57 protein-coding genes and 2 pseudogenes (1 of these 59 running past the window's edge) are annotated in these 55,205 nt (G+C 69.8%); 40 read left to right on the top strand and 19 right to left on the bottom strand.

The annotated features are described in order from the left end of the window. On the bottom strand, positions 1 to 367 hold the start of the coding sequence (locus G448_RS0101830; RefSeq protein ID WP_026406585.1) for an aldo/keto reductase. The gene continues 512 nt to the left of window position 1, outside the view; only the first 367 of its 879 coding nucleotides appear in the window; the start codon lies at positions 365 to 367; its stop codon lies beyond the left edge, outside the window. Between the two features lie 136 nt (positions 368 to 503). Here G448_RS0101830 and G448_RS0101825 point away from each other — a divergent pair, with 136 nt between their 5' ends. After that, a complete protein-coding gene (locus G448_RS0101825) occupies positions 504 to 1,346 on the top strand; it encodes a LysR family transcriptional regulator (RefSeq protein WP_026406584.1) in 843 nt (280 codons plus the stop codon). A 608-nt stretch (positions 1,347 to 1,954) separates the two neighbouring features. Here the strand turns inward: G448_RS0101825 and G448_RS17975 are convergent. After that, positions 1,955 to 2,152: an alpha/beta hydrolase gene (locus tag G448_RS17975; protein ID WP_245572142.1), complete on the bottom strand. Its 198-nt coding sequence runs from the start codon at positions 2,150 to 2,152 to the stop codon at positions 1,955 to 1,957. A gap of 36 nt (positions 2,153 to 2,188) precedes the next feature. On the opposite strand from G448_RS17975, the pseudogene G448_RS0101815 reads away from it, so the two are divergent. The 7 genes and pseudogenes from G448_RS0101815 to G448_RS0101785 all read left to right on the top strand — a co-directional run. After that, positions 2,189 to 3,049: pseudogene (locus G448_RS0101815) on the top strand (glycoside hydrolase family 3 N-terminal domain-containing protein); the annotation flags it as partial. Between the two features lie 198 nt (positions 3,050 to 3,247). Further along, positions 3,248 to 4,024 carry an SDR family NAD(P)-dependent oxidoreductase gene (locus G448_RS0101810; protein ID WP_026406581.1) on the top strand — a complete coding sequence of 259 codons (777 nt, stop codon included), beginning with the start codon at positions 3,248 to 3,250 and terminating at the stop codon, positions 4,022 to 4,024. Positions 4,025 to 4,140: 116 nt separating this feature from the next. After that, positions 4,141 to 4,398 (top strand): hypothetical protein, encoded by a 258-nt coding sequence (locus G448_RS18640; protein ID WP_245572140.1) that lies wholly within the window; start codon positions 4,141 to 4,143, stop codon positions 4,396 to 4,398. 224 nt (positions 4,399 to 4,622) lie between these two features. Continuing rightward, the gene (locus G448_RS0101800) at positions 4,623 to 5,399 is read left to right on the top strand and encodes an SDR family NAD(P)-dependent oxidoreductase (RefSeq protein ID WP_026406579.1); all 777 of its coding nucleotides are present in this window, start codon (positions 4,623 to 4,625) and stop codon (positions 5,397 to 5,399) included. Between the two features lie 290 nt (positions 5,400 to 5,689). After that, positions 5,690 to 5,914 carry a helix-turn-helix domain-containing protein gene (locus G448_RS14750; protein WP_245572139.1) on the top strand — a complete coding sequence of 75 codons (225 nt, stop codon included), beginning with the start codon at positions 5,690 to 5,692 and terminating at the stop codon, positions 5,912 to 5,914. A gap of 230 nt (positions 5,915 to 6,144) precedes the next feature. After that, on the top strand, positions 6,145 to 6,816 hold the full coding sequence (locus G448_RS19075; RefSeq protein WP_342663522.1) for a HipA domain-containing protein: 672 nt from the start codon (positions 6,145 to 6,147) through the stop codon (positions 6,814 to 6,816). 193 nt (positions 6,817 to 7,009) lie between these two features. Then, positions 7,010 to 8,614: a Na+/H+ antiporter gene (locus G448_RS0101785; protein ID WP_026406577.1), complete on the top strand. Its 1,605-nt coding sequence runs from the start codon at positions 7,010 to 7,012 to the stop codon at positions 8,612 to 8,614. Between the two features lie 191 nt (positions 8,615 to 8,805). Here the strand turns inward: G448_RS0101785 and G448_RS18630 are convergent. Together G448_RS18630 and G448_RS0101775 are read right to left on the bottom strand one after the other, a co-directional pair. Next, a pseudogene (locus tag G448_RS18630) lies at positions 8,806 to 8,983 on the bottom strand (aldo/keto reductase); the annotation flags it as partial. 30 nt (positions 8,984 to 9,013) lie between these two features. Then, positions 9,014 to 9,862, bottom strand: a complete 849-nt coding sequence (locus G448_RS0101775) for an aldo/keto reductase (protein ID WP_034494082.1) — start codon at positions 9,860 to 9,862, stop codon at positions 9,014 to 9,016. A 170-nt stretch (positions 9,863 to 10,032) separates the two neighbouring features. On the opposite strand from G448_RS0101775, the gene G448_RS0101770 reads away from it, so the two are divergent. From G448_RS0101770 to G448_RS17955, 4 genes are all read left to right on the top strand, one after another. After that, positions 10,033 to 10,710, top strand: a complete 678-nt coding sequence (locus G448_RS0101770) for a LysR family transcriptional regulator substrate-binding protein (protein ID WP_026406574.1) — start codon at positions 10,033 to 10,035, stop codon at positions 10,708 to 10,710. A gap of 1,552 nt (positions 10,711 to 12,262) precedes the next feature. Then, the gene (locus tag G448_RS0101765; RefSeq protein ID WP_026406573.1) at positions 12,263 to 13,174 is read left to right on the top strand and encodes an ATP-binding cassette domain-containing protein; all 912 of its coding nucleotides are present in this window, start codon (positions 12,263 to 12,265) and stop codon (positions 13,172 to 13,174) included. Beyond that, entirely contained in the window at positions 13,171 to 14,049 is an 879-nt protein-coding gene (locus G448_RS0101760) for an ABC transporter permease (RefSeq protein ID WP_026406572.1), read from the top strand. Before G448_RS0101765 ends, G448_RS0101760 begins: the two co-directional genes overlap by 4 nt. Then, a complete protein-coding gene (locus G448_RS17955) occupies positions 14,046 to 14,504 on the top strand; it encodes a hypothetical protein (protein WP_156910892.1) in 459 nt (152 codons plus the stop codon). The genes G448_RS0101760 and G448_RS17955 overlap by 4 nt, the downstream gene beginning before the upstream one ends. 684 nt (positions 14,505 to 15,188) lie before the next feature. Here G448_RS17955 and G448_RS19145 read toward each other — a convergent pair. The 4 genes from G448_RS19145 to G448_RS0101740 form a co-directional block, all read right to left on the bottom strand. Continuing rightward, positions 15,189 to 15,770: a class I SAM-dependent methyltransferase gene (locus G448_RS19145; protein WP_084436231.1), complete on the bottom strand. Its 582-nt coding sequence runs from the start codon at positions 15,768 to 15,770 to the stop codon at positions 15,189 to 15,191. A gap of 844 nt (positions 15,771 to 16,614) precedes the next feature. Beyond that, positions 16,615 to 18,159, bottom strand: a complete 1,545-nt coding sequence (locus G448_RS0101750; protein ID WP_026406571.1) for an ABC transporter ATP-binding protein — start codon at positions 18,157 to 18,159, stop codon at positions 16,615 to 16,617. Further along, on the bottom strand, positions 18,156 to 18,920 hold the full coding sequence (locus G448_RS14735) for an energy-coupling factor transporter transmembrane component T (RefSeq protein WP_084436229.1): 765 nt from the start codon (positions 18,918 to 18,920) through the stop codon (positions 18,156 to 18,158). Before G448_RS14735 ends, G448_RS0101750 begins: the two co-directional genes overlap by 4 nt. 51 nt (positions 18,921 to 18,971) lie before the next feature. Then, positions 18,972 to 19,607, bottom strand: a complete 636-nt coding sequence (locus G448_RS0101740) for an MptD family putative ECF transporter S component (RefSeq protein ID WP_051268520.1) — start codon at positions 19,605 to 19,607, stop codon at positions 18,972 to 18,974. Between the two features lie 145 nt (positions 19,608 to 19,752). Between G448_RS0101740 and G448_RS0101735 the strand changes: the two genes are divergently transcribed. Then, positions 19,753 to 20,712 (top strand): helix-turn-helix transcriptional regulator, encoded by a 960-nt coding sequence (locus tag G448_RS0101735; protein ID WP_026406569.1) that lies wholly within the window; start codon positions 19,753 to 19,755, stop codon positions 20,710 to 20,712. Between the two features lie 109 nt (positions 20,713 to 20,821). On the opposite strand, the gene G448_RS0101730 is transcribed toward G448_RS0101735, so the two are convergent. After that, a complete protein-coding gene (locus G448_RS0101730) occupies positions 20,822 to 21,463 on the bottom strand; it encodes a helix-turn-helix domain-containing protein (RefSeq protein WP_026406568.1) in 642 nt (213 codons plus the stop codon). A gap of 460 nt (positions 21,464 to 21,923) precedes the next feature. On the opposite strand from G448_RS0101730, the gene G448_RS0101725 reads away from it, so the two are divergent. The 4 genes from G448_RS0101725 to G448_RS0101710 all read left to right on the top strand — a co-directional run bounded on the left by G448_RS0101725 (position 21,924) and on the right by G448_RS0101710 (position 26,986). Continuing rightward, complete coding sequence (locus G448_RS0101725) at positions 21,924 to 24,374, top strand: glycoside hydrolase family 3 N-terminal domain-containing protein (RefSeq protein WP_026406567.1); 2,451 nt, start codon at positions 21,924 to 21,926, stop codon at positions 24,372 to 24,374. A 284-nt stretch (positions 24,375 to 24,658) separates the two neighbouring features. Then, positions 24,659 to 25,429 (top strand): carboxymuconolactone decarboxylase family protein, encoded by a 771-nt coding sequence (locus tag G448_RS0101720; protein WP_026406566.1) that lies wholly within the window; start codon positions 24,659 to 24,661, stop codon positions 25,427 to 25,429. Between the two features lie 110 nt (positions 25,430 to 25,539). Continuing rightward, positions 25,540 to 26,376 (top strand): class I SAM-dependent methyltransferase, encoded by an 837-nt coding sequence (locus G448_RS0101715; RefSeq protein ID WP_026406565.1) that lies wholly within the window; start codon positions 25,540 to 25,542, stop codon positions 26,374 to 26,376. Between the two features lie 19 nt (positions 26,377 to 26,395). Then, positions 26,396 to 26,986, top strand: a complete 591-nt coding sequence (locus tag G448_RS0101710) for a methylated-DNA--[protein]-cysteine S-methyltransferase (protein WP_026406564.1) — start codon at positions 26,396 to 26,398, stop codon at positions 26,984 to 26,986. Positions 26,987 to 27,045: 59 nt separating this feature from the next. On the opposite strand, the gene G448_RS14730 is transcribed toward G448_RS0101710, so the two are convergent. Further along, positions 27,046 to 27,465, bottom strand: coding sequence for a type II toxin-antitoxin system death-on-curing family toxin (locus G448_RS14730; protein ID WP_034494080.1), 420 nt, complete (start codon positions 27,463 to 27,465; stop codon positions 27,046 to 27,048). A gap of 5 nt (positions 27,466 to 27,470) precedes the next feature. Further along, a complete protein-coding gene (locus G448_RS0101700; RefSeq protein ID WP_026406563.1) occupies positions 27,471 to 27,674 on the bottom strand; it encodes a hypothetical protein in 204 nt (67 codons plus the stop codon). 175 nt (positions 27,675 to 27,849) lie between these two features. On the opposite strand from G448_RS0101700, the gene G448_RS0101695 reads away from it, so the two are divergent. Together G448_RS0101695 and G448_RS0101690 are read left to right on the top strand one after the other, a co-directional pair. Continuing rightward, entirely contained in the window at positions 27,850 to 28,680 is an 831-nt protein-coding gene (locus tag G448_RS0101695; protein WP_245572138.1) for an alpha/beta hydrolase family protein, read from the top strand. Between the two features lie 212 nt (positions 28,681 to 28,892). After that, positions 28,893 to 29,477, top strand: a complete 585-nt coding sequence (locus G448_RS0101690; protein WP_026406561.1) for a DJ-1 family glyoxalase III — start codon at positions 28,893 to 28,895, stop codon at positions 29,475 to 29,477. A gap of 224 nt (positions 29,478 to 29,701) precedes the next feature. On the opposite strand, the gene G448_RS17950 is transcribed toward G448_RS0101690, so the two are convergent. Together G448_RS17950 and G448_RS18960 are read right to left on the bottom strand one after the other, a co-directional pair. Next, positions 29,702 to 30,232 carry a hypothetical protein gene (locus tag G448_RS17950; RefSeq protein ID WP_026406560.1) on the bottom strand — a complete coding sequence of 177 codons (531 nt, stop codon included), beginning with the start codon at positions 30,230 to 30,232 and terminating at the stop codon, positions 29,702 to 29,704. Between the two features lie 25 nt (positions 30,233 to 30,257). Next, entirely contained in the window at positions 30,258 to 32,405 is a 2,148-nt protein-coding gene (locus tag G448_RS18960) for a PspC domain-containing protein (RefSeq protein WP_084436225.1), read from the bottom strand. 136 nt (positions 32,406 to 32,541) lie between these two features. Here G448_RS18960 and G448_RS14720 point away from each other — a divergent pair, with 136 nt between their 5' ends. From G448_RS14720 to G448_RS14705, 20 genes are all read left to right on the top strand, one after another. After that, a complete protein-coding gene (locus G448_RS14720) occupies positions 32,542 to 33,888 on the top strand; it encodes an ATP-binding protein (RefSeq protein ID WP_034494078.1) in 1,347 nt (448 codons plus the stop codon). Next, on the top strand, positions 33,885 to 34,562 hold the full coding sequence (locus G448_RS0101670) for a LuxR C-terminal-related transcriptional regulator (RefSeq protein WP_034494076.1): 678 nt from the start codon (positions 33,885 to 33,887) through the stop codon (positions 34,560 to 34,562). The genes G448_RS14720 and G448_RS0101670 overlap by 4 nt, the downstream gene beginning before the upstream one ends. A gap of 61 nt (positions 34,563 to 34,623) precedes the next feature. Then, a complete protein-coding gene (locus G448_RS0101665) occupies positions 34,624 to 35,106 on the top strand; it encodes a DUF456 domain-containing protein (RefSeq protein ID WP_026406559.1) in 483 nt (160 codons plus the stop codon). 35 nt (positions 35,107 to 35,141) lie between these two features. Beyond that, positions 35,142 to 35,921, top strand: a complete 780-nt coding sequence (locus G448_RS0101660) for an L-threonylcarbamoyladenylate synthase (protein ID WP_425393635.1) — start codon at positions 35,142 to 35,144, stop codon at positions 35,919 to 35,921. After that, positions 35,918 to 37,039, top strand: coding sequence for an MraY family glycosyltransferase (locus tag G448_RS0101655; protein ID WP_026406557.1), 1,122 nt, complete (start codon positions 35,918 to 35,920; stop codon positions 37,037 to 37,039). The genes G448_RS0101660 and G448_RS0101655 overlap by 4 nt, the downstream gene beginning before the upstream one ends. Further along, on the top strand, positions 37,036 to 37,497 hold the full coding sequence (locus G448_RS0101650) for a hypothetical protein (RefSeq protein WP_026406556.1): 462 nt from the start codon (positions 37,036 to 37,038) through the stop codon (positions 37,495 to 37,497). The genes G448_RS0101655 and G448_RS0101650 overlap by 4 nt, the downstream gene beginning before the upstream one ends. A gap of 99 nt (positions 37,498 to 37,596) precedes the next feature. After that, the gene (gene atpB / locus G448_RS0101645; RefSeq protein ID WP_034494131.1) at positions 37,597 to 38,418 is read left to right on the top strand and encodes a F0F1 ATP synthase subunit A; all 822 of its coding nucleotides are present in this window, start codon (positions 37,597 to 37,599) and stop codon (positions 38,416 to 38,418) included. Positions 38,419 to 38,507: 89 nt separating this feature from the next. Next, positions 38,508 to 38,717, top strand: a complete 210-nt coding sequence (gene atpE, locus G448_RS0101640) for an ATP synthase F0 subunit C (RefSeq protein WP_026406554.1) — start codon at positions 38,508 to 38,510, stop codon at positions 38,715 to 38,717. A gap of 16 nt (positions 38,718 to 38,733) precedes the next feature. Beyond that, a complete protein-coding gene (locus tag G448_RS0101635; protein ID WP_026406553.1) occupies positions 38,734 to 39,342 on the top strand; it encodes a F0F1 ATP synthase subunit B in 609 nt (202 codons plus the stop codon). Then, a complete protein-coding gene (locus G448_RS0101630) occupies positions 39,339 to 40,163 on the top strand; it encodes a F0F1 ATP synthase subunit delta (RefSeq protein WP_026406552.1) in 825 nt (274 codons plus the stop codon). The genes G448_RS0101635 and G448_RS0101630 overlap by 4 nt, the downstream gene beginning before the upstream one ends. A 74-nt stretch (positions 40,164 to 40,237) precedes the next feature. Beyond that, positions 40,238 to 41,869, top strand: a complete 1,632-nt coding sequence (gene atpA, locus G448_RS0101625; protein WP_026406551.1) for a F0F1 ATP synthase subunit alpha — start codon at positions 40,238 to 40,240, stop codon at positions 41,867 to 41,869. A gap of 1 nt (position 41,870) precedes the next feature. Beyond that, positions 41,871 to 42,815: a F0F1 ATP synthase subunit gamma gene (locus G448_RS0101620; RefSeq protein WP_026406550.1), complete on the top strand. Its 945-nt coding sequence runs from the start codon at positions 41,871 to 41,873 to the stop codon at positions 42,813 to 42,815. Between the two features lie 54 nt (positions 42,816 to 42,869). Next, complete coding sequence (gene atpD / locus G448_RS0101615) at positions 42,870 to 44,309, top strand: F0F1 ATP synthase subunit beta (RefSeq protein WP_026406549.1); 1,440 nt, start codon at positions 42,870 to 42,872, stop codon at positions 44,307 to 44,309. A gap of 1 nt (position 44,310) precedes the next feature. Then, the gene (locus G448_RS0101610; RefSeq protein ID WP_026406548.1) at positions 44,311 to 44,652 is read left to right on the top strand and encodes a F0F1 ATP synthase subunit delta/epsilon; all 342 of its coding nucleotides are present in this window, start codon (positions 44,311 to 44,313) and stop codon (positions 44,650 to 44,652) included. Positions 44,653 to 44,663: 11 nt separating this feature from the next. After that, positions 44,664 to 45,071, top strand: a complete 408-nt coding sequence (locus G448_RS0101605) for a DUF2550 family protein (RefSeq protein WP_026406547.1) — start codon at positions 44,664 to 44,666, stop codon at positions 45,069 to 45,071. A gap of 74 nt (positions 45,072 to 45,145) precedes the next feature. Then, entirely contained in the window at positions 45,146 to 45,841 is a 696-nt protein-coding gene (gene nucS, locus G448_RS0101600; protein WP_026406546.1) for an endonuclease NucS, read from the top strand. A 14-nt stretch (positions 45,842 to 45,855) separates the two neighbouring features. Further along, complete coding sequence (locus G448_RS0101595; RefSeq protein ID WP_026406545.1) at positions 45,856 to 47,103, top strand: DNA glycosylase AlkZ-like family protein; 1,248 nt, start codon at positions 45,856 to 45,858, stop codon at positions 47,101 to 47,103. Between the two features lie 134 nt (positions 47,104 to 47,237). Next, positions 47,238 to 48,248: an ABC transporter ATP-binding protein gene (locus tag G448_RS14715; RefSeq protein WP_245572137.1), complete on the top strand. Its 1,011-nt coding sequence runs from the start codon at positions 47,238 to 47,240 to the stop codon at positions 48,246 to 48,248. Then, a complete protein-coding gene (locus G448_RS14710) occupies positions 48,245 to 49,102 on the top strand; it encodes an ABC transporter permease (protein WP_084436223.1) in 858 nt (285 codons plus the stop codon). Before G448_RS14715 ends, G448_RS14710 begins: the two co-directional genes overlap by 4 nt. An 82-nt stretch (positions 49,103 to 49,184) precedes the next feature. Continuing rightward, positions 49,185 to 50,471, top strand: coding sequence for an N-acetylglucosamine-6-phosphate deacetylase (locus tag G448_RS14705; protein WP_051268519.1), 1,287 nt, complete (start codon positions 49,185 to 49,187; stop codon positions 50,469 to 50,471). A gap of 30 nt (positions 50,472 to 50,501) precedes the next feature. Here G448_RS14705 and G448_RS0101575 read toward each other — a convergent pair whose 3' ends face one another. Continuing rightward, positions 50,502 to 50,930 carry a nuclear transport factor 2 family protein gene (locus G448_RS0101575; protein WP_084436221.1) on the bottom strand — a complete coding sequence of 143 codons (429 nt, stop codon included), beginning with the start codon at positions 50,928 to 50,930 and terminating at the stop codon, positions 50,502 to 50,504. Positions 50,931 to 51,001: 71 nt separating this feature from the next. On the opposite strand from G448_RS0101575, the gene G448_RS0101570 reads away from it, so the two are divergent. Beyond that, positions 51,002 to 51,307: an ArsR/SmtB family transcription factor gene (locus G448_RS0101570; RefSeq protein ID WP_026406543.1), complete on the top strand. Its 306-nt coding sequence runs from the start codon at positions 51,002 to 51,004 to the stop codon at positions 51,305 to 51,307. A 51-nt stretch (positions 51,308 to 51,358) separates the two neighbouring features. Here the strand turns inward: G448_RS0101570 and G448_RS0101565 are convergent, their stop codons facing one another. From G448_RS0101565 to G448_RS0101545, 5 genes are all read right to left on the bottom strand, one after another. Next, the gene (locus G448_RS0101565) at positions 51,359 to 51,895 is read right to left on the bottom strand and encodes a MauE/DoxX family redox-associated membrane protein (RefSeq protein ID WP_156910891.1); all 537 of its coding nucleotides are present in this window, start codon (positions 51,893 to 51,895) and stop codon (positions 51,359 to 51,361) included. 64 nt (positions 51,896 to 51,959) lie between these two features. Further along, complete coding sequence (locus G448_RS14700; RefSeq protein ID WP_156910890.1) at positions 51,960 to 52,667, bottom strand: hypothetical protein; 708 nt, start codon at positions 52,665 to 52,667, stop codon at positions 51,960 to 51,962. A gap of 103 nt (positions 52,668 to 52,770) precedes the next feature. Further along, positions 52,771 to 53,328 (bottom strand): mycothiol transferase, encoded by a 558-nt coding sequence (locus tag G448_RS0101555; protein WP_051268555.1) that lies wholly within the window; start codon positions 53,326 to 53,328, stop codon positions 52,771 to 52,773. Positions 53,329 to 53,396: 68 nt separating this feature from the next. Continuing rightward, the gene (locus G448_RS14695; protein WP_156910889.1) at positions 53,397 to 54,491 is read right to left on the bottom strand and encodes a CPBP family intramembrane glutamic endopeptidase; all 1,095 of its coding nucleotides are present in this window, start codon (positions 54,489 to 54,491) and stop codon (positions 53,397 to 53,399) included. A gap of 478 nt (positions 54,492 to 54,969) precedes the next feature. After that, positions 54,970 to 55,205, bottom strand: a 236-nt coding sequence (locus tag G448_RS0101545) for an immunity protein Imm33 domain-containing protein (protein ID WP_026406540.1), incomplete at its 5' end; no start/stop codon positions are given.

Below are 55,205 nucleotides of genomic sequence, written 5' to 3'. Positions count from 1 at the left end.
AGGCCTCCTCCATGGCGCGGTAGGCGCCGGGGTAGTCGGCGATGGGCTGGTGCAGGAGCATGAGGTCGATGTAGTCGGTGCCGAGCCTGCGGAGGGACTCGTCGATGGAGGCGGTGGCCCGGTCGTAGTTCATATTGGCCACCCAGATCTTGGAGGTGATGAAGACGTCCTCCCGCGGCAGACCGCTGGCGCGCACGGCGGCGCCCACGCCCTCCTCGTTGCCGTAGGCCTGGGCGGTGTCGATGAGGCGGTAGCCGACTTCGAGGGCCTCGGCCACGCAGCGCTCGGTCTGATCCGGCGGGGTCTGGAAGACGCCGTATCCGAGCATCGGCATCTCGACGCCGTTGTTGAGGGTCTGGTAGAGCATGGGGCTTCCTCCTGGTTCAGTGGATCGCTTCGATCTCGTTGTCTCATGCATCAGTCTTTACGGCGATCCCCTTTCTGTAAAATGCACATATCGGAACTGTTGATGCATCCGGTGCATCGAAGTATGGAGGATGCGAATGGAGCTGGAACAACTGAGACAACTCGAGGCGATCGAGCGCGAGGGGACCATGAGTGCGGCGGCGCAGGTTCTGCACCTTTCGCAGCCGGCTCTATCGCGCTCGCTCGGGCGCCTGGAGAGCGAGCTCGGTCAGCCGCTCTTCGATCGCGCGGGACGCCGCCTCATCCTCAACGATGCCGGTCGCGTCGCCCTGGAGCACGCCGGCCAGATCCTCAGGGCCGAGCGGGTGATGCGCGAGGCACTGGCCGACGTCGCCCGTCGCACCCGTGCTCTGCGGGTGGGGACTGTCGCTCCGGCACCGCTGTGGCGTCTGACCGCCCTCATGGCCGAGCGGTTCCCCGGGCTGGTCCTCACCTCCCAGATGCTCGCCGAGGACGAGGTGGAGGCCGGGGTTGTCGACGGCGACCTCGACCTGGGCATCAGCCTGTGTCCCCTGACGCTGCCCATGGTGCGCTCGACTCGGCTCATGGTGGAGAACCTCGCCGTAGTCCTGCCCTCTGAGCACGTGCTGGCGGGCAGGAGCAGCGTGAGCATGGCCGAGCTCGACGGCGAGACCTTCCTCCTTTTCAGAGACATCGGCTTCTGGCGTCAGGTGTGCGACCAGAATCTGCCTCACTCCGAGTTCATCGTTCAGGAGGACCGCGGTGTCTTCGAGGGACTGGTGCGCAGCTCGCCGCTGCCTCACTTCATCACCGACGCGCCCTCCTTCTCGGACGCTGCACCCGACCGGGTCATCGTGCCCATCCGTGACACGGCGGCGCACGCGACCTTCCACCTGCTGGCCCGCGCCGGCTGCCGTCAGGAGGCCGAGAACCTCTTCGACTGGGTGAGCCGTCAGTGACCGGCGCGGCTCGATGGGGTCGATGCGCGTTCCAGTGGGCGCTTCAGCGCCATCCATCTGGTGGAGAACGCCCCGTGTCGGATCAAAATGGCGCCAACTGCTGGACTGGATGGGCGCCACATGGATGATCGGAGCTTACGTAGACCCGCCGTCGTCGATCACTCGCCATGCTCCTGCTCGAGCACTCCCCTCTCTTCTCAGGCGTCCCGAGCGGCGCAGGTCGGAGACGATGCGCTCCGCCGTTCTGCGTGAGCACTCCAAACGGCTTGCCAGATCGCCAATGGTTGCACTGGAGTCAGCTTTGAAGGACAAGAGCGCCCGTTCCTGACGATCCTGGGCTGAAGAGTCTGATGCGTAGGGGATGAGCGCATCTCTGATAACCGTGAGCATGAAGGTGACGAAGGAATCGCTCGCCCCTCACCGAGTTGGAGTCGGCGATTGCTGCGTACAAAGCAGCGCTCGTCGGTCTCGGCTGTGCGGTTCGGCGATGGCTCGTGGGCCATCTGGTCCCTACTGGCATGCGCTCGGTCAGTCGCGACGCGACCACGTCTTCAGTGTGACGACGATTACCGCCGCACTTTACCGCCAGTGGTGGTAATCGAGTGCGGTTAGGTGAGCTCCCCGGTGACGATCCGGACGAGGTCACGCCGCGCCCGATGCCCCTCAGGAGTGGGGAACATCGGGTAGACGTGGTCGAGTCCCTCGCCGACGTGCAGCGTCGAGTCGCCCCCGGCCTCCAGGAGCTTGGCGTGGAAGAGCGCATTGTCCGTCAGGAGGATCTCCCGGGTCCCCACGAAGGTCGTCACCTTCTTCAGGCCCGACAGGTCGCCGTAGATGGGGGATCGGACTCCATCATCGGAGCGGCCTCCACCGCCGTCATCGGAGCGGCGGGCCAGACCGCCACCCGGATCCCCGGCCTGCCCAGCATCATCATGGCCGATGGGCCCGCTGGCCTGCGCCTGGCCCCCACCTACGGCGTCGACGCCGAGGGCCCCTTCTCCCTGGGCGACTCCAGCCCGCCCGCCACCTTCCTCGAGATCGTGGACGATGTCGGACGCGAGGCCCTCGGCATCGCAGACGCCCCCGAGCCCCGCGAACCCGCCGAGATCCGCGAGCAGTACACCATCGCCGTCCCCATCGGCACCGCGCTCGCCCGGTCCGGGAACCCGGTGCTGGCCCAGCGGCTCGGCGACGTCGTCGGGGCCGAGATGGAGCGCTTCGGCATCCACCTCTGGCTCGCCCCCCCCGCCTTCGACCTGCGCCGCTGCGTTCTGTGCGGACGCAACGTCGACTACCTCTCCGAGGACCCGCTGCTGGCCGGGCGCATCGCCGCAGCCGTCACCCGCGGCGTCCAGTACCTGCGCGCGCCACCGCAGCCGCCACCGTCAAGGCCGGCAACGAGCTCTTCGTGCCCGGAGGCGAGGCGGACCGGGAGGACCTCCTGGCCGCGCTCGGACGGGGGGAGCGATGGTCGGCCATCGGCTGGGCGGAGCGAGTCCGACGACGGCGGTGTGGGCCTGACGCGCGCCGAGCTCGAGAGACGGGCCGCCCGCGTCATCCGCATGGCCCGGGGGCTTGCTGGCCCTGGAGGCCGGATACGTGAAGAAATTGAGGCCGGCCGCCTCTTGGGCCAAGAGCAGGGGTGGATCTGCACAGCCGACGTGCGTGCTCACTTCGCGCGGAAAGCCGCTGACGGGATGTGAGAGAACCTGCCGCTCGAGCGACCGGCCTCCGGTCTGTGACGTGCCAGCCGTTCCAGTCGGCGAGAAGGTCAGGAAGGTTCTTGGTCCCTTGTGGTACCCCGACGGCCCCGGCATGGTTCATGGCAGCCAGGTAGTCCGCTCCGACGGCGCCACGTGCGCGGGCCCGCCGGAGGGTGCAGGGTGCAAGGAGGAACCACTATGACCAGTATGTTCGACCTCAGTGGGAAGGTGGCGGTCGTGGCCGGGGCAAGCTCGGGCCTCGGTGCAGATGCCGCCCGTGCCTACGCCGAGCACGGCGCCGACGTCGCCCTGCTCGCCCGGCGGCTTGAGCGTTTGGAGGCTCTGCGCGAGGAGATTCGGGAGACCGGGCGCCGTGCGCTCGCCGTCCGCTGCGACGTCACCAGCGAGGAGAGTTGCCGTGACGCCGTCGAGAAGGTGGTGGAGGCCTACGGGCGCATCGACATCCTTCTCAACAATGCGGGGGTTGCCGTGCGCGGCGGTGTCGATACCCTCTCGGAGACCGACTGGGACCGTTCCTTCGCCACCAACGTCAAGGGCATGTTCCACGTCAGCAAGTACGTCGTGCCCCTCATGCGTGAGCGCGGATACGGCAAGATCGTCAATATCGCCTCGGTCAACGCCGTCATCGCCGACAAGCAGGACGTGTTCATCCGCCACGCCTACAACGCCTCCAAGGCTGCGGTCCTGGGACTCACCAAGGGAATGGCCTGCTCCTACGCCCGTTACGGGATTACCGTGAACGCCGTCGGACCGGGGCTGTTCGCCTCCGAAATGACCGAGAGCACCCTGTTCAGGAGCGAGGAGTTCCTGACGGCCTACAACGCGCTGAACCCCGCCGGCCGCCCCGGAGACAAGAACGAGCTCAACGGAACGATCCTCTACCTCTCCTCCGATGCATCGAGTTACGTCCAGGGACAGCTCATCCTCGTCGACGGCGGTATGACGCTGGTCTGAGAGTCTGAGAGGTCGCCCCGTTGCGAATCCGGCGACGGGGCGTGGAGAACCTATCGCCGGGGCGGCCGACGTGACATGTTCAGGTCGAGCCGCTCGCACATCGTAAGGGGTCCTCCATGGCGCTGACGCCCCAGGCGCGCGAGACCTTCATCAGGCTGTTCGGGGCGGAGCCGCAGCCCCACCCCATCGCCCCGAGCTCTTCGACATCCTCCAGAACGAGGTCTTCGAGGCACGGCATCTCCCTGCCCCTGGAGAACGCCGGCATCGTTGACGCCACCGACCCCAACGCCCGTGAGCAGGCCGGCGCCGTCGTAGCCTCGTGGCCCGATACGACGAGAACGCCTCCTGGGAGGCCTACCGCTGAGAGGCGCTGAGTGCTTCGATGCTCCTCGTCGTGGAGATGACGCTGTGTGATGGGCGGCATTTTCTCGACTCGGCGTCATCTACCCCAGGTCAACCATTGATTTATCATATGTACTAACCCCTCTGTTCCATATAGTTTCTTCAATTGTCAGGGTGCTCAGCTCTCGCACCCGCTCTGCTCGGCCAGCGGGCCGGGGAACGACTCGAGGAAACGACTCAGGGAAGAGGGATGACCATGGACCGCAACTACTTCGACCTGACCGGCCAGGCGGCCCTTGTGACCGGCTGCTCGTCCGGCATCGGCATCCAGATGGCCAAGGCCCTGGCCAGCGCCGGCGCCAACATCGTCGCCGTGGCGCGCCGCGTCGAGCGCGTCGAAGCCGTCGCCAAGGAGATCGCCGAGGAGTTCGGGGTCAAGACCCTCGCCCTGCACTGCGACGTGCGCGACACGGCCAGCGTGGAGAGCGCCGTTGATGCCGCCCTGGAGACCTTCGGCCGCCTCGACATCGTGATCAACAACGCCGGAACCGGCAGCTTCGGTCCCGCCGAGGACCTGACCGACGAGCAGTTCGACACCGAGGTCGACATCGACCTGTACGGCATCTTCCGCGTCTCGCGCGCCGCCGCGAAGAAAGCCATGATCCCGGCCGGCTACGGACGCATCATCAACGTCGCCTCCATGTACGGCATGGTCGGCTCCAACGTCGCCGGCATGGCCGCCTACCACGCCGCCAAGGGTGGTGCCGTCAACCTCACCCGCGCACTGGCCGCCGAGTGGGCCAAGTACGGCATCACCGTCAACGCCCTGTGCCCCGGCTACTTCTACTCCGAGCTGACCACCGACGTCCTGGACGCCGAGGACACCGGATCGGCCTTCCGCGCCATGATCCCCCTGGACCGCTTCGGCAAGGAGGGCGAACTCGACACCGCCATCCTGTTCCTGGCCTCCAAGGCCTCCAGTTACGTCGTCGGCTCGCCCATCCTCGTCGACGGCGGCTACAGCGCCATCTGAGCCGTCTGGGGACTTCACCCTCGCCTCGGCGGTCCGTCCGAGGGCACGGCCACCACGCCCTGCCCCTGAACCATGAGGTTGAACAGCCCGCCGGCGAGGAACCCGGCTTTCCCCGGCATCCGGATGTCGTAACCCAGGTGCGTGCCGAAATCCGGAAGAGACGACGTATCGACGTACGGCTTGCTGAAAAAAAGGGGTTGCGTGCGGGGAAGTACCTCATTATCCGACGGTCATCCTCGCCATAACTCACTGATGTGACTAAAGCTGGTCGGCATAGCGAACGGAAGATCATGTCCGGCTACAGGATCAACCGTCAGGTGGCGGAGTTCGGGGAGCATGTGCGCGGCTGGCGCATGGTGCTCGGCCTGACCGCGCAGCAGGTCTCCGAGCGTGCGGGCATCACCCGCGACACCTTGCGCAAGATCGAATCGGGCAACCCCAACGTCAGCTTCAACAGCGTCACTCAGGTGCTGCGCGCTCTGGGCATCCTCGACCAGCTCGTCGACGCCGCTTGACCCGCTGGCCAGCGACATCGGCCGCCTCCACGCCCGAAATCGCGCCCGATGACCGCCGTCGAGATCGTCTCCGATGCTAATGGCTCTTCCCGCATGGTCGGCCAGGCGCACGTCGTGCGATCTCGCGGCCAGGTCTCCACCACCTTCCTCTACGACCCCGCCTACCTCGCCGACGGCGGGGCGACCCATCGACCCGGCTCTGAGCCTGGTCCCCGGAGCCCAGTACCACCCTGGTCTTCGGCGTCAGCGACGACACCCGCCAGGGCGCCCTGCGCTTCCGGATCCCCGGGAGCGACGAGTTCCTTGGAGAGCCCTCGCGTGTTCCGCGGCTCGTCGCTCTGCCCGCGCTCCTGCGCGCCAGCGACGAGCTGGCCTTTTACGACGATCCCTCCGACGCCGTCACACGACTCCTCGACACGGGAACCACGGGCCTCGGCGGTGCCCGGCCCAAGGCCTCGGTCCGGCTCGACGACGGCGGTCTCGCCATCGCGAACTTCCCCCACTCCAGCGACTCATGGGACGTCATGGCCTGGGAGGCCACCGCCCTCGACCTGCTTGAGGCGGCGGGCATCCGCACGTCGTGGCACCGGCTCACCCAGGTGGGCAACCGAAGCGTCCTCATCCTGCGGAGATTCGACAGAACCCGCGCTGGCGGGCGTATCGGCTGCATCAGCGCCATGACGGCCATCGGAACGTCCGACGGCGAGCAGAGGGACTGGGGCGACCTGACCGAGGCCGTCCGCGACCTCTCGAACTCTCCCGTACAGGGCCTCCGCGAGCTCTACGACCGAATCGTCGCGAGCCTTGCCTGGAGGCCCTCACCCGAGCCGCGCGCGGCGCTGTTTGATAAGGCTCCCGGAGTCTCTGCCGCGGCCACCCGTGCTTTGATCCGTGCCAGGTGACCTCGCGTGATGTGAGCGGAGGGACGCACGCGAATCGAGGTATCGACAGAGGATTTGGAGGATGCATCAGTAGGCTGTGCTCGGCCCGGCGCCAGGATAAACCCGGTCGCGGCCCGGCAACGCTGCGCACCTCCCCGAGCCGACCGCAGTCAACCCATCACACCCAGCACACTGAAGGGACACCGGCAGCCTCATGACCATCGAGATGATCGTCGCCCTCATCGCCGCCTCGATTATCGCCTACGTGATCGCCGACAGGTTCCGCCTCATCGCCCCGGTGCTCCTCATCGCCGCGGGCGTGGCGGTGGCCTTCCTCCCGGTCGGGGAGGAGATGACACTCCCCAGCGCGGTGGTCCTGACGATCTTCCTGCCGATCCTCCTGTACTGGGAGTCGCTGTCCGTCTCCCTCAACCGTATGCGGCGCAGCCTGCGCGGCATCATCCTCAGCGCCACGGTCCTCGTCGCCATCACAGCCGCCCTCATCGCCCTCATCGGTGTCCTGACGGGCCTGAGCCTGGGTGCCGCGCTCCTGATCGGAGCCTGCCTCGGCCCCACCGACGCCACCGCCGTCTCCAGCCTGGGCCGCGGCATCAACCCCAACGGCCGTACCATCCTCCAGGCCGAGTCGCTTCTCAACGACGGCACCGCCCTGGTCGTCTTCGCCATCGCCCTCCAGGCCGCGCAGGACTCCTCCGGTGTCACGGCCGGCCTCGTCACGCGCGAGCTCCTCCTGTCCTTCGGGGGAGGAATCGGTGTCGGCGCCCTCGTCGGCGCCGTCGTCACCAAGATCGGTATCCGCATCCGCACCATCACCGATGACCCCATGCTGGCGACGATCACCGCCCTGGCCACCCCGTTCGTCACCTTCTTCCTCGCCGAGGAGATCGGAGGCTCGGGCGTCCTGTCCGTCGTCACCTGCGGCATCATCGTCTCCCGGTTCGCCGCCCCGCACCTGTCTCTCGGTTCGCGAGTCCTGGGAACCCCGTTCTGGACGATCCTCACCTACATCCTCAACACGATTCTCTTCGTCATGGTGGGCGTCGCGCTCCCCGGGATCGCAGCAGACCTCCCGCGCGCCGACCTCGTCCGCGGCCTCATCCTCATCCCGGTCGTCTACATCGCCATGGTGGCGGGCAGGTTCGCAGGCCATCACCTCATCATCTACTCGATCCGCGTCCTCGACCGCCGCCCCGAGCAGCGCCTGCGCCGCACCAACCTGCGCGGCCGCATCGTCTCCACCGTGGCCGGCTTCCGCGGCGCGATCTCCCTGGCGATGGCGCTGTCCATCCCGGTCGCCCTCGGCGGCACCACCTACGCCGAGCGCAACCTCATCATCCTCATCGTCGCCGGTGTGACCCTCCTGTCCCTCCTCGTCCAGGGGATCGCCCTGCCCCACGTGGTTCGCTGGGCCAACGCCAAGCCCTCGGTCGGTGCGCAGACCGCCGAGTCGGTCGAGTCGCAGGAGATCGAAGCCCTCGCCGATGTCCTCGACGACACCATTAGTCAGCTCGATGCCATTGCCGAACGCGTAGGCGTCGACGACGACGCAGTCATCGCGGCCGTGCGCGCCGACTACGAGCGTCGCCATCGCTCCGTGCTCAGCGCCGACGCCGAGGAGGAGGCGAGCGTCTACGGTGGCCCGGAGAGCGCCCTGCGGCTCGCCGTCATCGACCACCTGCGTGGTCGCGTCCACGACCTGCGCTTCTCCGGACGCATCGACGACTCCACCGCCTCCAACGTCAACCGGCGCCTCGACGTCGAGACCCTCCACATCAACGGCCCCATCGACGTCGAGTGATCGGCGAGTAAGAGCAGTATGAGAGGCGGGACGTCGGCGCGCCCCACCCGTCGGTCAGCGCTGCCGACGCAGCAGTCTCAGTACAGCGTTCCGCCGTCGAGCTGGCTCTTCTTGACGTACTCGCCCAGCAGCCAGGCGATCGTCTTGGGGTCGTCGTGGTCGAAGATGCGCGGCAGGCTCCCGTCGTCGAGGGCGGCGAAGGCGGGCATGTCCTCCTCGTTGCCGTAGGCCTGGGCGGTGTCGATGAGGCGGTAGCCGACCTCGAGGGCGTCGCGCACGCAGCGCTCGGCCTCATCCGGCGGGGTCTGGAAGACGCCCGTGGCCGAGCATCGGCATCTCGACGCCGTTGTTGAGGGTCCTGTGGAGCATGGCGGTGTCCTTCCGGTGGTCTCGGGAGGTTCAGGTCTGCTGGGAGTAGTCCATGGTGGTGGTGACGAAGGCCGGCGGCTCATGGGGCACGGCGTAGTAGGGCTTCTGGGGGAGGGCGTTGATGCGGGCCATCTCCTCCTCGGTCAGGGCGATGTCGAAGATGTCGATGTTGTCCGCCATGTGCTGCGGGCTGAGCGTCTTGGGGAAGGTGACGTTGCCCTCCTGGAGGTGCCAGCGCAGAGCGACCTGGGCGGCGGTCTTGCCGTACCTGGCGGCGGGCCCGGTCAGGGCGGGCTCGGCCAACAGGGCCTTGTCCCCGTGGCCGAGCGGGTACCAGGCCTCGAAGACGATGCCGGTGCTCGCCAGCTCGGCCTTGAGGGCGTGCTGGTTCCAGTAGGGGTGGGCCTCGACCTGGAGGACCGCCGGAGCGATCCGGGCGACGTCGAGGATCTCGCGGACCTTGTCGGCGGAGAAGTTGGACAGGCCGATGGAGCGGACCTTGCCGGCCTCGACGGCCTCCTCCATGGCCTTCCAGCCGGCCACGTACTCGCCGTAGGGCTGGTGGAAGAGCAGGAGGTCGATGTAGTCCGTGCCCAGGCGCTCCAGGGTGGCGTCGATGTCCGGCCCGCACTGGGCGTAGGGGTAGGACTGCGGGAAGAGCTTGGTGGTGATGAAGAGGTCCGCGCGCGCCACCGGGCTCTTGGCCACGACCCGGCCGACGGCGACCTCGTTGAAGTAGGCGTTGGCGGTGTCGATGTGCCGGTACCCGGCGTCGATCGCCTCGGGCAGGTGCTCGTCGACCTCGGCCGAGGACATCTGGAAGACGCCGTAACCCAGGGCCGGGATTTCAAGGCCATTGTTCATGGCGAAGAACTGCATGGTTGACTCCTCGACGGGATGTTCCACTTTACGCATGAGTCTTCGCCAGGAACGTGGCGTTGTAAAATACTGATCGCGTATCTGCTGATGCATGAGTCGCATGAATATCATGACTGTGCATAGCGGCGCAGGATGCGGACGATACGGACGATACGGAAGGACGGGGCCTCATGGAGCTGGAGCAGCTCAGGCAGCTCGACGCCATTGCGCGAGAGGGCACCATGAGCGCCGCCGTCGACGACGTCGCCCGTCGCACCCGCGCCCTGCGCGTGGGCACTGTGGCGCCCGCACCGCTGTGGCGGCTGACCGCCCTCATGATCGAGCGCTTCCCCGGGCTCGTCCTGACCTCCCAGACGCTCGCCGAGGCGCAGGTGGAGTCCGGCATCCACGACGGCGAGCTCGACCTGGGCATCGCCCTTCGCCCCGCCGCGTCGTCGGGCGTGCGCTCGAGCCGGCTCATGGCGGAGAACCTGTCCGTCGCCCTGCCTGTCGGGCACGCGCTCGCGGATCGGTCGAGCGTGAGCGCGGCCGAGCTCGACGGCGAGACCTTCCTGCTCTTCGAGGGCATCGGCTTCTGGCGCGAGCTGTGCGACCAGCACTTCCCGCACTCGCAGTTCGTCGTGCAGGAGGATCGCGCGGTCTTCGAGCAGTTGGCGCGCAGCTCGTCGCTGCCCCACTTCGTCACTGACGCGCCCTCGCTCTCGGCGCCGATGCCCGGCCGCACGGTCGTGCTGATCCGCGACGCAATGGCCCATGCGACCTTCCACCTGCTGGTGCGCGACGGCGGCCGTCGAGAGGCCGACGAGGTCTTCGACTGGGTGCGCGGGCGTCCTGATCCGGCGTCATAGGCCGTGGCCTTCGTGCTCATCGAGAGGAGCGACGTGGCCGACGGCGAGGTGCAGTGGGTCAAGGAGCTCGCGTGGGAAGTCCGCCGGCTGCGGGGGCCGATGAGATCTTGCGCAGGGCGAGCGCGTATCTGCGCTCCGTGGAGTGCAAGCGCTGGTAAGGGTCGTCGGCTCCTTCGCCGATGACGATCGCCAGGAGTTCGGAGCCCGGCATCCGTCGGGTGCCTTCGAGTACTGATGCGCGGGTCGCCCCGAGCGGGTGACTCGCGCCCGTCGTGGCACGCCTGCCAGTGCCGGGTCGTTGCGCGATGAGGCCCTCAAGGGCGGGGGCGCCCGGGTGCTCAAGGAGGGCGATTGCTCGGTTCTGGGGTCCGCATGATGCACGTGATGTGGGGTCGCCGCGAGACCGTCGAGCGTTACGGCGCCGGTTGCGCGGGGCGCTGTACCACCTGTGAGACTCATGGGCGATGTAACGAGTGCGCATCGTGTCGGTGACGGGCACACACGTTGTACTTCACTTATGCTACCATTAGTAGCGGATTTCGTGGCAGGAGCGTCTATGGCGGTGACGATAGCTTCGATGGGAGGCGGGGCGCAGACCTGCACTGCCGCTTTGCTTGGGATCCGCTGGCCCGAGGGAGACGCCCCGTCAATACCACGATCGAGTGATCGGCTCGGCCCCGCCGGCTGCCGCCCGCTTGATGCGGGCATACGGTACAACCCCCCGGTGGGCTGCGAACCGTGGAGGCGCATGGTCGTTGTCGGGAGGGTTGCTGTCCCCTACGGGCCGTACCGACTCACCCGGGCCGATGCCGCGCCCACTCGTGCCGTCACGACGGCTCTCACCCTTGGCCGGGGCACCGTTCCCCGCACGCACTTGGGCGCATCCTGGAGCGTCCGGTCGCTCATGTCCGGCACGGCGACGCCGATCGTCTCCGGTCTGCCCTGCGCCGCTTTCGTGCTGTTGCGGATAAGTAGGGCGGGGCTTCTGCTGTACCGAGGAGACCTCGCCGTCGAGCAGGTTGGGAGGTCGATGGGCTGCACTTGCCAGCCGTTCTTCTGCACTGCCCAAGCGACCGGCGATGTGCGGAGCCCGTCATCGGGCCATCTGCACCGCCCGGCGCTGTCGAGGGTCCATCTCACGACGTCCCGCGCCTCATCCAGAATCTGTCTCCCATCATTTCATTCCTCGAGACCTTCATGCGCTCTTCGGCGTGCGTCCTCACGGCCTCGCCTCCGGTCCGCATCGACGAATCGCTCCCCACCATGGTCAGCGGCTCTCGCTGGCAGCCCTATGTGAAGTATCGTGCCTCTTTCGCGAGCACTTCTGGTAAATCTTCATAGGGGTCTTGCCAACTGATCTAAGATGTGTTAGCGCATTTGCGTTGACACCGCTGCACGTGGTTCGCGCGGCATGTCCCTGTTGATCGATGCATCAAATTCTGTCCCTGCCATGAGTGTGTAGTGTGCCATGCCTTGCTCGCCCTCGCGCGGTTCTGGGTAGACGATGATGTCAGCAGAAATAGACCTCATTTGACGCTGGAGTTGAAGTTCGATCACGGTCGAAAGACTGACCAAAAAATATGGACAAAATACCGCGGTTGACGACCTGAGTTTTTATGTTGAGGATGGTTCGCTGTTCGCCTTCCTCGGTACTAACGGGGCCGGGAAATCGACTACCATTTCCTGTATGACAACTCTTCTGGAATTTGAATCGGGAAAAATTGCCGTTGACGGCAAGGAGGTGGGACGTCGCGATAGTGAGATTCGCGCCGACATCGGCATCGTATTTCAGCAGTCGCTTCTCGATCCGCGCCTGACGGTCAGAGAGAACCTTGAGTCCCGCGCATTATTCTACAGCGTGAGCAGGTCCCACGTGAATGAGTTGATCGAACTCATCGAAATGGGAGACTTTCAGGGGCGACCATACGGCGTGCTGTCCGGCGGGGAAAAGCGACGCGTAGACATTGCGCGCGCTCTCCTGAACAAACCCTCCATGCTTTTTCTCGACGAGCCGACGACTGGGCTGGACCCTCAGAGTCGCGAACAGGTCTGGTCAGTCATCTCCCAACTGCGCACAGGTCGGGGACTGACGGTCCTTCTCACAACGCATTACATGGCTGAGACGGAGAATGCGGACCGTGTTCTTGTGATTGATCACGGGCATTCAGTTGCTGAGGGGACGCCGTTCGAGCTACGGGCGAGGTATAGCACCCCTCATCTCTCAATCAGTATAGACCATGACGATCAGAGTCTGAGCGTGGTCGATCGGGTTCATGCTCTCGTCCCCGGTGTCCGGGTGAAGATGCAGGAGGTCGGGGGCGCGGTGCATCTGGCGGTGCCCGACTCAACGGCCGCCCTGAGAGTCCTGGACGCAGTACGGCCCCACCTGGCCGACTTCGAGTTTCGACAAGGTTCGATGGATGATGTGTTTTTGGCGCTCACAGCGCAGAAGGAGGAAGCGTGAGGACCACCCTGGGTTTGATCCGACGCAATATTCGTGTCTACTATCGTGATCGTGGACAGGTTGTTCTCTCCCTCATCGCGCCGCTGATCCTGCTGCTGCTCTATATTCTTTTCCTCGGTAACCTCCAGGTGGATACGCTCAAGGCCTCGCTTCCGGGCGCCAGTGATGAGGAGATCGATGCTTTCGTTTATACTTGGGTGTTCGCCGGAATGGTGATGATAACGACAGTGACCACGGGTCTATCGGCTTTGAACACCTTCGTGGAGGATCGAATCTTCGGACGTTTTAAGGATTTCAGGGTCTCTCCGATTAATCCAGTGCAGCTCATCGCCGGCTACCTGGTCGCCTCCTGTCTCATCGCCTTTGTCATGAGCCTGATCGTCTTCATCGTAGGACTAGTGGTCGTGTCCGTCTCCTATGACAGCTTTCCTGGATGGAAGGACGTCTTCGCATCTGTCGCCTGGACCGCGCTCATGTGCCTGGGGTTTTCCTCGATGTCGGCTCTGATTGTCACCTTCATCCGCAGTTCCGGTGCATTCACCTCGCTGAGCGTGATAGTGGGAACTGTCGTCGGTTTCCTGGCTGGTGCCTATATTCCGCTGGGAACCATGTCGGATGGGGTGGTGAATGCGCTCAACGTCCTGCCGTTTTCGCAGTCGGCCATGCTCCTGCGCAACCCCCTGGCCGGTGTTCCTCTGACTGATCTTACGCAGAATGTGCCAGGCGCATACGATACGATTTCAGAATATTTTGGTTTCCAGCTCATGGTCGGAAGTCGAACCATCACGGAAGCCATGGTCGCGGTCGTCCTCCTGGCAATGACGATCGTTTGCGGGGCCTTAGGGGCTCTCCGCATGCAGAGGAGCATCAATTGAAATTGAACCTGCGAGAAGAAGCGGATGCAGTGAGCGCCCGAAGCGTGCTGGCACCTTTCTCGGGCCGAGGAACATGGGTCGTCGGAATGAGACTCCGGGCGGAGAGGACATCTCCCGCAGCAGCGGCGGTATTCGATGCAGCTTCTGACGTCATGGCGGTCGATGCGCGTGGAGTGTGTCGGCGCACTCTCGATGTCGAATTGAAACAGACAGAAAACGCTCAACCGGCCATTACGATCGCTGCGCTGGCAAGCTGGGCCGCGGCCGGGAGAGCTTTGGCTGATTCCTCGACAGTGATGGCCGGACCCAGCGTGGGGGCGATTTCCGCTGCTGCAGCTGGTTATCTCAGTGTGTCCACCGTGGTCGAGCTTGCTGTCTCGCGAGGAAAGTTGATGAACTCGGTGGGGTCCCAGTTTGACCCGAGTTTCCCGCATCCACGTATTGCGCGGTCGTGACGTGTCAAACTGACTCTTTGGACTGCTGGGTGTTTTTCGGACACTGCTTCTTTGCGCTCCAGGCTGCCTTGACTAAGCCAAGAAACTCTTGCTCAACCTGGTTCGGGCTGCGATGTTCCAGGGCGCTAAGGCGTCAGGAATCAGGTGCTCTTTCCCGTGCTTTGCGACCCAGTTGCCCACCGTCTGAGCCACAAGATCGTACGAGGCGGCTACCGAGGCGATCATGCGGTCCTTCATGGGTGACCTCACGCACGACCCGGGCCTTGAAATCCTCCGAGTATCTCTCTGCCGGCATGGTCTCCATGCTATCGGCTCACGGGAAAAAACTCCCCCGGTCCGAGAAACATCGTGCGCTCCACATCCATGCGGGCGCCTCAAGGACCGACTTAAAAGTAACTACGTGAACATTTGATAGACTCCACCTATCGCACCCTCAAGCACGAAGAGCCGTCAAACTTCAGGTCGGGCGTCAGGGGCGCTTGAGCGGTGGGACGTAATGGTTGAGCGCCCGTGGTGATGATTCGCCGACGGGTTTACGTTCTGGCTCATGCTCGTCTAATATGCGAACACGATATCTTTACTCCGATATGAGGCCTTTGGGGTGCGTTGTTGTTAGGGTTGGGAGTCCTGATCTATAGGATGGAGTTCATGTCCGGATGGAGATATTCCGAGGAGCTGCTGGCCTCAATATCGGGCTACGATGGAAGAAGCGGGATGGCCGTTGATGAGTAGTGGGATCCGGTTCTCGACGTGAAGTGGCGACTCGTTTATCGAAGCGACCCACATGTTTTCGTTGGCTCGGTTGCTCAGGGGCACGATTGTGCTGCCTTCGGTCCTGAGGAGACGCATCATTCCAGTTGTGGCCTCCTCCGCCCATTGTCGGTAATCTCCGCCGATATCCATGTACTCCCCCCACGGAGGGTCTGTGACAATCGTCGAGAAACAGCCATGAAAACTGGCCGGTGGTCTGCGAGTGTCCCAGGAGGAGGTGCTCACTCGGCCTGTACGCATCAAGTTCCCAGGAGCATGAGTTTTCAGGTCGTTGAAGTGGGCTCGTGCTGCTGGCCATTTCAGTCGCTGCCGTACGATTCCTCCGGATCCTGCGAAGGGATCAATGAAGTCTTCGTCGGGACGAGGCTCACTCAAGGTGATCAGGGGCGAGGCTAGGCTGGGCGCGAGTTCCCCTTTATTTGGTGCGGGGGCCGCAGGAGTCCGTAGACGAGTCCCGAAGAATAGATTTTTCCAACCTTTTCGGCAATGATCCAGTACTCCATTCCGCCGCCCCGAGAATGCACTCCTGTGCCGGTGAGGCTTTCAATCATGATTTCCAGTGTAGTGCGTCTTGCGCGATCTATGGACGTGAGTTGGCCATCTATGCGGGCCATGATTCGAAAGGTCTCGTCCTTGCGTATCCCCGCGATGCCCCTCTTCGCAAGTTGTGCGGTTAGTCGCGAGACGGAATGAGGTAGGGGTCCCCGGGTGGTGGAGGCCTCTATGGAGAATACATTTTTGAAAAAAGGGATCAATTGTGTGGGTAGAGAATCTTGATGCGAGAGGCGTACTGCGCTCTGGTCAATGTCCAGTAATTTGGCGCTATTAGCTTCGAGAACAGACTCGATGACGTTCTGCAAGCCTGCCGGGAAGAAGCCAATGAACTCCGAGGTGCTACTGAGGTCGTTGCGCTCGTTTCGGCCTCTCCCGACTCGGTCGACTTTCTTGGATGGGGTTGAGTCTGTCGTGGCTCGGGAGGGGTTCGCGACTTGGGGTTCATTCGGCGAGGATATCACCGCTGGGGTTCATACTCGCTGCTGCTATACCGGCTGTTATTCCGGTGCTTGCTCCCGTGGCCGGGGCTCGCGCTTCTGGGAACGTTCAAAGGTGTGAGGTCGGGTCATGCTTCCTCAGCGGGCTGGGAGGGCCCGGGTCTGGATGATTATGGCCCGCACGGCGTTGGGCCGCTCCCCGGGAGCTTAGCGAAATCGGTCGTCACGGGGCGCGGACTGGGCTCCGACCCCGCCGACCCCCTGGTGGCGGGGTGCGCTCGATCCCGGAGGAGATGCCAGCGAAGTCGATCGAGGCGTTGTTCATGGGCGGCCCTGTTCTTCTTCACTCACGCTGGGGCGGCGGCCCCCGTCATCGCCCGGACGGCGTCGAAGTCGTCGCGCACTCGGGCCCGACCGGCGATGCGGCCGTCCTCGACGTGCAGGACGCGGTCGCAGGCGCACGCGATGAGCTCCAGGTCGTGGGTGATGACGAGGATCGCGCGGCCCTGGTCCGCGAGCCGTCTCAGCAGGCGGGCGACGCGGCGCATCCCGTCCAGGTCGATCCCGCTCGTGGGCTCATCGAACACGAGGACTCGCTTCCCGGCCGCCACGCACGCCGCGACGGCCAGGCGCTGCTTCTGCCCGCCGGACAGCGTCGCCGGGTGCCTGCCGGCCACGTAGTCCAGGGCGAGCTCGCGCAGGACGGCCTCCGTGTCCACGGCACTGGCCTGACGGCGCGACAGGCCGAAGGTGACCTCGGCCGCGGCGCTCTCGGCGAACAGCTGGTAGTTGACGTCCTGGAAGACCATGGAGGAGGCGCGCGTCCGGTGCTTGCGCGACGCCCGTCGCCCGTCCAGGAGGACCGTCCCCCGCGCCTTGCGCTCGAAGCCGCACAGGGCGCGGCACAGCGTGGTCTTGCCCGCGCCGTTGCGTCCGGCGAGGGCGACGACCTCCCCGGCGCGCAGATCCACCTCGGCTCCGCGCAAAACCGGGCCTCGGCCGTAGTCGACCGACAGGCCCCGTGCCGACAGCACCGCATGGCCGCCTCTGCCGCCGGCGGCCCTGCCCGCGCTATCGGTGCTATCGGTGCTATTGGCGTCGTCGCCGGGCGGGACCGGGCCGGCGCCGCCCGCGGGCGCGACGTCATCGAGGTCGCGCGTGCGCAGCCCCATGGAGTCCAGCTCCTGCGGGCTGAGCTCGGCGAACTCGCGGGCATCCATCATGCGCTCGATACGGCCGCCGTCGAGGTGGACATAGGTATCGGCGATGCCGGAGAGCCAGGCCAGTCGGTGCTCGGCCACCAGAATCGAGCGGCCCGATGCCTTGGCGCTCGCGACGAAGGCCGCGATATCCGCGATGGAGGGCATGTCCAGGTTGCTCGTCGGCTCGTCCAGCAGCAGGTTCGGCGGCCGCAGAGCCCAGATGCTCGCGTAGGCGATCTTCTGGCGCTGTCCGCCGGAGAGGCGGAAGATGCTGCGTCCCGCCAGGGACTCCAGGCCCAGCTCGCGGAAGGTCCGGTCGACGCGGGCGCGGATCTCCTCCTCCGGCCAGCCGGCGCTCTCCAGGGCGAAGGCCGCCTCCCCGGTGGTGTCCACGTTGAAGAACTGCGTGCGGGGGTTCTGGAACAGGGACCCCGCGCGCGTGGCGATCTCCCAGGTGGCCAGGCCGCCGACCTCCTCGCCGTCGAGCAGGACGCTCCCGGTCCTCCGGCCGGGGAAGAAGCGCGGGGCGAGCCCGTTGACCATGCGCAGCAGAGTGGACTTGCCGCACCCGGAGCGCCCGCACAGGACCACCACCTCGCCGGGGCGCACGTCGAGGCTCGCATCCCTGACTCCCGTCTCCCCGGCGGCGCCCCCGCGGTAGGCGAAGGAGGCGTGCTCGAATCGGATCATGCCATCGCTCCGCAGACTCTGCAGACCACGGCGCCCGCCACGGCGCACAGGCCCAGGGCGAGCATGAACCAGTCCACCGGGCGCATGGCGATGCGCAGGTAGCAGGTGCGGGCGACGGGGTTCTCGATGCCGCGCACGATGGCCGCCATGGACAGCTCGTCGGACACGCGGCTGGCGCTCATGAGCAGCGGGACGTAGATGCAATCGATGGTGCGCGCCGGTGCCCGCACGAGGCTCGCGGGACCGGGGGAGACCCCGCGCATGCGCATGGCGTCCCTGATGAAGGCCCAGTCCTCGCGGACCGCGGGTGCGTAGCGCATGGCCACGGCCAGGGGGATGCTCAGTCCGCGCGGCGCGCGCAGGCGGGCGAGCGAGCTCATGAGCTCGTTGACCTGGGTGGTGGCCACGGTCGCGTAGGCCATGAGCCCGCAGGCGAAGATCTTGCGCACCAGCAGGAAGAAGGAGCCGAACGTCGTGCGTGCGGCGACGCTGTCCAGGTACGGCAGGAACTGGGTGGCGGCTATGGTCGCCGCGTACAGGAGGAGCATGATCGCGGATGCCCTGGTTCTGCCCAGTGCCACGCCGAAGGCGAAGGCTGCCGTCATGAGGAGCATCTCGTAGGCGAGGCTCGGGGCGAGAGCCACCGCGACGGCCATGGTCGCGATGAGGGCCAGCTTGGTGCGCGGGTCGAGATGGACCCGCTCGCCGGTGCGGACGACCCGCGTCGTCGGCCGGCCGTGGTCGTGCACCTGCTGCGCCATGCGCGTCGTCAACCGTCGCGTCGTCGTGGTGGCGGTATCGGCGCGCAATGCTCAGGCCGTGATGCCGGCGCGCTCGAACTGCCTGCGCAGCAGGCGCATGCCGGCCAGGCCGCTGATGAGGGCGCAGAGCACCGTGGCCAGGGTCATGGCGGGCAGCATCCAGCCGGTGGCCGTGCTCTCCATGGTGCTCATGTACGCCTGCTCGGTGCCCCTGCCGGTCAGGTAGGCCGTGTAGCCGCTCGGATTCACCCACAGCATGATGTAGGAGCCCATGGGGGACAGCGAGTAGACGACGAAGGCGATGAGATTGAGGGGCTTGGCCCTGAACCGGCCGACGCCGGCGATGATATCGGCCAGGATGCCCAGGACTGCGGAGGCCAGCGCCCACCCCCAGTACATGCCCGTGACGAACAGGATCGCACCGATGACCACGCCCAGGATGGCCAGGGGCCCGTGCTTGGGGACCTTCGCGATGAGAAGCAGGTAGACGGGCCCGGTCAGCAGGGCGGCCGCGGCGGGCATCCAGAACGTGAGGACCGGGTTGGGGGCGAACAGGGCGCTGCCGACTACCATGAAGACGAGGAAGAGGGCGGTGAAGACGCCGACCGTGATGAGGTCGCGCGCGGTGAGGGTGGAGCTCTCGACGGTGGGGGACGGGTCGGGGGATGGCGGTGCCGACGTGCTCAATTCTCGTCCTTCCCTATTAACTCAGGTATTGCTAACCTTTTGCGAAGTATATGGACGAGGGGCGGATTCTGCGCCGTTCGTCAGGCATTCCAGTCCTATCGGCGTATGATCGCGTCTCATCGTCATAGGTCGAAAGGACGACGACGTGGAGAAGTCGGTGCACAGTTCGATGCTCAGGAGCGCGGGCTTCGCGGAGGTGCCGTCGTCGGAGGGCCTCGGCGGGCTCTGGCACTCGTACCGGTGCGAGGGGCGGGAGTGCACCGGCTGGTTCCACGTCCTCTCCCCGGACCCGGCGCTGTGGAGCATCAGCATTCACGACTTCACCATGCGCAGCGACTTCATGATGGACGTCGAGCCGCCCAGCTATCTCACGGTCACGTGGTTCAAGTCCATCGCCGGGGAGGAGTTCAGCCCCTACCGCAGGCTCAGGCCCGACAGCGTGTGGGGTCAGAGCATCGGAGGCGGTCCCTGGAAGGGCGTGGCCCACGGCGGCATTCCCGTGCAGAGCGTCGCCATCGAGATCACGCCGGAGTTCTCGGCGCGGTTCCTCGACAAGGAGTACGCGGGCCAGTTCCAGGACGTCGAGCAGGCCTTCGTCTCGCTCGGCTCGATCGACGAGTTCCGCGAGATGAGGGCACTGCTGTCCCGCCTGTGGCCCCGGCCCGGCGACCCCGAGCACAGCGAGCTCTACTACGAGGGCAAGGTGCTCGAGGCGATGGGCCTCATCGTGGAGCGCTCCCGGCGCGGTCCGGTCGTGGAGAGCCGGCGCCTCAGCCCCGCCGATCGCGAGCGCCTGCGCGACGTCGTGAGCTACATCGACGACCACTGCTCCGTGGACCTGCGCATCGGCGACCTGGCCGGGATCGCGTGCATGAGTCCCACGAAGTTCAAGGAGACCTTCAAGCGGCTCAACGGGCAGACCGTCACCCGGTACATCCAGGGCAGGCGGATGAGTCAGGCGGAGCTCCTGCTGCGACAGCCCGACCTCACCATCGAGCAGGTGGCCAGATCCGTGGGCTACACCTGCGCCAGTCGCTTCTCCGCCCTGTTCAAGCGCGAGGTCGGCATGCTGCCCAGCGAGTACCGCAGGCGGCTCGTCATCTGAGGCCGCGTCCGAGACCCGGAGGGGCCCGGCCGGCGCGCCGTCGGGCCCGTCGTACGGGGCGGGCCCTACGCGTCCGGACGGCGCCCGGGCCCGGGCACCGCCAGTCCCGTCACTCGACGTAGAGGCGGACCCGGTCCTCGCCGTCCGTGATGTCGAGCAGCGTGCTCCTCCCGACGGCGTCGAGGGAGCCGAAGGCGGTGGCCAGCACCGCGTCGAGGTCGAGGCCGTGGGCGTCGATGGCGGTGCGCACCTGCGGCACGGCGGCGGTCAGGCTCGTGAGGGCGGCGACGGCCTGCATGGGGAAGGCCAGGTCGACATTGTTCCGCGGGCCCCGGATCTCGATGCGGAGCTTGCGCCCGGCGGCCGCGGAGGCGCCCCGATCCTGCTTCGGAGCCGGTTCGGGCCTCATGAGGGCGAAGTCCGTCGAGGCGGGTGCTGCCGGGGAGGGCGCCGAAGCCGGGGAGGGCGCCGAGGCCGGCGATGCCGGAGAGGCGGTGAGGCCGGCCCGTGTCGGGACCGCGTCCTCGGGTTCTGCCTCTGCGCCGTCGTCCGGCACCGTCAGCAGTGAGTCGACGCTCGTGCCGAGCAGCGCCGCCAGGGCGGGCAGCGCGGCCACGTCCGGGTAGTTGAGATCGTTCTCCCACTTGCTGACCGCCTGCGGTGTGACGCCCATCCGCTGGGCGAGACGTTCCTGCGTCATCCCCTGCGACAGCCGCAGCCTTGCGATATTGCGTCCGACTGAGTGCTTCATCGTGGTCTCCTTGTGCTCCTTAGTTCTCCATTGTTCCTGCTCGCTCTCGGCTCGCCGCTCGTCGGCGGTGCGCCGGAGTCGTTGGCGTTCGCCGGTACGGGCCCGGCGGCCGGAACCATGATGTCGGCCGCCTCCGCGGACGGGTAGCACGCATCCGTTGATCACCGGACTCGTGAGGGAGGACCGCCGGGAGCGAGAGGCTCAACCACCGGTTGAGCCCGCTTCGAGCCGTTGAGCCAGACCATCGCCGCAGCGCGTTCAGGTGCGGGGCCGGTCCGAGCGACCGCCGCCGTCCGCGTCGCGAATCCGACGGCGAATCCACTGGGCAGGAATTCGACCGTGCGGTACATTATTATCGCATTATCATCCATGACGATGCGCAGTGAGACGCACCGATGCGCACCGTACCGAGAGGCGCCCCGCGCGGGCGCCGACACCAGCAAAGGAGCTCCACGTGCCGATGAACCAGTATGAGATCGACCATCTCGCCACCGTGCGCACGAGCGCGCCCGAGTCCATGGTGCTGCTCAGGTCGGACGGGTCCTTCCCCCTGCCCGAAGCCGATCGGCTCGCCCTGTACGGCTCCGGCGCCCGCCGCACCATCAAGGGCGGCACCGGATCCGGCGATGTCAACTCCCGTCACGTCGTCACCGTCGAGGAGGGCCTGGAGAAGGCCGGCTTCACGCTGACCACCAAGGCGTGGCTGGACGCCTACGACGCCGTCCACGAGCGGGCCCATGCCGACTTCATCGCCGACCTCAAGGCCCGGGCCAAGGCCGCCGGCGTGCCCGCCGTCGTCTACGGCATGGGCGCCGTCATGCCCGAGCCCGAGCACGACCTCCCTCTCGACACCGAGGGCGTCGAGAGCGCCGTCGCCGCGGTCTACGTGCTCGGCCGGGTCTCCGGCGAGGGCAACGACCGGCGCCCCGAGCGCGGCGACGTGCTCCTCACCGACGCCGAGATCCGCGACATCCGCGCCCTGAACGAGCGCTACGAGAAGTTCCTCCTGGTCCTCAACGTCGGCGGCGTCGTCGACCTGAGCCCCCTGGCGGACGTGAGGAACATCCTCCTGCTCTCCCAGCTGGGCGCCGCCATCGGCGACTCCTTCGCCGACGTCCTGCTCGGTGCGGCGTACCCCTCCGGCAAGCTGTCCACCACCTGGGCCGCCTGGGAGGACTACTCCACCGTCGGCGACTTCGGGGACCCGGACGACACCCACTACCGCGAGGGCGTGTACGTCGGCTACCGCTACTTCGACTCCGAGGGCGTCAGCCCGCTCTTCCCCTTCGGCTTCGGCCTGGGCTACACGAGCTTCGAGCTCGGCGAGCCGGCCGCGGCGATCGACGGCTCGCGGGTGACGGTCCGGGTCCGGGTGACCAACACCGGGCGGCGCGCGGGCAAGGAGGTCGTCCAGGTCTACGTCTCGGTGCCGGCCGGTGAGCTCGACCAGCCCTATCAGGCGCTCGCGGGCTTCCGGAAGTCCGACGAACTCGCCCCCGGCTCCAGCCAGGACGTCGCCGTCGCCTTCGACCTGGCCGACCTCGCCTCCTACGACGAGGGCCGGGCGGCCACGGTCCTGGAGGCCGGCGACTACGTGGTCCGCACGGGCGCCTCCAGCCGCGACACCACTCCCGCCGCCGTCGTCCACCTGGCCGAGACCGCCGTCGTCCGCGAGCTCCACGACGTCCTGGGCGACCCGGGGTTCACCGACTGGAGGCCGGCCGCCCCCACCGCCGTCGAGGCGCCCGCCGGTGCCCCGCGCCTGGCCGTCGAGCCCGCCGCCCTGCGCCGGGCGGACGGCTGCGAGCCGGTCGATCTGACCGACGCCCTGGAGTTCGTCGAGAAGCTGTCCGATGACGAGCTGTCCTACATGGTGCTCGGCGACTACCGGGACGGGGCCGAGTCCCAGTCCATCATCGGCTCGGCCGCCCAGACCCTGGTGGGCGCGGCGGGGCAGTCCACCAGCCGCTTCGAGGGCCTGCCCAGTCTCATCATGCCCGACGGCCCGGCGGGCCTGCGCATCGCCCCCAGGGTCGGCATCGACGACGACGGCGCCTTCGCGCTGGACTCGTCCATGCCGGCCGGCTTCGAGGAGCTCATGGACGAGGAGTCCCGGGGGATGTTCGACTCCATGATGGGGGTCTCGGACAGGCCCCGCACCCCGAAGCGCGTCGTCGAGCAGTACGCCACCGCCATCCCCATCGGCACCGCCATCGCCCAGTCCTGGAGCCCCGAGCTGGCCGAGGCCCTCGGTGACCTCGTGGGCGCCGAGATGGATCACTTCGGCGCGCATCTGTGGCTGGCCCCCGCCTTCAACCTGCACCGCTCCATCCTGTGCGGGCGCGACTTCGAGTACCTCTCGGAGGACCCGCTGCTGGCCGGGCGCGTGGCCGCCGGCATCACCCGCGGCGTCCAGAAGCACCCGGGGCGCGGCGTGACGATCAAGCACTTCGCCTTCAACAACCAGGAGACGAACCGCTTGAACTCGTGCAGTCACGTCTCCAAGCGCGCGGCCCGCGACCTGTACCTGCGCAGCTTCGAGATCGTCGTCCGCGAGGCCCGGCCCCACGCGATCATGACCTCCTACAACCTCCTCAACGGCGTGCACACCTCGGAGTCGGCCGAGCTGCTGGAGACCGTTCTGCGCGACGAGTGGGGCTTCGAGGGCCTGGTCATGACCGACTGGGTGGTGGCCGGCATGACCCGCCACGACCTGAGGCACCCGGCGGCCACCTCCGCGCCGACCATCAAGGCCGGCAACGAGCTGTTCATGCCCGGCTGCGAGACCGACCGGCAGGGGATCCTGTCCGCGCTGCGGGGCCAGGACGAGCAGGTCGAGCTGAGTCGCTCCGAGCTGGAGAAGCAGGCCGCGCGCGTCGTGCGCATGGTCTGGGCGCTCGCCGGCAGCTGAGCGGCTCCGGCGTCCTCGGCGGCGGTCGGCCCGGAAGGAGGCCGTCGCCGCGGGCGCGAGCGGCCCCGGCGCCCTCGGCGGCGGTCGGCCCGTCAACGTTCGGGCGGGACCGTGCGGGCGGCCTCCGGGGCCGTCGCGGCGCGGCTCCGATGACGGGATCCGGAGCCCTTCTCCCGAGGGCCGCGCTGCGAGGACCTCTCAGGGCCTGTCGTGGGCGCGGCTCGGGTGCCATGCTCTGCGCACAGGCCGATGAACCGGGAAACCGAGATCCGAGGAGAACCACCATGGCCCTGACGCCCGAGGCGCACCAGACCTTCACCCGTCTGTTCGGCACCGAGCCGTCGCCCCACCCCACCGACCCCGAGCTCTACGAGATCCTCCAGAACCAGATCTTCGGAGAGGTCTTCGCCACCGGGGTCCTGACCGACGTCGAGCGCGAGCTGCTCACCGTGACCGTGCTGGCCGCCATGCAGACGCTCCCGCAGCTCGCCGCCCACGTGAAGGCCGCCCTGAACACCGGCGCCACGCCGCTGCAGGTGCGCGAGGCCATCTACCAGTGCGCCCCGTACATCGGCTACCCCAAGACGCTCAACGCCGCCGCCACCGCCAACGAGGTTTTCACGGCCGAAGACGTGAGTCTGCCTCTGCCCGGGGCCGCCACCGTGGTCTACGAGGAGCGGGAGGCGGCGGGCGGCGCCATCCAGGCGCCGTTGTACGGCGACGAGGTCAAGGACGTCTTCTCCGCGCTGCCCGAGCCCTTCGACGGCGTCCTCCCGCGCCTGCTGACCACGGGGGCCTTCGGCGACATCGAGACCCGCAGCGGCCTGGACATCGCCATGCGCGAGCTGATCGCCCTCGTGGCCATCGCCGCCCTCGGGGCGGCCACCCAGCTGCGTCCCCATGTCGCCGGGGCGATCAAGGCGGGCAACAGCAGGCAGAGGGTCGCGGCGGCGCTCGTCCAGGTGCTGCCCTACATCGGCGGCCCCTATGCCCTGTCGGGCCTGGTCCTCGTGGCGAACTACGACGAGAACGCCTCCTCGGAGGCCTACCGTTGAGGCCCGGACGCGGTGCGGAACCGGTCCGGTCCGGCGGCGCGGGTGGGCCGGACCGGACCGCCGGACCGGCGCATCTGGCGGGGCCGGTGCCGGCGTCGCAGGATGGTGCCATGAGTGCGCACGAGTCCGTGGATCTGACCGGTGCCAGTGAGACCATGCTGCTGACCCTCTGCGCCAGGGCCGAGCACACCGTCTCCGCCCATCCGCGCTTCGAGGACTGGACCGCCGTCGATCTCGTCTCCCGGCTCGACTACGACTTCTCCGCGGCCCGGCGCGACCGTCTCATGTCCGACGGGGTCGTCGTGCGCACGCTCGCATTCGATCCCCTGGTGGCCGGATACCTGGCCACGCACCCCGGCTGCACCGTCGTCAATATCGCATGTGGTCTCGACACCCGTTTCCAGCGCCTCGACGACGGGCGCGTCACCTGGTACGACCTCGACCTGCCCGAGGTCATCGACATGCGCCGACGACTGCTGGGGGAGGGGGAGCGGAATCGCACGATCGCCGCCTCCGCCCTCGACTCGACCTGGCCGGACCAGCTGACGGCCGATGCGCCCGGTGGTGCGCTCGTCGTCGTCGAGGGTCTCACCATGTACCTCGTCGAGGAGGAGCTGCGGGGGCTCATGGAGATCATCGCCGCCGGCCTGCCCGGGGCGACGGTCCTCATCGAGTTCATGCCGCGCTTGTTCCAGAGGTACGGCCGGGAGCACTCGGTCAAGGGCACGGGGGCGCGCTTCACCTACGGGTGCTCCGACGCCGATGAATTCCGCCGGGCGGTCGCCCCCGAGTACGCGCTGCTCCACGACGTCCCCTTCACCGACACGATCGCGCGCTTCCGCCCTCACCTGGCGCCGTTCCTCGGGCTGCCGCCGGCGCGCCGCCTCTCCCCGCGCATCCTCGTCATGCGTGCGCCTCGCCGGCGACCGGTCGCCGCGGCAGCATGAGGCCTGGGAGACTGCTCGCATGCGCCGTATCGTCATGCTCGCCTACGACTCCCCTCTGGGGCCGATGACGCTGGCCGCCGAGACCGGCGAGGACCTGTCCGCGGGCGGGGTGCTCGTCGGAGTGTGGTTCGACGGTCAACGGCACGACCGGGCCGGGATGGACGGGAGGGGCGCGGAGCGCGCCTTCGTCGTCGGGCCCGGGAGTGACGACGGCCCGGCCGTCCTCGCAGATGCCCGGGCCTGGCTCGACCGGTACTTCGCCGGCGAGGACCCCGGCGATCCTCCCGCGCTCGCGCCCCGCGGCACCGACTTCCAGCAGCGCGTGTGGGGCCGGTTGCTCGACATTCCGCGCGGGGCCACCCGCGCCTACGGGTGGATCGCCGACGCCGTCGAGGCCGAGATCGGCCACCGCTGCTCGGCTCGCGCCGTCGGGGGCGCCGTGGGGCGCAACCCGATCAGCGTCATCATCCCCTGCCACCGGGTGGTGGGGGCCGACGGCTCCCTCACCGGCTACGCGGGCGGCACCGATCGCAAGACCCGGCTGCTGCGCCTGGAGGGCGCCCGCCTGCCCGACCTCGGCATCCCGCAGGATCCCGTCCCCGGGCTGTGACGCCGCCGTTTCGTTCGACCCGGTCGCGCCGCGCGAGATCGCCGAGCGCTCCGTGCTCATCAGCGCCGATCCCGCACTGGTCCTGGATCGTCTCGGTCGCGCCGTGCCGGCGGCCGACCGCGCCACCGCGTCAGGGCCCTGGTGACCTCTGCGAGCGTGGTCCTCTCTTGGGCGACGGCGGTCACCAGTTCGTGGGCCTCGTCGTCGGGGACCTCGATCCGGCGGCCGTTGATGTCCAGGAGAACGAGTGCGGCGAGCCATCCCAGGCGCTTGTTCCCGTCCGCCAGGGGACGGTCGCGCACCAGGGAGTCGAGCAGGGCGGCGGCCTTCTTCTCGATCGTCGCGTAGACGTCGCGCCCCCACAGCGCGGTAGTCGGTCGGTGCGCCGCCGATTCCAGCAGGCCGAGGTCGCGCACCGGCCCGACGCCGAGATCGCCTATGAGCGCGAGCAGGTCCTCGAGCGTGAGATACTCGGTCATCGGCGTCATCGACCGAGTCGCTTGAGGACGTCGGCGTAGCGGTTGCGGATGCGGGCCGAGGCGTCCTCCACGTGCTCCTCGTGCCCACGGCGCGCGGCCGCCTCGTGGATCGCCCGGACGATCACCGCCTGACGACTGGTCCCGTCCTCCTTCGCCAGCCGGGCCAGGACGTGCTCGTCTTCCTTGGACAAACGCAGAGTCATCGCCATGCGTCAATGGTACCAATGCGATATCTTGAGGGCGCGCGGAGTCCGGACGAGTCGGGCGCAAGGAGGGGAGCCGCGCACGCGCGGGGCCGCGCGGAGCGCATGGGACGGCACGCGGGATGAGCGGAATGCATGGATGTGGACTACGCAGGAGCGCGCTCGGGACGGAGCGGCGCCGGTGAGTGACGTCCTCGCGCGCGAGCTCAGTACGCCGGTCGCCGCGGACGGCGCCGGTGAGGGCGGCTCCGCCGCCTGGTCGACCCGCGCGCTGGTCCACTCATTGGTCTACGTGCCCCGCGACGCCGCCGCCGGGAGGGGGCGCGCGCCATTGGTGATCTGCTGCCATGGCCTGGGGGAGTCGGGGTTGCGCGTGGCCGGCATCGCGCAGCGGTTCGCGGCGGCCGGGGCGGTCGCCGTCGCCCCCTCGTTCCGCGGAGGCGGGGCGCCCACCGCCGGGCCCATGACCGCCATGTCGGTGCTCACCGAGATCGCCGACCTGGAGGCGGTGCTGGACGCGGCGCGGGCATGGCCCTTCGTCGACGTCGGCCGGACGGCCTTGTTCGGACGGAGCCAGGGCGGGCTCGTCGCAGCCCTGGCGGCGGTCGGGCGGCCGACGCAGGTCAGCGCCCTCGTCCTGTGGTACCCGGCGCTGCGCCTGCCGGCCGCCATGCGCTCCCGCTTCGGCTCGGGCTCGGCCGTGCCGCGGGCCTTCACGCACCGCGTCGATGGCCGTGACGTCACCCTCGGGCGTCGTTACGTCACCGACGTACGGGACCTGGACGTCGACGCCGAGCTGGCGCGGCTGCGGGTCCCCGTGCTGCTGGTCCACGGCGAGCAGGATGTCGACGTGCCGATCGCGGTGTCCGAGGACGCGACGCGCCTGCTGCCCGACGCCCGCCTCGTGCGGGTTCCCGGCGCCGCCCACGGCTTCGGCGACGAACGGTTCGCCGAGGCCGTCGCCCGCTCCGAGTCGTTCCTGACCTGGTGCGGGGTTCTGGAGGATCCCTGATCCCGCTCCCGGGCGGTTCGAGGACGAGCACCTCGCCGTCGTCGGGGTCCTGCACGTCGTCGGCGTGGCGGTTGCGACCGACGTCGTCGGACCCTCGTGCCAGGGCGACGGCGCCGAGTCCTCGCCGGTCGGGCTCGAGCAGGACTAGGGTCGGGGTGCGTGCAGTGCTGAGACCTACGACCGTACCGAGAGACCCGCACCGAGGAGGAATCGTGCCCGTACCCGATCAACTCACCACCGACGCCAGGGTCGCCGTGCTCATCGCCGAGGGGCTGGAGGAGGTCGAGGCCCTGGCCGTCGTCGACCTGCTCTACCGCGCCGGGATCGCCGTCGACATGCTGGCCGTGGGAGACGACCTCGAGGTCACCAGCTCCCATCGCGTCACCTTCCGCTGCGACGCGCTCCTGGCCGACGCCCATCTGGCCGACTACGCTCTCGTCTTCCTGCCAGGAGGCATTCCCGGAACTCCCAACCTCAGGAGGACTCGGGCGGTGACCGACGAGGTGACCCGCCGGCTGGAGGCGGATCTGCCCCTGGCGGCGATCTGCGCCGCGCCCTCCATTCCCGCCGAGCTGGGGCTGCTGCGCGGCCGCAGGGCCACCGCCAACCCGGCCTTCACCGGCGTCCTGGAGGACAACGGCGCCGAGGTCAGTGAGAGCGGCGTCGTGGTCGACGGCAACCTGCTCACCAGCCGCGGCATGGGCACCGCCGTCGACCTGGGACTGGAGATCATCCGTTTCCTGCTCGATGACGCCGCCGTCGAGAGGGTCGAGAGGGGCATCGTCCATCAGCGCTGAGCGCCGCTGGCCGCGGCCGCGGGACGATGGCGCGGCGGCGTCCCCGACGACGATCGGCTCCCGCCGTCCCGAACCGATCTCGGCGCGGAACCGGACCGATCTCGAGTCGGAACTCGACCGATCTCGGCGCGGAACCGGACCGATCTCGGCGATGGGGCCGGGGTCGGCTCCGATGACGGATCCGACCCCGGCCCGCGTCGTCCGCCGCCGGCCCGTCGGCGGGGTCAGGGGCGCGCGGACCTCTTCCGCGAGTGGGGGATCAGCGCGGCCACCAGGACGAGAACGCCGGTGCCCGCCAGCAGCACGATCCCCGTGGTCACCAGGTCGATGCGCAGGCCGACCCCGAATGCGATGAGCAGCCCGCCCAGCGCCAGGAGGATCAGTCCCCAGGTCAGGGTGCTCCTGCGGACCGGTCCGCGCTTGTGCTGCGACTCCGGCTCCCGCTCCAGGGAGCTGGACGTCCAGACCCCGTCCGGGTCGGGCCTCGGCGTCGTCATGCCGGAGGCGGGGGCGGTCGCCTCGGCCGCCCCGGGCGACGTCGCCGTCGTCGGCAGGGGCTCGGTGCGCGTCGCGGTCGCTCCGGTCGTCGATGGCATCTGTTCCGTCGGTGCCGCCGGGGCCGTTGAGAGGGGCTCGGTGCGCTCGGCGTCCGTCGGCGGGGCGCCCCCGGGTCCCGCGGGCTCCGCCGGCGACGGGGAGGCGGGATGACGGCTGCTGGCAGAGCCGTCGGCGTTCTCAGTGCTCATGGTGCTCATGGTCGATCTCCTCGGGGATGACGGGTCAGTGCGTCGGGGCTGGTGAGGGTGAGGCGGGCTGGGCCGATGGCGCGCCCGATGCGGAGGACGTCGCAGTGGGCGTCGGGGCGGTGGGCGAGGCGGGTGCGGGACCGGGGGCTCCCCCGCCCCGCTCCCACGCGGTGGTCAGGCAGCTCTCGTAGGCGGAGCGCTGCGCAGTGGACAATTCGGACAAGTCGCTCCACCTCGCCCGCATCCGGACGCCGTCATCATCGTTGTCATCGTCGAGAACCTGCTTGAGGCAGGTCCTGGCGGTGCTCGAGCCGACGGCGGGGTGGGTCATGCCGGCCACCGGCAGCTCCTCCCCGGTGTGGTCGCCGTCGCCGTCCGTCCAGGAGCTCACGACCCACGTACTGGTCTCCGTCGATCCGCTCCAGCGCACCTGGTCGGGCGACTCCGTGACCTCGATCGCGCCGGCGCCGACCTCGGCATCGACGCCGATCCAGCGTCCGGAATCCCGGGCCGCCGGCGAGGCGAGCTCGCTGCTCTCGTCGATCAGCTGCCGCCACGAGTACGACGAGGGCAGCTCCTCGCCGGTGACCGTGTAGCTCTTGTCGGACCAATCGGTCCACTGGCGGCGGATGCGGTTGGGCCCACGGTCGTCGTCGGAGTCCCACTGCGAGACGAGATCGGTTCCGAGCGCCCCGAGCTGGGCCCGGCCGTTCACGCGCACGGGCTGGTTCTCGCCGGTCATGATCAGGATGCGGCCCGTGCCGACCGTGAGGCGGACGGAGGGGTTGGCGGCGCTCCCGACGGCGTTCGCGTCCCGCGCGACCTGGCGCAGGTCGAGGGTGACCGAACCGGCCCCGTAGGCGCCCAGGTCGATGGTGCCGTCGGACATGACCGGGTACGTGGTCGTGCCGGGATCGAGGTCCGCGTCGGACAGAGTGATGCGGACGGGGCGGTCGGGCACGGAGCCGCTCATGGCCCGCGGGGGCAGGACCGAGCCGATGGCGAGCAGCGGCAGGGCCGCGAGAGCCGCCAGCCAGCCGATTCCGGTCATCCATCCTCCGCGCCGACCCCGCAGCGCGGAGGCCGCGACGCCGGCGCCCAGCAGGAGGATCAGGCCGCCACTGGTGACGAACACCGCCTGGAAGACGCTGATCGTGCCCGTCGTGCGACCCAGACCCGCCGCTGCCAGGCCGATGAGGGCCAGGCCGATCACGAGCAGGCTCGCCCTCCTGCCGGGGCCCGGGACGCGCGGACGCGGCGGCGGCACGGGGCGGGGACCGTATCCGGGACGCCAGGGCGCACCGGGCCCACCGGTCGTTCCCGGTGCCCCGGGCATTCCGGACGGGCCGGGTGCGCCGGGCACCGGCATCCCGGACGGGCCGGGCATCCCGGACGGGCGCCCCGGGGTCGGACCGGCGGCCGGCGGCATCGCGGCATCCGTGCCGGCGCGGTAAGGATCATGAGGAGCACGGGGACCGCCGGCAGCCCTCGCCGCATCGGCCCCCTCCGCCCACGCGGCCCGCTGCCAGCCCGGGGCGCGCATGTCGCCGGGGGGAGGCGTCGGGCGCGGCCGCGGGCCGCGGTCCGGCTGCGAGCGCTGCGACCGGACGAGCCAGACGATCGAGCCGACGATCAGGAAGAGCCAGAACAGCGGCCAGAAGGCCCCCCAGAAGGCCAGGCCCCACTTCCCCAGGAACCATCCGGGGACCAGGCCGTGGTCCGCGGAGGCCAGACCGGCGATGAGGGCGACGATCGCCCCGGCCAGTCCGGCGCTCACATCGCCGTTCAGGGCCTGCTCGAGGTGGATCCGCCCGTCGGACTCCTCCGGCAGGAGCGCCCAGCCCAGGCCGTAGAGGATCGCCCCGGCGCCGGTGAACACCGACAGGACGATCCAGACGCAGCGCACGATCGTGACGTCCACGCCGAGGCGCCGCGCGACGCCCCCCGCGACTCCGCCGATCCACCGCTGCTCGGTGCGCATCATGCCGGAGCGCCGGATCGAGTCGAAGAGGCCGGCCGCCGGCCCGCGCCGCGGCGGGTAGTCCCATCCGGCCCCGCCCGTTGGGTACCCGTCGGGAGGAGGTGATGACGGCCCTGCACCGGGGCCCGCCTGGTCGGGGCGATCGTTGTCGGGCGGCGTCGCCCGGGATCCGTCGTCGGGGGGGAGGTCGGAGTTGCTCATGGCTCCATGGTCCTCGGCGGATTCGTCTCCTGACGATCGGGGGAGACCCTGAGCCGTCCCCCATCGGACCCTGCCCGGGCCCTGGTTCCGGTCCGCGGCGGGCCCTCGGCGCTGGTCGACGTGTCACGATAGGGGCATGACGACCATGGCTCGGGGACGCCCCGTGGGGCGGCCCGCGGCGCCCTCGTGCGGGGCCGCGCCGCGGCGGTTGCCGCTGCGGCGCCCTCCCCGTCGCTCGGCCGCCCCGACTCCGGCACGGCCCGCCGCGCTCGCGGCGGGCGCATCCTCCCGGAGACGGCCCGTACGCCTTCTGGCGGGCGTGTGCGCCGGCGTCGCCGCCCATCTCGGCGCGCCCGCGGCGATCGTGCGGCTCGTCGTCGTCGCGGCGACCCTGGCCGGCGGCGCGGGCGTCCTGCTGTACGTGCTGCTGTGGCTGTCCGTGCCCACCGGCGATCCATGGGCCGAGGCGGCCGGCGTCGTGCCCGTCAGACGCGCCCGACTCAGCGCCCGCCCGATCGAGCTCGTCCCCGTGCCGAGCCGCCTGCGTTCGATCCTCGGCGGGGGCGCCCTCCTGCTCGCGGCCGTTCTCGTCTCACTGTGGCGCGCGGGTCTGCTCTCCTTCGCGTTCACGGGCTGGGTGGGACCCCTGGTCATCATCGGGGGCGGGGCGGCGCTCGCGTGGTCCCAGGTCGATGCTGTCACCGGACCCGGGAGCGGCATCGGCGCGCGCCTGCGCATGGCCGGGGGCGTCGCCCTGGTGGCCGTCGGGATCCTCATGTGGGTGGCCCGCGACACCGCCCCGGGCGACCTGCTGGCCGGAGCCGTCACCGGCGCCGCCCTCGTCGTCGGCATCGGACTCGTCCTGGCCCCGCTGTGGCTGCGCACCAACCGGGCGCTCGCGGATACCCGCGCGGCCGAGGCGCGCGAGGCCGAGCGCGCCGACATCGCCGCGCACCTGCACGACTCGGTCCTGCAGACGCTCACCCTCATCCGCAAGCGCGCCGACGAGCCGACGGCCGTCGCCCGCCTGGCCCGTTCCCAGGAGCGCGAGCTGCGCGCCTGGCTCTACACCGATCGACCCGAGGCGGGCACCTCGGCGGCCGACGCCGTGCGCGACCTCGTCGGGGAGGTCGAGGACCGCTACGGTGCGGAGATCGGGCTGGTCGTCGTGGGAGATCGCGTTCCCGATCGCGCCACCGAGGTCATCGTCGCGGCCGCGCGCGAGGCCCTGTCGAACGCCGTGCGGCACGGTGCCCCGCCCGTGTCCGTCTACGCCGAGCTCAGCGACGGGCGGATGGAGGTCTTCGTGCGCGACCGCGGTCCCGGATTCGACCTCGACGCCGTCGCCCCCGATCGTCACGGCGTGCGCGAGTCCATCATCGCCCGCATGGCGCGTCACGGCGGCACGGGCTCCGTTCGCCGCCTCGCCCAGGGCACAGAGGTCAGCCTCAGCCTTCCCACCCCCTCCCAAGGAGTATCATGACCGATCCCGCTCCCTCCGCCGCCCTGCGCGTCCTCGTCGTCGATGACCACGCCCTCGTGCGCGCCGGCGTGCGCTCCGAGCTCTCCTCCCATGCCGCCGACCTGGAGGTCGTGGGCGAGGCCGACGACGTCGAGGGCGCCATCGCCGCCGTTCACGCGCTGGTCCCGGACGTCGTCCTGCTCGACGTGCACCTGCCGGGCGGCAACGGGGGCGGCGGCGCGGAGGTGGTGGTCTCCTGCGGCGACGTGCCCGCCACGCGCTTCCTCGCCCTGAGCGTGTCGGACGCGAGCGACGACGTCGTCGGCGTCATCCGCGCCGGGGCGCGCGGGTACGTGACCAAGGCGATCTCCACCGCCGACCTCGCTCAGGCGGTCAGGCGCGTGGCCGCCGGGGACGCCGCCTTCTCCCCGCGCCTGGCCGGCTTCGTGCTCGACGCCTTCGGCGCGGGCGCGGGGGAGGTCGCCGTGGCCGACTCCGAGCTCGACCGCCTCTCGGCCCGCGAGCGCGAGGTCATGCGGCTCATCGCCCGCGGATACACCTACCGGGAGTGCGCCTCCGAGCTGTTCATCAGCGTCAAGACCGTGGAGACGCACGTCTCGGCGGTGCTGCGCAAGCTGCAGCTGTCCAACCGCAACGAGCTCACTCGCTGGGCCGCCGCCCGGCACCTGGTGTAGGCCGCATCCGCTCCGCTGCCGCACGGGGCGGATCGGGGCCTGCGTGTGGCAGACTCCGCCCGTGGGAATCGCGGGGAACGTCGTCGTCGGCCTGGTCATCGTCGTGGGGCTGGGCGGCGCCCTGACTCAGATCTACCCCGGTCCGGCCCTCGTCCTGGCGGCCATCGCCGTATGGGCGGTCGTCACGGGCGGGACCTCGGCCTGGGTCGCGCTGTCGGTGTCCGTCGTGGCCGTGGTGCTCACCAGCGCGGGCAAGTACGTCCTGGTGGGCAGGCTGCTGCGCCGAGCGGGGGTGCCCGGGCGCTCTCTGCTCGTGGGCGGTCTGGCCGGCGTGATCGGCTTCTTCCTGCTGCCGGTGGTGGGGCTGCCGGTCGGCTTCACCCTGGGCGTGTACCTGTGGGAGCTCGTCCGCGGAGCCGATCGGGCCGGCGCCGGGGCCGCGGCCTGGGCGGCCGTCAAGGCCCAGGGCGCGGCGATCCTCCTCGAGCTGGGAGGCTGTCTCATCGCCGCCGCGGCGTGGGGTGTCGCCCTCGCCCGGGGCTGAGCCCCGCGCGTCGGATCCGTGGCAGGATGTTCGCCGTGACGGACCAGTCGGACCATGACGCGCGGGCGGCGCGAGCAGTGCGGACGGCGGAGGCGCATCGGCGCCCGATCCCGCCCGGGGCGCTGGACCGTGCCGTCGCGCACGTGCGGGGCGGCGGTCTGCTCGTCCTCCCCACCGACACGGTCTACGGCATCGGCGCCCTGGCCTCGGACCGCGATGCCGTCGTCCGCCTCCTGGCGGCCAAGGGGCGCGGACGCCGGATGCCCTTGCCGGTCCTGGTCGCCGATCCCGATCAGCTCGACGGCGTCGTCGCCGGTGCGCCGTCGACGGCCCGCGTCCTCATGGGGGCCTGCTGGCCCGGCGCCCTCACTCTCGTGCTGGACGCGGCTCCCCACCTGGGCTGGGACCTCGGCGAGACCGGAGGCACCGTCGCGGTGCGCATGCCCGACCACCCGCTGGCCCTGTCCGTCCTGCGCGCCACCGGTCCCATGGCGGTCACCAGCGCCAACCGCACCGGCGAGCCCCCGGCCACCGACGCCGCCTCGGCCCGCGCCGCCTTCCCCGGTCGCGTCCGCGATGCCGCCGAGGACGCCGAGGACGCCGACATCCTCCTGCTCGACGGCGGACCCGCGCCCGGACCCGCGCCCTCCACGATCGTCTCCCTGGCCTCCGGCCACGCCCTGGCTCCGAGAGTGCTCCGCGACGGCGCCCTGGGCCGTTCCGCTCTCGCCGCCGTCCTCGACCCCGTGCTGCGCGCCGCGGGAGCGGCGCCGCTCGCGGCCGCGGCCGGCGGGGACGGGGGGCGCGACGCATGAAGGTCTACCTCCTGGTCCTCCTGGTCGCCGCGGCGGTGACCTACATGACCGTCCCGATCGTGCGCCACGTCGCGCTGGTGTCCAACGCCCTGACCCCGGTGCGCGCCCGCGACGTCCACTCCACCCCGATCCCCAGGCTCGGGGGCGTGGCCATGTACGCGGGCTTCGTCTCGGCGGTGACGGTGGCCTCCCGGGTGCCCTATCTGGCCGGCGTCATCGACTCCTCCGCATGGGCGGTCGTGCTGGGGGCGGGCATGGTCTGCCTCCTGGGCGTCGTCGATGACCTGTGGGAGCTGGACTGGTGGGCCAAGCTGTCCGGTCAGATCCTGGCGGCCGGCGTCATGGCCTGGCGGGGGGTCCAGCTCATCACCTTCCCCGTGGGCGGGGTCACTCTGGGCTCCTCGCGGCTGAGCCTGATCTCCACCATCCTGGTGGTGCTGGCGGTCATCAACGCGGTCAACTTCGTCGATGGGCTCGACGGCTTGGCGGCCGGCATCATCGGCATCGGCGCCAGCGCCTTCTTCCTCTACGTCTACGTGCTCACCCGCACCACCCAGCCGGCCTCCTACACGTCCCTGGCGGCCACCGTGGTGGCGGCCCTCGTCGGCATCTGCGTGGGCTTCCTGCCCCACAACTTCCATCCGGCGACGATCTTCATGGGGGACTCCGGGTCCATGCAGCTGGGCCTCATCTCGGCGGCCGGCACCATCATCGTCACCGGTCAGATCGATCCGCTGTCCATCGAGGGCACGACGGCGGTGCCCGTGTTCCTGCCGGTGCTCATCCCCCTGGCGGTGCTGCTGCTGCCCCTGACCGACATGGTGATGGCGATCACGAGACGCACCTGGGCCGGGCACAGCCCCTTCCACCCCGACCGCATGCACATGCATCACCGCCTGCTGGCCGCCGGTCACTCGCACCGTCGCGCCGTGCTGGTGATGTACGTGTGGGCCGCCCTCATCTCCTTCTCGTGCGCCGCCATGGCCTTCTTCCCGCTGCGCGGCGTGCTGGTGGGGGCCGGCGTCGGCGCGATCATGACTCTGCTCATCACCGCCGACATGATGCCGGGCGTGCGTCAGACCTGGGCGCGGCGCCTCGGGAGAGGCTCCCGCGGATGAGCGCCGGGACCCCGGCCGGCGAGCCGTCGCGCGCCGCTCCTCCCGCGACCCGTCGGGAGGTCTTCCGGCGCACCGCGGCGCGAGTGGGAGGCGTCGGCGGCGCGCTTGCCTGCCTCGGCCTTCTGGCCGGTCTCCTGGCGGGGGGGCGGGCCTGGGGCGGCGCCGCCTGGGGCGCGGGCGCGGGCGCGCTCCTGACCGCGATCACGGCGGCGGCGCTGGCCGTGCCCTGGGACCGCTTCCCGCTGCTCGCCTCCAGCGGCGTCATGCTCTCCTTCCTGGGCAAGATCCTCGTCATGATCGGGGTGGTGCTGCTGGCGGGGCCCCACAAGTCCGCGATGTCCCCGGCGTGGTTCCTGGGGACGCTGGCGGCGGTGCTCCTGGGGGTCGCCGCCGTCGAAATCGCCTCTTTGGCCGCTGCGCGCTCGCCAACGGTCGAATCCGGGGCGGATGGCGAGTAAAGTGACGATCAGTGCTCTGCGAATCGGTACTCGCACCGGGCAGTCTCCGGTCAGTGCCGCATGCGGTGCTCCGGCTCGTTCGAAGGAGACTTGGTGATCATGAGCGCGACTCTCGCCGCCGGGCTAGCGGCGGTCGCCCCAGTCGCTGAGGGCGGCGACGGCTTCGAGCCGCCCTCCCTGGCCGACTTCTTCCCCCAGGCCTTCCTGTTCGCGGGGACCCCGTTCGCGGTCAACCGCATTATGATGGTGCGCCTGATCATGACCGCCGTCCTCGTGCTCTTCTTCGGCCTCGGCGCCGCGCGCGCCAGGGTCGTGCCGGGCCGCTTCCAGAACGTGTGCGAGATGCTGATCGACTTCGCCCGCGTCAACATCGCCGAGGAGATCATCGGCAAGCGCCGCGCCCAGCCCTACGTGCCGATCATCACCACGATCTTCCTGGGCGTGCTCTTCCTCAATATCTCCGGCGTCATCCCCGGCCTCAACATCGCCGCCACCAGCGTCATCGGCATGCCGATCATCTTCGCCGCGGTGGCCTACGCAGCCTTCTTCTACGCGGGCATCAAGAACCACGGGGCGGGCGGCTTCCTGCGCAGCTCCGTGCTCCCCTCGGGCGTGCCCAAGGCCCTGTGGATCCTCATCATCCCCATCGAGTTCCTCTCCAACCTCATCATGCGCCCGGTGACCCTGACGATCCGACTCCTGGCCAACATGGTCTCGGGCCACTTCCTGCTCGCCCTGTGCTACGCCGCCACCAGCGCCCTGTTCCTCCACGCGGCCGGCGTCCTCAAGGGCCTGGGCGCCGTGACCTTCGGCGTCGCCCTGGCCTTCGTCCTGTTCGAGGTCTTCGTCGCCGCCCTCCAGGCCTACATCTTCGCCCTGCTCACAGCCGTCTACATCGAGTCCTCGATCAACACGCACTGAGTCCCGAGACCGCTAGACCACTGCCCATCGACCCATCCGCAAGCCCCCGGGCCCGCCCGGATATCCGATCTCCAAGGAGAGAACCAACTATGACCGGAAGCATCGCGACCATCGGTTACGGCCTCGCCACCCTCGGCCCCGGCATCGGCATCGGCCTGGTCGTGGCCAAGACGCAGGAGGGCACCGCCCGCCAGCCGGAGGTCGCCGGCGCCCTGCGCACCAACATGTTCATCGGCGCCGCCCTCATCGAGGCCCTCGGTCTGCTCGGCTTCGCCGCGGGCTTCGCCTTCACCTCCTGATCCCGGGCGGTCCCGAATGACCCCCGGGTTCATCGCACTGCACGCGGCACTGCCCGCCGCCTCCGAGGACGGCGGGGGCGGCAACATGCTGCTGCCCGAGACCTCCGACCTGGTATGGGGCGCAGTCGCCTTCCTCATCATCGCGGTCGTGCTCATCAGGTACGCGCTGCCCCGCTTCACCAAGGTCCTCGACGAGCGCACCCGCCGCATCGAGGAGGGCCTCGAGCTGGCGGAGAGGGCCAAGGGCGACCAGGCCGACGCCGAGCTCAAGGCCGCGCGCCTGGTCGAGGACGCCCGGCGCGACGCCGCCAGGATCCGCGAGGACGCGCAGGCCGAGGCCAAGAAGATCATCGCCACCGCCCGTGAGGCGGCCCAGGGCGAGGCCGGCAAGGCCATGGATGCCGCCGAGCGCCAGATTCAGGCGGAGAAGCAGGCCGCTCAGATCAGCCTGCGCACCGACGTCGGTCTCCTGGCCTCCACGCTGGCCGAGAGGATCGTCGGGGAGCAGCTCAAGGACGCCGAGCTGTCCGCACGGGTCATCGACCGCTTCCTGGACGGTCTGGAGGCGGCTCCCGCGGGTGAGCGGCGCGCCGCCCCCACTGCCGGTGACGGAGCGGTCCGGTGAGGACCGGAACCGCCGCCAGCCGTGCCGTCGCGGCCGAGGCCTGGGCCCCGGTCCTGGCCTCCGCCGGCGCGCAGGGGCAGGAGCTCGGCGAGCAGATCCTCGCCCTCGCCCACCAGGTCGCCCTGCATCCGCTGCGCGGGCCGCTGACCGACCCCGGTCGCGGGCCCGACGACAAGGCGGTGCTGGCGGCCCGCCTCTTCGCGGGGCGGGCGGACGAGCGCGTCGTCGCCCTCCTCCAGGCCCTCGTCCGAGGGCGCTGGTCCCGGCCCGTCGACCTCATCTCCGCCCTGCACGACCTGGGCATCCAGGCCATTCTCACCGGCGCGCGCGCACGCGGCACCCTCGACGATGTCGAGCAGGAGCTCTTCGCCGTCTCGCGCCTGCTGTCCGCCGACCGGGAGATCCGCGAGGCCCTCGAGCCCTCCCGGAGCATCAGCGACGAGGACCGCGTCGCCCTGGCCCATCGCCTGCTCGCCTCGCGCGTCTCCCGCCCGACGATGAGCCTGGTGACGTGGTGCGTGCGCCACCACCCCGAGATCGCGGCCGGCGGAGTGCCCTACAACCTGCGTCGGGTCACCGAGCTGGCCGCCGAGCTGCAGAACCGCACCATCGCCGACGTGGTCACGGCCATCCCGATGACGAGGGCTCAGGAGGACCGCCTGCGCGCGATCCTCGCCTGGCGCATCGGCACCGACGTCGAGCTCAACACGACGATCGACCCCTCGGTCATCGGCGGGGTCAAGGTCTCGGTGCGCGACCTCGTCATGGATTCCACTGTCCGCAGCACTGTCGCCGGACTGCGCGTCCGGTTGACGGGCTGAGCCCACCCAGCCCACCTCAGACCTTCCGGCGCCCGCGCGAGGCGCCGCCCAGCATCACAGCAAGGAGACGACAGATGGCAGAGCTGACCATCAGGCCGGAGGACGTCCGTTCGGCCCTGGACGAGTTCGTCGCGTCCTACAAGCCGGCGCGGGTCGCGGCGGAGGAGGTCGGTCACGTCGTCTTCGCCGCCGACGGCATCGCCCACGTCGAGGGGCTGCCCGGAGTCATGGCGAACGAGCTCCTCGCCTTCGAGGACGGCACCGCCGGCCTGGCGATGAACCTCGACGAGCGCGAGATCGGCGTCGTCGTCCTGGGCGACTTCGCCGGCATCGACGAGGGCCAGACCGTGCGGCGCACCGGTGAGGTCCTGTCCGTCCCGGTCGGCGACGGCTACCTGGGCCGCGTCGTGGACCCCCTGGGGCGTCCCATCGACGGCCTGGGCGAGATCCCCAACGAGGGGCGGCGCGCCCTGGAGCTCCAGGCTCCCGGCGTCATGTCCCGCAAGTCGGTCCACGAACCGCTGCAGACCGGGCTGAAGGCCATCGACTCGATGATCCCCATCGGCCGCGGCCAGCGACAGCTCATCATCGGCGACCGCAAGACCGGCAAGACCGCGATCGCGCTCGATACGATCCTCAACCAGAAGGCGGTCTGGGACACCGGCGATCCCGCCCAGCAGGTGCGCTGCATCTACGTCGCCACGGGTCAGAAGGGCTCGACAATCGCCTCGGTGCGCTCGGTGCTGGAGGAGCACGGCGCCCTGGAGTACACCACGATCGTCGCCTCCCCGGCCTCCGATCCCGCCGGGTTCAAGTACCTGTCCCCGTACACCGGCAGTGCCATCGGGCAGCACTGGATGTACTCCGGCAAGCACGTCCTCATCGTCTTCGACGATCTGTCCAAGCAGGCCGAGGCCTACCGCGCCGTGTCCCTCCTCCTGCGCCGTCCGCCGGGCCGCGAGGCCTACCCCGGCGATGTCTTCTACCTGCACTCCCGGCTCCTGGAGCGCTGCGCCAAGCTCTCCGACGACTTGGGCGCGGGCTCGATGACCGGGCTGCCGATCATCGAGACGAAGGCCAACGACGTCTCGGCCTACATCCCCACCAACGTCATCTCCATCACCGACGGCCAGATCTTCCTCCAGTCCGACCTGTTCAACTCCGACCAGCGGCCCGCCGTCGATGTCGGCATCTCGGTGTCCCGCGTCGGCGGCGCCGCGCAGGTCAAGGCCATGAAGGAGGTCGCCGGCACACTCAAGATCACCCTCGCGCAGTACCGCTCCATGCAGGCCTTCGCCATGTTCGCCTCCGACCTGGACGCCGCCACCCGCCAGCAGCTGACCCGCGGCGAGCGCCTCATGGAGCTGCTCAAGCAGCCGCAGTTCACGCCCTACCCGGTCGAGGAGCAGGTCGTCAGCGTGTGGACCGGCACCAACGGCTATCTCGACGACCTCGACGTCGCCGACGTCCTGCCCTTCGAGGCCGCTCTCCTCGACCATCTGCGACGCAACACAGAGATCCTCACGACCATCCGGGAGGCGGGCGTCCTGGACGAGGAGGCCGAGGCCTCCCTGCGCCGCGCCGTGGAGTCCTTCCGCAGCACCTATTCGGCCGGGGACAGGATGCTCTCCGGGGAGGTCGCCGCCGCCGAGGACGAGGTCCCCGCCGAGCGCACGACCGAGCAGATCGTGCTCAAGAGGGGCTGACGTGGCAGGCAACCAGCGCGTCTACAAGCAGCGCATCCGGTCCACCCAGACCCTCCAGAAGGTGTTCCGGGCCATGGAGCTCATCGCCTCCTCCCGGATCGGTGCCGCACGCCGCAACGCGCAGGGGGCGAGCCCCTACGACCACGCCCTGAGCGAGGCCGTGGCCGCCGTGGGCACCTACGCGCACCTCGACCACCCGATCATCCAGGATCGCCAGGACACGAGCCGGGTCGCCGTCCTGGTCGTCACCTCCGACCGCGGCATGGCCGGCGCCTACTCGGCCACCATCCTGCGCGAGTCCGAGCGGCTCATCGACCAGCTCGTCGAGGACGGCAAGGAGCCGGTGATCTTCACCTTCGGGCGTCGCGCCCACTCCTACTTCACCTTCCGCGAGCGCGACGTGGAGTACTCCTGGGTCGGCGAGTCCGACCGCCCCTCCGACACGGCCATCGACGAGGTCGCGACCGTGCTGCTCGACTACTTCCTCGCACCGGTCTCGGCCGGGGGAGTGGGCGAGGTCCACATCGTCTTCACGCGCTACGTCTCCATGGTCTCCCAGGTCCCCGAGGTCCGCCGCATGCTGCCGCTGACCGTCGTCGACGTCGATGGGCCCGGCGAGATCAACCGGGAGGACATCGCCGCGACCCAGCCCCGGCTCCACCCCGAGGCGACGGGGGCCGAGCCCCTGTACGACTTCGAGCCCTCCGCCTCCGAGGTCCTCGACGGCCTGCTCACGCGCTACGTCCGCACCCGCATCCGCAACGCCCTGCTCCAGGCGGCGGCCTCCGAGCTCGCCAGCCGTCAGCAGGCCATGCACACCGCCACGGACAACGCCGAGGACCTCATCACCACCTACACCCGCCTGGCCAACGCGGCGCGCCAGGGCGACATCACCCAGGAGATCACGGAGATCGTCTCGGGTGCCGACGCCCTGGGCTCCGAGTAGACGGCGCGGGCCGCAGACCCCAGCTCTGGCAGAACGGACACGGAAGAACGCATCATGGCAGACACCACCACTCCCGGTACCGGGCGCATCACCCGGATCATCGGCGCCGTCGTCGACGTCGAGTTCCCGCCGGACGCGATCCCCGCGATGTACAACGCCCTCAAGGTGACCATCCAGGCGACCGGCGAGGGCGAGGAGCCGCATGAGATCACCCTCGAGGTCGCCCAGCACCTGGGCGACAACGTCGTGCGCACCATCTCGCTCAAGCCCACCGACGGCCTCGTGCGCGGGTCGGTGGTGCGCGACACCGGCGCCCCCATCTCGGTGCCCGTCGGGGACATCACCAAGGGGCACGTCTTCAACGTCACCGGCGACGTCCTCAACCTCGGCCCCGGCGAGCACCTGGAGATCTCCGAGCGCTGGCCCATCCACCGCCAGCCCCCGGCCTTCGACCAGCTGGAGTCCAAGGAGCAGATGTTCGAGACGGGCATCAAGGTCATCGACCTGCTCACCCCCTACGTCCAGGGCGGCAAGATCGGCCTGTTCGGCGGCGCCGGCGTCGGCAAGACGGTCCTCATCCAGGAGATGATCCAGCGCGTGGCCCTCGACCACGACGGCGTGTCCGTCTTCGCCGGCGTCGGCGAGCGCACCCGTGAGGGCAACGACCTGATCGTCGAGATGGGCGAGGCCGGGGTCTTCGACAAGACCGCCCTCGTGTTCGGCCAGATGGACGAGCCGCCGGGCACCCGACTGCGCGTGGCTCTGAGCGCGCTGACCATGGCCGAGTACTTCCGCGACGTCCAGCACCAGGACGTGCTGCTGTTCATCGACAACATCTTCCGCTTCACCCAGGCCGGCTCCGAGGTCTCCACCCTGCTGGGCCGCATGCCCTCGGCGGTGGGCTACCAGCCCAACCTGGCCGACGAGATGGGTCTGCTCCAGGAGCGCATCACCTCGGCGGGCGGCCACTCCATCACGTCCCTGCAGGCCATCTACGTGCCCGCCGACGACTACACCGACCCGGCTCCCGCCACGACCTTCGCCCACCTGGACGCCACCACCGAACTGTCCCGCGAGGTGGCCGCGCGCGGCATCTACCCGGCCGTGGACCCGCTGGCCTCGACCTCCCGCCTGCTCGCGCCGCAGTACGTGGGCCAGGAGCACTACGAGGTCGCCACCCGCGTGAAGTCGATCCTCCAGAAGAACAAGGAGCTCCAGGACATCATCGCGATCCTGGGCATCGATGAGCTCTCCGAGGAGGACAAGGTCACCGTGGGCCGGGCTCGGCGTATCGAGCAGTTCCTCTCCCAGAACATGTACATGGCGGAGAAGTTCACCGGCGTCCCGGGGTCCACCGTGCCCGTGGCGGAGACGGTCGAGGCCTTCAAGCGCATCGCCGACGGCGACTACGACCACCTGCCCGAGCAGGTGTTCTTCAACATCGGCGGCATCGAGGACCTCGAGCGCCGCGCGGCCGAGAGCGAGGCGGCCTGACATGGCCGGGCCGCTGACCGTGGAGGTCGTCTCCCGCTTCGGCGGGGAGGCCTGGAGCGGGAGGGCCGGGCGGGTCACGGTTCCGCTGGTCGACGGCGAGCTCGGCGTCCTCCCGGGGCGCCAGCCGATCCTGGCGATCGTGGGCCGCGGCGCCGTGCGCATCGTCCCGTCCGAGGACGGGGCCGGCGAGGGCGAGGCCGTCACGGTTCCGGTGGCGGGCGGCTTCTGCTCGGTGAATCACGACGTCGTCACCGTGGCGGCCGATGCGGCCGGGGACGACGCGGTCGGCAGCGTGCCGGCCGAGGTCGAGGACGTTCCCGACATCCCGTACGTCGAGGACTGAGGAGCGCATCCATGGGGCATCCGGTCTGGGCGACGGCGGGCGCGGCGGCGGTCGTCGTGCTCCTCCTGACCGGGGTCTTCATCGTCCGCCTGCGTCGTCTGGCCGGGCGCGTCGGCTCCTTCGAGTGCGCTCTGCGACGACCCGGGCGGAGCCGCTGGATGAGCGGCATCGCCACCTTCGGCGGCGACTCGGTGGAGTGGACTCGACTGGTCTCGCTGTCCCCGCGGCCGCGCTACCACTTCGATCGCGCCGATATCGAGCTCGGCGAGGTGCGCCACCGAGGGGTGGACGGGCGCATCGTCGACGTCGACTGCACCTACCGCGGCGAGCACTTCGACCTGGCCATGGTGGAGGACTCCCACTCGGCGATGGTCGCCTGGTTGGAGTCGGCGGCTCCGACGCAGCCCAGGCTCCTGTGAAGCCCGTGAGAGTCCCGGGGGACACGGTGCGCGGAGCCGCTCGCGAGACGGTGCCGGGCCTGTAGGCTGCCGGGGTGCGCGTCGTCATCGCCAGTTGCTCCGTCGACTACTCCGGGCGCCTGGACGCCCATCTGCCCCGGGCCACCCGCCTCATCATGGTCAAGGCGGACGGATCGGTGCTCGTCCACTCCGACGGCGGCTCCTACAAGCCGCTGAACTGGATGAGCCCGCCCGCCCGGCTCGCCGAGGTCGCCCCCGACGAGGAGGATCGCGAGGCCGGCGTCGTCTCCCGCTGGGAGGTCACGGCCGCCAAGACCGATGACAGGCTCGTCATCCGCCTGTTCGACGTCGTCTCCGACACCAGTGCGGATCTGGGCGTGGATCCGGGGCTGACCAAGGACGGCGTCGAGGCCCACCTTCAGGAGCTCCTCGCCGAGCAGATCGAGATCCTGGGGCCCGGCTGGCGGCTCGTGCGTCGTGAGTACCCCACCGCCATCGGCCCGGTGGACATGATGGCCAGGGACGCCGACGGCGGCTCGGTGGCCGTCGAGCTCAAGCGCGTGGGCGGCATCGACGGCGTCGAGCAGCTGAGCCGCTACCTCGAGCTGCTCAACCGCGACCCGGTCCTGGCACCCGTGAGCGGAGTCTTCGCGGCTCAGCAGATCAGGCCGCAGGCGCGCGTGCTGGCTGAGGACCGCGGCATACGCTGCGTGGTCCTCGACTACGACGCCATGCGCGGCCTGGACGACCCCTCCTCCCGTCTCTTCTGAATGGTTCCGCCACTATGGTCGCGACGACGGTGACGACGGTCCGCGCTCCGCGCGAGATGTCGTACCTGCGGCTGGTCGCCCAGGGGCTCGTGGAGGCGACGACGGCGCCCGCGCCCACCGAGGCGGTGCGCCGTCAGCTCGCCATCCAGGGCCAGCAGGTCGCCTCCGTGCCCCACGCGATCATCTCCCGAACGGCGGGAGCCGCTCGCGCCGACGTCGAGGCGGCCTTCGAGGCCGGGCGACTCGTGCGCTCCTGGCCCATGCGCGGCACCGTTCACGTCACGGCGGCGGACGACCACCACTGGCTGCGCGTGGCCCTCATGCACCGGGTGGACGCGTGGGCGAGGCGCGCGGAGAAGCAGCTGGGGATCGACGACGCCCTCCTGGAGCGTGCGGGCGAGCTCGCCCTGGCGGCGATCGCCGACGAGGGACCGCTGCGCCGCGCCCGTCTGCTGCGGGTGTGGCAGGAGGGCGGCCTCATGGGAGCCGGCACCGGGGCCGCGGCGCAGCGCCGGCGCCATATCCTGGTGCGCCTGCAGCGCGAGGGCGTTCTCGTCCAGGGGCCCCGGCGAGGCCATGAGCATCTCGTCGTGAGCGCGGGGACGCTTCCTCCGGCCGAGGCCGGACCGGGCGGAGCCGGTGGGGGAGCGCGCGGCACCGATGGCCACCGCGCCGCTCTGGCCGAGATCGCCCGGCGCTACGCCGCGAGCCACGGGCCGGTGCGCGCGGTCGACCTGGCCCGCTGGACGACGCTGCCCGTCAAGGAGGCCGCCCGGGCCCTGGAGGACGCCGTCGAGCGGACGAACGCCGCCGACTACAACGTCCGGGCGGAACGCGGCGAGGTGCCGCTCACGCGAGCGGAGGCCGTCGGCGGGCTGCGCGGCGGCGTGCGCGTGCTCGGGGCCGAGGGACGGGCGGCGGCGTCGTCCGGACGCGCCGCGCCCCTCTACATGCGCGCCGACCTGCCCGACCTGCTCGCCGCCTCCCGCGAGCGGGTCGCGGGCACGCACTTCCTGGCCTCCTTCGACGAGGTGCACGTGGGGTACAAGGACCGCGCGTGCCTGGTCGATGCCGCGGGCGAGCGGCTCATCTGCCCGGCGGGCAACGGCATGTTCCGGCCCCTGCTCGTGGATCGCGGGCGGGTGGTCGCCGTCCGACCGGTGGGGGCGGGGCTGCTGTGGGCCGACGACGCCCGCCGCTCGGCCCGCCTGGAGCGGGACGTGGAGCGGGCGGTGCGCCGCATCGAGCGGCGCCTGGCCTGACCCGCGGGGAGGGAACGGCCCGACTCCTGCGCCTCATGCGAACAAGAGGTTTGCAGAACAAAGCAAACGGGGTACTCTTGATGTGCAGTTTGAAATGCAAACTGATTTTCGATGCCGAACTATGAGGAGTCGCCATGGAAGCCCCCGCCGCGCCCCGACGGGCGCCGTCGTCGTCGGCCGCGGAACGCCGCCCGTCGAGCGGTGCGCCCCCGACCGGGGACCCGGTCATGGAGTGGCGCCGTGCGGTCAAGCGCTATCCGGGGGCCGCTGCCCCCGCCCTGAACGATGTCTCCTTCTCCGTCCGCCCCGGGGAGATCGTGGTCCTGGTCGGCCCCAACGGCTCGGGCAAGACCACCGCCATGGAGATGGTCTCCGGCCTGCGCCTGCCGACCTCGGGCGAGGTCCGGGTGAACGGCGGGCCCGTGCGCCCCTCCGCCTCGCAGCGCGCTCTCGTGGGAGTCCAGCTGCAGGAGACGAGCCTGCCGCAGCGTCTCAAGGTGCGCGAGGCGATCCGGGGGGTCGAGAGCCTGTACGCCGACCCGGGTCCGGTCGACGAGATCGTCGCCCAGCTCGGCCTCGACGCCCACATGACCGAGGCGATCGGATCCTTGTCGGGCGGGTGGGCCAGGCGCCTGGACGTCGTCCTGGCCTGCATCGGACGGCCCCGCGCGCTCGTTCTCGATGAGCCGACCAGCGGCATCGACCCGGTGGCGCGCGCCGAGCTGTGGGAGTTCCTCAGACGACGCCGCAGCGAGGGCGTAGCGGTCCTCGCCTCCACTCATGACCTGAGCGAGGCGGAGGCCTACGCCGACCGGCTCCTGGTCCTCGACCGCGGCCGCCTGGTCCTCCAGGGGGCGGTCGACGACGTCCTCGGCCTGGCCGGCGGCCGATGGCGACTGCGGCTCATCGGGGTCGCCCCCTCCGTGGACGCCTGGGCGCGGACTCGCGGCGTCGAGCTGGTCGGGTCCGGCGAGGTGCGCGTGCTCATCGCCGACAAGGAGTCCGTCGTGCGGATGGGCGAGGAGATCGAGGCGGCTCGTGAGCGCGGCGAGCTGCACTACCAGGACGCCCTGACGGGGCCGATCCGGCTGGAGGACGTCTTCGCCGAGGCGGTGTCGCGAGCGACCCGGGAGACGGCCTCATGACCCGGTACGGCCCGGTGCACCACTCGGCACGGAGTCCGGAACGGCCCTCAGCACCGGCGGACGCCGTTCGCGCTCCATCCGCTCCGGAGGCCCGGCCGGCCCTCGCGCCCGGGTGGCGCGTCATCCTGGTGTGGGCCCGGCAGGAGATCGTCCTGCTGGTGCGCGAGCCCGTTGCCGTGTTCTTCTCCCTCGTCTTCCCGGTGATCATGTACGTCTTCATCGGCATCCCCTACGCCTCGACCGAGGTCGCCCCCGGCGTGAGATTCATCGACATGATGCTCCCGTCGCTCATCCTGACGGTGGTCGCCAACCTCCTGCTCATGGGGATGCCGATCTACCTCGCCGAGCTCAGGTCGCGCGGGATCGACCGGCGCTACGCCGCCCTCCCGCTGCGGGGCGGGCACTTCGTGGCGGCCCTGCTGCTGTCCACGCTCGTGCTGGTCGCGGGCGGGTCGATGATCATCGTCCTCGTGGTCGCCGTGCGCGACGGCGTGAGATCGGAGCTGTGGAGCCCTCCGCTTCTGCTCCTCCTGGCGGGCTCGATCGTCTGGCTCTCGGCGCTGGGCTTCCTCCTGGGCGCGCTGCGGGTCTCGGCGCGCACGACGCAGGCGCTGTCGACCGCGACCTTCTTCCTCATGTTCTTCGGCTCGGGCGCGGCCATGCCCCTGGATCAGTTGCCCGAGATCGTCACGACGATCCTGGAGTGGAATCCCCTCAAGCAGTGGCTCGACGTCGCGGTGGGCGTCTACACGGGCACCGGCGTGGAGCGCGCGGAGTGGCTCCGTCTTCTCCTGGCGCTGCCCCTGGTCGCCTGCTGTGTCCTGGTGGGGGCGCGACTGTGGAGGCGGCGGTGACGGGGCGACGGGCGGCGAGGTCGACGGTGAGTCGAACGGCGGGCATCCGATGAGGGGCGCGTGCGACGGGTAGCCTGCGGCCATGAGCACCGCTGCGCACGCTTCTGCGAGCCCTGGGGGGTCTGGGGGCCCTGAGAGCACTGCGTACCGCGGGAGCCTCGTCACGCCCTCCCGGATCATCGCGGACGGCGCCGTCGTCCTCGCCGACCGGCGCATCGCCTGGGTCGGCCCGGCCTGCGAGGCCGGGAGCGCCGGCCTCGACGACGTCGTCGGCTCGGCCGTGAGGGCCCCCGAGGGCGGGTACGTCCTTCCCGGCCTGGTCGATGTCCACTGCCACGGCGGCGGCGGGGAGTCCTTCCCCGATGCCGGGACCGCGGAGCGGGCCATGATCGCGGTCCGCGAGCACCGCCGCCACGGCACCACCAGCCTCGTCGCCTCCTGCGTCACCGCGGCTCCCGACGTCCTGCGGGCCCGCGCCCGGGTGCTGGCCGGGCTGTGCGATGCCGGCGAGCTCGCCGGCATCCACTTCGAGGGCCCCTTCATCTCCGCCGAGCGCTGCGGCGCCCAGGACCCGGCCCGCATCATCGATCCCGATGCCGGGCTGACCCGCGAGCTGCTCGCCCTCGGCCGAGGCCACGTGACGGCCATGACCATCGCCCCGGAGAAACCCGGTGTCACCGGCGACGGCGGCCTCATCGCGGCCCTCGTCGCCGGCGGCGCCGTGCCGAGCCTGGGCCACACCGACTCCGGGGCCGGTCCCGTCCGCGCCGCCCTGGCCGACGCCGGCGCCCGCCTGGACGCGCGTGCGCGGGCGGGGCTGCCCGTGCGCTGCGACCGCCCCACCGCCACCCACCTGTTCAACGGCATGCGCCCCATGCATCACCGTGCGCCCGGGCCGGTGCCCGAGCTCCTCGCGGCGGCGGCCAACGGGCGCTGCATCGTCGAGATGATCGGCGACGGCGTCCACCTCGACCCCGACGTCGTCCTGGACGTGTTCGAGATCCTCGGGCGGGAGGGCATCGTCCTGGTCACCGACGCCATGGCGGCGGCGGGCATGCCCGACGGCGACTACGTCCTGGGATCCCGGGACGTCGCGGTCGCCGGCGGCGTCGCCCGGCTGACCGACGGCGGTGCGATCGCCGGGGGCACCGCGCATCTCATCGACGTCGTGCGCACCACCTGGAAGGGGGGCGTAAGCCTGATCGATGCCGTCTACGCCGCCTCCACCCAGGGGGCGAGGGTCCTCGGGGACGACTCGGTGGGGGCCCTGGAGCCCGGACGCCGGGGCGACCTCGTCCTCACCGACGCCGAGCTGCACCCGGTCGCGGTCGTGCGCCGCGGCGAGGTCGTCGCCCGACCGGCGTCGTGACCGGGGGCTCGGGCCGTGCGCTCAGGGCTCTCAGGCCCTCATCACGACGCGAAGGCGGGTGATCCTCCCGTCGGGCGTGAGGTCCGCCGTGTCCGTTCCGGCCAGGGCGATGAGCTCGCCGGAGGAGCGCCTGACCGCCACGGCCCAGTCGACGACGACTCCGCCGCCGTGCGTTCCCGCGTCCCCGTCCCCCGGCGCGTCCTGCCGGGGGCGGGTCAGCCACAGGTGGCGGGTCTCGACGTTGCGCGCGAAGAAGTCGTGGAAGAACTCGCGGATCGCCGTCGTCCCCTGGACGGCCGGGCCGGACGCCGGTTCGATGCGGGCATCCGGGGCGAACAGGGCGATCAGCTCCTCGAAGTCGTCCTCGGAGCGGCCCGCCGTGTCCGAGAGGGCGAAGTAGCGATCCAATGGTTGCGGGTGCTGTGGTGCGCCGAGGTCCTGCATGACCGGCCTTTCCATGATCGGTAGCCATTCTGTCTTCGCTTGTTCATCAGTATGTGAACAAGTGAAGGTGACGGTATCATGATTCCGTGCTGCCCGACCATCACCCGAGCGCCGGGGACATCCGTCTGGTGACCGTCCTGCATGCGCTGGCCGATCCCGTCAGGCTGTCGGTCGTCCGGCAATTGTCCGATGGGCGCTCGCACGCCTGCGGTGCGATCGACACGCCGCTGGCCGCTTCCGCCATGACGCGGCACTTCCGGATCCTGCGGGAGTCGGGGGTGGTGCGCGCCGAGCCGTGCGGGACGAGCAAACTCCTCACCCTGAGGCGCGAGGACCTCGATGCCCGTCTTCCGGGGCTGCTCGACTCCGTCCTGCGGGCCCCGGCGGAGTGACGGGCATCCGCTCTCCTTGGCCTCCCCTCGACTCCTCCGGGTCGCCGATGCTCACGGCAGCGATGCCCGATTGCCGGCGAGATGACGGCGAGCGCTTTCGACGTCGAATAGAAATTGTCCCAGAGTCAGTATTGTGAGCGGGACCAGGACAGCGGTCTCGTGACCGGATGCTAAAGCCCATCGTGCGCCGAGAAGTGCATCGGCGGCCAGGAAGGCGGACAGAATGATGCTGCGCGTCACCAATCGCCACCTGACTCGTTCTGCGGACAGTGCGCCGAAGCAGCCGCATTCGGTGACGATGCCTCGGCGCAGTGCCTGAGCCATGGCGCCTGCGAGAATCAGAAGATAGCAGGCGGTGATGAGGTTGATCGCCCGCGGGTGCACGCCCGTGATCAGGCAGGGGCCGAGAAACATCTCCGCTCCCGTGACGAGGCCCAGGATCAGGGGTTGCATTCGGCGAGGAACCAGTCGATACCCTTCTATCGCCTGCAGACGACGGTCGAAGCCGCTTCGGCGCTGAGCGATGGCGGCCAGGACGAGAACTCCTCCAATGGAAATTCGTGCTGCCGCTAGCACGATGCCGAGCATCGACTCTTCCTCTGCTTCTGGCTCACGGACCGATGAGGTTCTCGTGGTCCTCGGCCGGGAATGGTCATGAGGCCGCCGACGCTATCCGCAGGGCGGGTCGCACGCGCACGGGGGCGCTGCCCCGGCTCGACTTGCCGAGACGCTGTCGGACCTGACCGTGCAGAACGGTCCCCGAGACGACCTCTCCCTCGACCGGCTCCTCACCGGCGAAGAGCGTGAACGTCCATCTGTCGCGCAATTCGGAATCGGGTGCCCGCAGGTTCTGGATGACCAATGAGCACCACAGTTGGCGCGTCATGAGCTCTCTCGTGTCGACATCCGCCACCGTGAATGAGTCACCGTCATGACCCATGATCTCGTCGTAGCTTCCCATGGCGGGACCGGCGTCGGAGACGGCTGCCGCGAACAGCGTCCAGGGCGATGTCGGGTCGGTCGCATCCGCGCCGTGCGGGAGACGAGCATCGACGAAGTCCGGCCTCACGATGTCCGGATGGCTGTCGCGAATGCGGTCGTCCAGCGCTCGGCGGACGTCGAGCAGTGCCGGATTGGGCACCAGGAGCGGGCCGTATGACACGGAATCCGAGTATCGGCAGTCGCGGAAGCGGCTCCTCAGGAGCTCGCACGCGTGATCGACCTCCTCCCACACGGAGGGGGCGAAGGCCCCGCGGAGAAAATCCTCGTCGGGCAAGGGCGCCCCGCTGTCGGACAGGACGCTCCTCACCGAGGCGAACGCCGTCCAACCGCTGTTGGCCAGGTGGTCCACATGACGCATCTCCATCTCCTATCGTCCTCTCGGCGGGTCGTGCGGTGCGCTCGGCGCCTGGGAGGGGCCTTGTCGAGAAATGCCGTCGCGCACCGTCGGGAACCCGTCGTGCTCAGCCCTCCAGACCGAGAAGGCGGTGGGAGTAGACGGCCTGGCCGGAGTGCTGGGCGGCGTCGTCGATGATCGAGGCCAGCCGGGAGGCGCGGGTCACCGGTGGATCCCAGGCGCGGTCCACGACGTCGTCGAGCGATGCTGTCGTGAGACCGGCCAGGTAGCCGCGGATGAGCGCGTAGGCGGCATCGAGGTAGTCGGTGAGGACGGTGAGATCATCCACTCGCACGAGGGCGGCCTGCTCGGGTGTGTGGTGCCAGTCCTCGGTGTCGTCGGGCAGCGGCAGGGCGAAGCGCTCCTTGAAGCCGCCCGCGGTCCACAGCGCCTCGGCGCCGGTCAGGGCGGAGACCTGCAGGTCGATCTCGCGGGCCGTGTGCCAGACGAGCCAGCTCAGGGAGTCGATGCGCGGCGCGGTGCGCGGGGCGGGCTGCGTGTTCGCCTGCTCGACCGTGACTCCATTCAGGGCTCTGTCGAAGCGCTCGCGGGAGCGCTCCAGGGAGGCGGTCAGCAGGGCGGTGCAAGGGGCCTCCTCGGCGCCGGTCCTCGTGCGACCCTCCATGCGGGACTCGACGGGGGCCGGCGGGGGAGTGGCGGTTGCGGGGGCGTCGGCATCATCGGTGCTCGTGCTCATGGTTCCACCGTAGGCCGGGGGGCGGCGTCGGTTCGAGGGCGCGGGCGCCCCAGGTACCAGACGGTGGCGGCCGTCACGGCCGTCTCGGCGAGCAGGGCGATGACGAAGGGGCCGGTGAGCCGGCTCCAACCGGTCAGAGTGTCCTCCCGGCTCAGGGAGTCGAGCAGGACACCGGCGACGTTGCCGCCCACGTGCATTCCCAGGGCGAAGGCCAGGGAGTCCAGGCGCAGGACGGACCAGGCGGCCACCAGGCCGAAGAGAAGCTTCGCGGGGACCTCGGCGGCGTAGGTGGAGGCGGTGGCGTGAGAGGAGATCCAGGTGGGCAGATGCATGACGACGAAAGCCAGGGCCGTGGTCCACAGGGCGAACCCGCCCCCGAACTGCGCCCGCAGGGGCTCGAGCAGGCAGCGGCGCAGCGAGAACTCCTCGGGGACGGCGTTCATGAGCACACCGACCCCCAGTGCCGTGGCCAGGGCGGACAGCAGCCCGGCAGGTGTCACCGGGGCGAGGACGGCTCCCGGGTTGTCGATCGAGTGGTGTACCACGGCGCTGAGGGCGCACAAGCCCGCGCTGACGGCGAAGAGCAGCCAGGGACTGCGAGGCCCCGCGGATCGCAGCAGGTCGCGCCAGCCGCGGCGCCACACGAGGAACCAGATCGCCAGCGCCCCCAGGTGCAGGGCGGTGACGACCTGCCAGGGGCCGCCGACCAGGGCCAGGACGATACCGACCGACGGGCCTCCGGCAAGCAGGACCAGGGCCGCCCAGGCACTCCTCCGAGTACGGGCGGCGTCCGTCCCGGGCGAGGGAGCAGAGGATCCGGGCCGGGTGCCCGCGGTTCCGGGCAGGGCCTGCTCGGGATGGGGCGGCGCCTCGCCGTTGAGACCGGGGACCGGACCCGACGATGCAGGGGCGGACGAGCCGGTCGAGTCATCAGTGGGGGAGCCGATGGGGGACGGATCGGTGCTGGTTGGCATACGGGGCGGGGCCTTTCCCTGGGCGCGACGGTGGGTCCAGCTCCCGGAGCTGGTCGAGAGGACGTCGGGCCAGCCGGAAGGGTGCCGGGCCTCATGATCACTGGCGATAGCGGTCACGTCATCCTCCTCGGGGTCGAGATGCCGGGTGACTATGCACGGATATCGGGTTCTCCGCGTTCCGGGGCGGGCGTCGGCGGTCCGGCGCTCCCGGGTGCCACGCGATCGTGCGTCGGGCGTTTTCTCGGTCCTCCGTCGGAGCCGAGTTCGCCGGCACTCGGCGTCGCGCGGTCGTACGTGGCGTCGCGCGGTCGTACGTGGCGTCGCGCGGTCGTACTCTCCTGCGCCGAGTCGTACCTTAGGGCCTCTCTAAGGTACGACCGTGCGAGAAAGGGTACGACCTCGTGGGGCCTGGGTACGACCGCGTGGTGAGGAGTACGACCGCGTGCGGGGCTCTCGCGGCGGCACTGTGTCGGCACTCTCCCCGGGGTTGTTGATGGTGTGGAAGTGGTCGCGTTCCTCGGTGTGGTGGTGGGTGTTCGGTTCCGGCTGGTGGTCCTGGCCGAAGGAGGGGTGCCGGGGCGGGGTGTGTGGTGTTCTACAGTTGGTCGGTGATGTCCTGGCCGGTGGTGTTGTCGTACCAGCGGCGGCGTCCGTTGTGGACGACGAGCTGGAGGTCGGTGCCCACGGGCAGGGTGTAGATGCCGATCAGGGCGGGCTCGATGTTGGCGATGGAGTTGAAGCTGGCCACGACGAGGTTGCCGGGCGTGTTGAGGAAGTCGTCGGTGTCGGCGTCGGACAGGATCCGCCATCCGTTGTCGACGGGGTTGACGG

This window comes from Actinomyces gerencseriae DSM 6844 (assembly GCF_000429265.1).
GTDB lineage: Bacteria > Actinomycetota > Actinomycetes > Actinomycetales > Actinomycetaceae > Actinomyces > Actinomyces gerencseriae.
The sequence above is the reverse complement of the archived record's forward strand: the minus strand, read 5'-3'. Positions and strand labels throughout refer to the sequence as shown.

Excerpts from the sequence above, each read along its gene's own strand:
- G448_RS14730 (WP_034494080.1), bottom strand. The coding sequence starts at position 27,465 with ATGACCGAGTATCTCACGCTCGAGGACCTGCTCGCGCTCATAGGCGAT.
- G448_RS14720 (WP_034494078.1), top strand. The coding sequence starts at position 32,542 with ATGACGACCATGGCTCGGGGACGCCCCGTGGGGCGGCCCGCGGCGCCC.
- G448_RS18640 (WP_245572140.1), top strand. The coding sequence starts at position 4,141 with ATGGCGCTGACGCCCCAGGCGCGCGAGACCTTCATCAGGCTGTTCGGG.
- G448_RS14705 (WP_051268519.1), top strand. The coding sequence starts at position 49,185 with ATGAGCACCGCTGCGCACGCTTCTGCGAGCCCTGGGGGGTCTGGGGGC.
- G448_RS0101595 (WP_026406545.1), top strand. The coding sequence starts at position 45,856 with ATGGTCGCGACGACGGTGACGACGGTCCGCGCTCCGCGCGAGATGTCG.
- atpE (WP_026406554.1), top strand. The coding sequence starts at position 38,508 with ATGACCGGAAGCATCGCGACCATCGGTTACGGCCTCGCCACCCTCGGC.
- G448_RS14750 (WP_245572139.1), top strand. The coding sequence starts at position 5,690 with ATGTCCGGCTACAGGATCAACCGTCAGGTGGCGGAGTTCGGGGAGCAT.
- G448_RS14735 (WP_084436229.1), bottom strand. The coding sequence starts at position 18,920 with ATGGCGCAGCAGGTGCACGACCACGGCCGGCCGACGACGCGGGTCGTC.
- G448_RS0101650 (WP_026406556.1), top strand. The coding sequence starts at position 37,036 with ATGAGCGCCGGGACCCCGGCCGGCGAGCCGTCGCGCGCCGCTCCTCCC.
- G448_RS14710 (WP_084436223.1), top strand. The coding sequence starts at position 48,245 with ATGACCCGGTACGGCCCGGTGCACCACTCGGCACGGAGTCCGGAACGG.
- G448_RS0101635 (WP_026406553.1), top strand. The coding sequence starts at position 38,734 with ATGACCCCCGGGTTCATCGCACTGCACGCGGCACTGCCCGCCGCCTCC.
- atpB (WP_034494131.1), top strand. The coding sequence starts at position 37,597 with ATGAGCGCGACTCTCGCCGCCGGGCTAGCGGCGGTCGCCCCAGTCGCT.
- G448_RS0101750 (WP_026406571.1), bottom strand. The coding sequence starts at position 18,159 with ATGATCCGATTCGAGCACGCCTCCTTCGCCTACCGCGGGGGCGCCGCC.
- G448_RS0101610 (WP_026406548.1), top strand. The coding sequence starts at position 44,311 with ATGGCCGGGCCGCTGACCGTGGAGGTCGTCTCCCGCTTCGGCGGGGAG.
- G448_RS0101715 (WP_026406565.1), top strand. The coding sequence starts at position 25,540 with ATGAGTGCGCACGAGTCCGTGGATCTGACCGGTGCCAGTGAGACCATG.
- atpD (WP_026406549.1), top strand. The coding sequence starts at position 42,870 with ATGGCAGACACCACCACTCCCGGTACCGGGCGCATCACCCGGATCATC.
- G448_RS0101810 (WP_026406581.1), top strand. The coding sequence starts at position 3,248 with ATGACCAGTATGTTCGACCTCAGTGGGAAGGTGGCGGTCGTGGCCGGG.
- G448_RS0101785 (WP_026406577.1), top strand. The coding sequence starts at position 7,010 with ATGACCATCGAGATGATCGTCGCCCTCATCGCCGCCTCGATTATCGCC.
- G448_RS0101565 (WP_156910891.1), bottom strand. The coding sequence starts at position 51,895 with ATGCTCGGCATCGTGCTAGCGGCAGCACGAATTTCCATTGGAGGAGTT.
- G448_RS0101700 (WP_026406563.1), bottom strand. The coding sequence starts at position 27,674 with ATGGCGATGACTCTGCGTTTGTCCAAGGAAGACGAGCACGTCCTGGCC.
- G448_RS14700 (WP_156910890.1), bottom strand. The coding sequence starts at position 52,667 with ATGCGTCATGTGGACCACCTGGCCAACAGCGGTTGGACGGCGTTCGCC.
- G448_RS0101775 (WP_034494082.1), bottom strand. The coding sequence starts at position 9,862 with ATGCAGTTCTTCGCCATGAACAATGGCCTTGAAATCCCGGCCCTGGGT.
- G448_RS0101575 (WP_084436221.1), bottom strand. The coding sequence starts at position 50,930 with ATGGAAAGGCCGGTCATGCAGGACCTCGGCGCACCACAGCACCCGCAA.
- G448_RS0101605 (WP_026406547.1), top strand. The coding sequence starts at position 44,664 with ATGGGGCATCCGGTCTGGGCGACGGCGGGCGCGGCGGCGGTCGTCGTG.
- G448_RS0101725 (WP_026406567.1), top strand. The coding sequence starts at position 21,924 with ATGAACCAGTATGAGATCGACCATCTCGCCACCGTGCGCACGAGCGCG.
- G448_RS0101770 (WP_026406574.1), top strand. The coding sequence starts at position 10,033 with ATGGAGCTGGAGCAGCTCAGGCAGCTCGACGCCATTGCGCGAGAGGGC.
- G448_RS0101720 (WP_026406566.1), top strand. The coding sequence starts at position 24,659 with ATGGCCCTGACGCCCGAGGCGCACCAGACCTTCACCCGTCTGTTCGGC.
- G448_RS0101670 (WP_034494076.1), top strand. The coding sequence starts at position 33,885 with ATGACCGATCCCGCTCCCTCCGCCGCCCTGCGCGTCCTCGTCGTCGAT.
- atpA (WP_026406551.1), top strand. The coding sequence starts at position 40,238 with ATGGCAGAGCTGACCATCAGGCCGGAGGACGTCCGTTCGGCCCTGGAC.
- G448_RS18960 (WP_084436225.1), bottom strand. The coding sequence starts at position 32,405 with ATGAGCAACTCCGACCTCCCCCCCGACGACGGATCCCGGGCGACGCCG.
- G448_RS17950 (WP_026406560.1), bottom strand. The coding sequence starts at position 30,232 with ATGAGCACCATGAGCACTGAGAACGCCGACGGCTCTGCCAGCAGCCGT.
- G448_RS0101730 (WP_026406568.1), bottom strand. The coding sequence starts at position 21,463 with ATGAAGCACTCAGTCGGACGCAATATCGCAAGGCTGCGGCTGTCGCAG.
- G448_RS0101710 (WP_026406564.1), top strand. The coding sequence starts at position 26,396 with ATGCGCCGTATCGTCATGCTCGCCTACGACTCCCCTCTGGGGCCGATG.
- G448_RS0101655 (WP_026406557.1), top strand. The coding sequence starts at position 35,918 with ATGAAGGTCTACCTCCTGGTCCTCCTGGTCGCCGCGGCGGTGACCTAC.
- G448_RS0101555 (WP_051268555.1), bottom strand. The coding sequence starts at position 53,328 with ATGGAGGGTCGCACGAGGACCGGCGCCGAGGAGGCCCCTTGCACCGCC.
- G448_RS0101825 (WP_026406584.1), top strand. The coding sequence starts at position 504 with ATGGAGCTGGAACAACTGAGACAACTCGAGGCGATCGAGCGCGAGGGG.
- G448_RS14715 (WP_245572137.1), top strand. The coding sequence starts at position 47,238 with ATGGAAGCCCCCGCCGCGCCCCGACGGGCGCCGTCGTCGTCGGCCGCG.
- G448_RS0101800 (WP_026406579.1), top strand. The coding sequence starts at position 4,623 with ATGGACCGCAACTACTTCGACCTGACCGGCCAGGCGGCCCTTGTGACC.